The organism is Aestuariivita boseongensis (assembly GCF_001262635.1).
Classification (GTDB): Bacteria; Pseudomonadota; Alphaproteobacteria; order Rhodobacterales; family Rhodobacteraceae; genus Aestuariivita; species Aestuariivita boseongensis.
The window spans coordinates 56,834-106,275 of sequence record NZ_JXYH01000007.1; the positions used below are offsets into that span (position 1 = coordinate 56,834).

Genomic DNA, 49,442 nt, shown 5'->3' on the forward strand with positions numbered 1-49,442 from the left:
TAGGGCCGTGTACCGGAATTTTGCAAAATTCCGGCCCGGAAACTTCCAAGTTTCCGCTACCGCCCGTTCAAAGCCGCAAACTGCGCTTTCTGCTTGTCAGACCACAAAACGGTCAGGTGAAACCCCGTTTCATCCTGCACTTCTTCCTGCACCACATCCTGATCGAAAAGCCAGGCGCGTTTGCGGCCTTCCGCGAAATCCAGATCCACCAACTCTTCGCGCCGCACCCCCTGAAGATGGGCCGCGATGGCCTCAAGCAGCGCAGGCAGCCCGGTCCCGTCGATGGCCGATATCGCGAAGATCCCGTCTTCGCGTGATGCGCGGGCCAGCATCCCCTCCCGCGCCTCTTCCGGCAGAAGGTCGATCTTGTTCCAGACCTCCAACCGGGGCCGGGTCTCATCAATCCCCAGATCGGCCAGAATCGCCTCCACATCTTCGGCCTGGGCGGCGGTGTCGGCATGGCTGATGTCGCGCACATGCAGGATCAGATCAGCCGCCAGCACCTCTTCCAGCGTGGCGCGGAAGGCGGCGACCAGCTGGGTCGGCAAATCGCTGATGAAACCCACCGTGTCCGACAGGATCACCTCGGGCCCGTCGGGCAATTCCACCCGGCGCATAGTGGGGTCAAGCGTGGCGAAAAGCATATCTTTCGCCATCACCTCCGCCCCGGTCAGCCGGTTGAAAAGCGTCGATTTGCCCGCGTTGGTATAGCCCACCAGCGCGACAATCGGATACGGCACCTTGGCGCGCGCCTTGCGGTGCAACTCGCGGGTTTTGACCACCTTGTCGAGCTGACGGCGCAGACGCACCAACTGTTCGTCGATCGCCCTTCGGTCCGCTTCGATCTGCGTCTCACCGGGGCCGCCGACAAAACCCAAACCGCCGCGCTGGCGTTCCAGGTGGGTCCAGGCGCGCACGAGCCGCGTCCGCTGATAGCTGAGCGCGGCCATTTCCACCTGCAGCACGCCTTCGCGCGTGCGCGCGCGATCACTGAAAATCTCCAGAATCAAACCGGTCCGGTCCAGGATTTTGACCTTCCAGCGCTTTTCCAGATTGCGCTGCTGCACGGGCGTGACCGGACCGTCGATCAGAACCAGCTCGATCTCGTTCTCAGAAAAGACCTCTTTCAGCTCATCAATCTTGCCCGAGCCAAACAGATACCCCGCCTGCGCGCGGTCCAGGCGCACGATTCCCTGCCCGATCACAACCAGATCGGGCAAGGCGCGCGCCAGAGACACGCCTTCTTCCAGCGCCGGAACAGGGTCCCGGCGATCTGGATCACTGCGGATATCGGGGTGCAACACCCACGCGCGGGTGCGGCTCCGCTCATGTTCCATCAAGAGGCGTCTTCGCCCTCGTAAAGAGAGATGGGTTGTGCCGGCATGATCGTGGAAATCGCATGCTTATACACAAGCTGAGACTGCCCGTCGCGCCGCAAAAGCACGCAGAAATTGTCAAACCAGGTAATGACACCTTGCAGCTTCACACCATTGATCAAAAAAATGGTGACCGGAACCTTGGTCTTGCGCACATGGTTCAGGAAGGCGTCCTGCAGGTTCTGTCTGTCCGAAGCCATTTTGAAATACTCGCCATTATTCTTGCAACGCACCGCGCATCGGCACGTTCGTGGTGCGAGTATGTCGTGGCCCGGTCCGAGATTCCACCCCAAAAAACAGTCCGTTACGGACCCAATTGCGAAAGCGCCTTTTCTTCGGGCAATCGCGCGCGGTTTATCGCCGCCAGGTGTCGGCGCTGACCAGTGCGATGATCGCCAAAGCCTCGAACCGGCCCAGAACCATCGCGGCCGCAAGAACCAGTTTCGCGCTATCGCCCATCTCAAGCAGGTCAATGGGGGTTTCGGCGGCCACCTCCACCAGCGGTCCGGTGGTCGACAAGGTTGCAACACTCAGCAGCACGGCATCCTCGAAACCCACGCCCGACAGCGTCAGAAGCAAGGTGATCGCGGTCAGGCTCAGCGCGAAAAGCATGAAGAAGATCCAGGCGATAAACGCCCCGTTGCGGTGGATGCGCCGGCGTTCGGCCCCCTCGTTTCCAACCGAAGACGGATGAATCAGCCGTTCCATCTCGCGCAGGCCATTGAGATAGAGCACATAAACCCGCAGCAACTTGACCCCGCCCGCCGTCGTGGCCACCCCGCCGCCGATCAAGGCCAGCCCCATCAGGATCAGCCCGGGCGTATTCAACCCCGACCAGGTTTGCGTCTGGTCCCAGTCGGCGCTGACGAATCCTGTGGTTGTCAGGAAAGACAGAACCGTGAAGACGCTCCCCCACAACGCGCGCAGGGCCTGCGCGCCGTCCTCGGCCATGTTGACATCATATGCCCCCAGCCAATGGCGCAGAAACAAAAGCAGGGGCACGGCGATTGTCAGAAGAATGCCGATCCGAAACTCCGGATCGCGATCCAGACGCGCATTGCCCTTGGTCACGGTGTCATTGGAAAAGGCCAGACGGGACAGCGCAAAAAACATGAACAGAGCCATCACCATCTCACCAGGAAGACCAGCTTGAGCGCCTTCGGTCCCGCCCAACGGGGACATACCGCTTGTGGCCATCACCGCCATCGCATGACACAGCGCCACCAAAGGCCTGTCGCCGGACACCAGAAGCGAGATCCACAACACCAGTGTCAGCCCCACATAAATAGGCACCAGCGCACGGGTGGATCGGAACAGCCGCTGACGAGGATCAGCCGTATCCAGCCCCCGCGTTTCCGCGTTGGACCGACCGGGTTGGCCGCGTGTTGTCACCTCGAACCCACCCAGCGACAGGGGCGCTAGAATGGCCGAGGCCGCAATCCACATCATCAGCCCGCCCATCCACGCAACCTGCGCGCGCCAAAGGTGAAGAGTGTCGTTCAACCTGCTGGGATCATTGAAAACATCCAAACCCGTGGTCGTCAGTGCGCCCACCATGTCAAGATAGGCATTCAGAAACCGTGTCGTGCCCAATGCGTCGTGAAACGGTATGGCCAGCAGAAGCGGCATGAAGACAAATCCGGCCAGAAGCGACATCAACTGCCCAAAGCTGCCATGGCGTGATTTGCGCGCCGACAGCACGATGGCCAGCATCGTCACCGTGATCAGGCCCAGCGTTCCGGCATAGAAGAACGATCGCGATGTGGGGTGATCGTCACGGATCAGCGCATGGACGGCTGGCAGATACATGGACAGGGACGAAATCGCCAACAGCAGCACGAAAAGCGGCTGCCCACCCCAGAACCCGAAGTTTTGCCTGCGCCGCGCCATGCGTCAGAAGAAATCGATCGAGACCTGCATCAGCCGTTCGACCTCTGGCACATCATCTGACATCGCGAATATGGCCACCACATCGCCCTCGTCGATCCGCGTACTGCCCACGGGGCGCACGACTTCTTCGCCTTTCATGATTGCGCCCACCAGCACGCCTTCGGGAAAGTCGATATCGCGCAGCCTTTGCCCCGCCATGGGCGAGGTGGACAGAACTTCGGCCTCGATCACCTCGGCCTCTGCATCGCCGATGGAATAGACCTGGCGCACCCGCCCGTGCCGGATATGGCGCAGGATCGAACTCACCGTGGTGGCGCGCGGGTTGATATAGGCGTCGATGCCCAGGGGCTCCATCAGGGGCACCAGCGTCGGATCATTGATCAGCGCCACCGCCATGGAACAGCCTTCGGCCTTGGCGCGCACGGCGGCCAGCATGTTGGTCTTGTCGTCATCGGTCACCGCCAGCATCGCGTCGGCGCGTTTGATGCCCGCTTCATTCAAAAGCGCCGCATCCAGCCCGTCGCCATGCAACACGATGGTCCGTTCCAGCGTTTCAGCTGCGCGTTCGGCGCATTTGCGTTCACGTTCGATCACCTTGACGCGGATACGCTCGGCGCTTTCCTCCAGCTCCTTGGCCACGGCCAACCCGACATTGCCGCCGCCCACGACAACAACGCGTTCGCGCTTTTTCTGGGTTTTGCCGAAAATCTCCATCGTGCGGGCGACGTCATCCACGTGGGTAAACAGATAACAATCATCCCCCGCAAACAGCTGGTCGCCCGCTTCGGGTGCGAAAAGCGTCCCCTCCCGGCGGATCCCGACGACAATCGTTCTGAGCGTGGAAAACAGATCGGTCAGCTGCCGCAGCGCGGTGTTCACGATCGGGCAGTCCTCGTCCACGCGGATCCCCAGGAACTGGGCCTTGCCGCCCATGAAGGTCTCGATATCAAAGGCGGCGGGAGCTGAAAGCCGCTGCATGGCGGCGGCGGCCACTTCGCGTTCGGGGCTGATCACCACATCGATGGGCAGATGATCGCGGCGATAAAGATCGGAATAGATCGCGTTCAGGTAAGACTGGCTGCGCAACCGCGCGATCTTGCGATTGATGCCAAAGACGGAATGGGCCACCTGGCAGGTGACCATGTTCACCTCGTCCGAATAGGTGGCGGCGATGATCATATCGGCATCCCGTGCCCCGGCACGATCCAGGATATCGGGGTACGAGGCGAAACCCGCAATCCCCTGCACATCCAGCGTGTCGGTTGCCCGCCGCACCAGATCGGGGTTGCTGTCGACCACCGTCACATCGTTCTGCTCACCAGACAGGTGGCGCGCGATCTGCCAGCCTACCTGACCAGCCCCGCAAATGATGACCTTCATCTATCTGGTCCCGCTTGGGAATTCCGTGGACCTTTGAATGGCAGACCCCCCTGCGATCGTCAAATCAATTGTCAGACTGCCCTGCTTGGACCACACTGGCGTCATGCGTATCCCTGTTATGCTTATTCTTGTTGCGTTGCTTGGCGCCTGTCAGCCCATGTCGATCTATTATCGCGCAGGCGTTTCTGTGGCGAAAGCCGAAGACGACAAGCTGAACTGCGAGGTCGCCGCGCTGAAGGATGCGCCTGTGGCCACGCAGATCCGGCGCGAGCCCAGCGTGTTCGTCCCACCCCGCCAGATCTGCAACGCGGCCGGTGTCTGCACGGTGCGCGGCGGATACTGGCTGCCGGGCCGGACCTATACGGTGGATGTGAACGCCAGCCTGCGCGGCCGTCTGGTCGACCGCTGCATGGCGCAGAAAGGGTATCAGCCCGTTTCGATCCCGCCCTGCCCGCAATCGGTGGCGGATGCTGCACCGGGCGGGGCCACGCGAACTCTACCCACGCTGACGCCCTCCAGCTGCGTGATCCGCAACCCCGATGGCAGTTTCCTGATCGTCAACCGGGGCTGAGCGCCCCAGCCTTGTCCGAAAACTCAGGCGTCGGCCTCTTCATCCTCCAGATGCGCCACCCGCGCACCTGCCTTGTTCGAGGTTACAACCCCCAACGATTTCAGCTTGCGGTGCAGCGCGCTGCGCTCCATCCCCACGAACGAGGCGGTGCGGCTGATATTGCCGCCAAAGCGGTTGATCTGTGTCAGCAGGTATTCCCGTTCGAACGCCTCACGTGCCTCACGCAGGGGCAGCGACGCCATTGCGCCTGACAGTACCACGCGGCTGTCATCTCCGCCGACATCATGGTCGGACGGCAGCTCGCGCGCTTCGATCGGGCCAGTACCGTCGCCCAGGATCAGCACCCGTTCGATCAGGTTCTTCAACTGGCGCACATTGCCCGGCCAGATCATCGTCTGCATCAGCGCGGCGGCCTCTTCACTGATCGCGCGCACCGGCAACCCCTGGGTGTCATTGCACATCTCGATGAAATGGGAAGCCAGGACGGGAATATCCTCCCGCCGTTCCTCCAGCGATGGCACCGGGATCGGCACCACATTCAGCCGGTGATACAGTTCCTGCCGGAAGCGGCCTGCCGAAATCTCGCCCTCCAGATCGCGGTTGGTCGAGGAAATCACCCGCAGATCCACGCGCACCCGATCATTGCCGCCAACGCGCTGGAATTGCTGGTCAACCAGCACGCGCAGGATCTTCGACTGGGTGCCCAGCGGCATATCCGCCACCTCGTCAAAATAGATCACGCCGCCATGGGCCTCTTCCAGCAGGCCCGGCTCCACGCCCCGGTCGGCCCCTTCCCGGCCAAACAGAACCTCTTCCATACGCTCGGGCTCGATCGAGGCGCAGTTGACCGTCACGAAAGGCCCGTTCGCCCGGTTCGAATTGGCGTGGATATAGCGCGCGGCGATTTCCTTGCCCGATCCGGCGGGGCCGGTCAGCATCACCCGGCCGTTGGATTTCGTTACCTTGTCGAGCTGGCTCACAAGTGTACGGAACGCGCTGGACTGGCCCACCATCTGCGCAGCCCCCGTGCCCTGGCGTTTGAGGTTCAAATTCTCCCGACGCAGCCGCGAGGTTTCCATGGCCCGGCGGATCACCACCAGCAACTGATCGATATTGAACGGTTTTTCGATGAAGTCATACGCGCCCTGCTTGATCGCAGCGACGGCGATTTCGATATTGCCATGGCCCGAAATGATGACCACCGGAATATCGGGGTTGTCGCGCTTGACCGCCTTGAGGATGTCGATGCCATCCATATTGCTGTCTTTCAGCCAGATATCGAGGATCAACAGCCCCGGCGGATCAGAGTTGATCTGCGCCATCGCCTCGTCCGAGGTGCCCGCCAGCCGCGTGGCATAGCCTTCGTCTTCCAGAATATCCGACACCAATTCCCGGATATCGCGTTCGTCATCAACAATCAGAATATCACTCATCTTGGGCCTGTAGTTTTTCAAGTTGGGTTGCAATTGGGGGTGTTTCCGCGTCGGGCTGATCCGACACGGGCAGTCTGATCACCGCCATGGCACCGAAATGCGACTGGCCGTCGAAAACCGGCGCATCCTCCAGCACCAGCGTGCCGCCATGTTCCTCGATGATCTTCTTGACGATGGGCAGGCCAAGGCCGGTGCCCTCATCACGGGTCGTTACGTAAGGCTCGAACAGCCGCGCACGGTCTTCGGGCAGGCCGATGCCATTATCGGCAATGGTAATCTGGGCGCGCGATTTCTCAACGCTCAGGGTCACGTGGATCTGTGGTTTCAGATCGTCCGGCGCTCCCTTTTCCTTCAGGGTTTCAATAGCTTCGCCCGCGTTCTTGATTAGATTGGTCAGCGCCTGTCCGATCATCGTGGCGTCGATATCCGCCATGACGGACGCATCGGGCAGGTCCGAGGTGATCTGCAGATCGGGCTGGCCGGTCTGCTGCAGCAGGATCGCATCGCTCAGAAGCTGGGTCAGATCCTCGGTCCGGCGGTCGGGTTCGGGCATGCGGGCGAATTTGGAAAACTCGTCCACGATCCGGCGCAAATCATTGGTCTGGCGGACGATCACATCGGTCATCTGCTCAAGCCGGTCGCTGTCGTCACCCACCATCGGGGCGAATTTGCGTTTGATCCGTTCCGCCGACAGCTGAATGGGTGTCAGCGGGTTCTTGATCTCATGGGCAATGCGCCGCGCCACGTCGCCCCAGGCGGCCATCCGCTGGGCGCTGACCAGATCGGTCACATCGTCAAAGGCCACCACATAGCCTTCGAGCCGCCCGTCATCATTGCGCCGCGTGGCCATGCGCACCAGAAGGTTCTCCAGATAGCCGCCGCGCGTCACGCGGATCTCTCCCTGCGCCACTTCCTGGCCGCTGGTTTTCAACTGTTCGAACAGCGGTCCGAACTCCGGAACCGCCACCTGCAGCGCGAGCGACTGTTCACCCCCAGACCAATCCAAAAGCCGTTCGGCGGACCGGTTCACGAAGGTCACCCGCCCTTCGCTGTCCAAACCCACAACGCCCGAGGTGACCGAACTCAAAACGCTGTCAAAAAGCCGCCTCCGCCGTTCGATCTGGCGGGTGTTGTCCAGAAGCGTTTCCCGCTGGCCCTTCAACTGACGGGTCATCTGGTTGAAGTACCGCCCCAGCATGGCGATCTCGTCATCGCCGTCCTCCTCAATCACCTGCACGTCCAGATCACCCGCGCCCACCTGCTGTGCCGCCCCCGCCAGCCGCCCCACCGGGCGTGACAGACGTTCGGCAAACCACAGGCCCAGCCAGATCGCGGCGAGGATCAGGATGACCGCAAATCCCAGATACAGCAGGCCAAATTCAAACAGCACCCTCCCGCGTTCGTTTTCCAGCTGTTGGTACAGCCGCACGGTTTCCTGCGTGTCATCCAGCAGGTTCAGGATTTCGCCATCGACATCGCGGCTGACATAGAGGAACCGGTCCACGAAATTCTCGAGCGGGACCAGCGCACGAAATTCGTTGTTGTCCCAGTCCTCGATGATCGCCAGCCCGTCTTCGGTGGCTTCTGCGATTTCCTCTGCCATGGGTCGTTCGAAATCGAACAGGTATGACCGTTCCCCACGCGCGCGGATATCTCCGGTGCCGTCAATCACATAAGCTTCGCGCAGGCCGCGCTGGATCAACGCCTGCCCGGTGCCCAGAACCTGACGGATTTCCCCGTCATTCATGAAAAACGTGCTGGCGCGGCTGGCATCGATATAGCGCGCCAGAACGCGCGCATCCTGCGCCAGATCCTCGCGCTGTTCCTGTTCATAGGCTTGCGCGGCGGCCAGCGAAGTGCCGACCACGCGGCTGACCCGATCGGAAAACCAGCCCTCAAGTCCCACATTCACCGTCAGCACAGCGAAGATGGCGACCGTCACGGTTGGGATCAGCGCCAACAGCGCGAACACACCGGTCAGACGCAAATGCAGGCGCGAGCCCGCCGATTGCGCCCGCCGCGCCGCAATAAGACGCGCCACAGATCCCAGAACCAGTGTGGCGACCACCAGCACGTACACAAGATCGGTCAGCAGCACCAAGCGCAGGCTCAGCGCCGAAGCGCCCTGATCCAGCGGGCCAAGAACAAGAAAAGTCGCCAGCGCCAGAAGCGGACCAAGCACCACAAGGCCCAGCGTACCTGTGTTACGCAGCCTACGGGTTCGGCTCAGCCGCCTGAACCGGTTCAGCCAGTGATTATTCTGTGCCCGGGATACCACCCGATGCCCTCATCCTGATGTGCCGCAACTTGCGACTGACCGCCACATGTCGTGGTCTTGCGCGTTTTAAAGCCCGATCTGAGGCTACGCCGCCACGGTTATGTGACCAATTTACATCAATTTCCGGCGTCGTGTCACCTGGATATCCAGGTCAGTGATCTTTTTCCTGAGGGTATTGCGGTTTATCCCAAGAAGTTCAGCGCATTTTGCCTGATTTCCGCCCGTCGCATCCAGCGCAATCTCGATCAAAGGCATCTCGACCTCCTTGAGGATTCGCGCATAAAGACCCGGCGGCGGCAGCATGTTGCCATGCAGGTCGAAATAGCGCCGCAAATGCCGACCCACTGATGCCGACAGCTTTTCCGTGTCGCCCCCGCCCAGCACCGGCTCCATCTCGGGCTGCGATCCCAGCACGCCCTCCACTTCGCTGCGGGCGATCTCTTCGGCGCGGCTGGTCAGAACAAGACGGCGGATGGCGTTTTCCAGCTGGCGCACATTGCCCGGCCAGCTATAGGCGCGGAAAAGTTCCGCCGCCTCTTCGCTCAGCCGCCGCTTGGGCGCGCCGTCCCGCTCGGCGCGGGTCAGGAAGTGTTCGGCCAGAAGCGGGATGTCATCCACCCGCTCACGCACCGCCGGGACATGGATCGATGCACCCGACAAGCGGTAATAGAAATCCTGCCGGATCTGGCCCGCGTCCATTGCATGGGTCAGGTCGGTCTGACTGGTGGCCATGAAACGCGGCACATGATCGCCCGGCGCATCCATCATCCGAACGATGCGCGCCTGCAGTTCCTCTTCGATATCTCCGATCTCGTCGATCAGAAGCGTACCTCCCTTCACCCGCGCCAACACACGCGCCGGCCCTTCCAACTCGCGGATATCGGCGGCGGTGATGGTGACGAAAGGCAAGGTGCGCCGGTCGGAAAAATCGTGAATGGCCCGCGCAATCAGCGACTTTCCTGTCCCGCTTTCGCCCGAAATCAGCACTGGAAGATCGGTGTTCATCACCCGCGCGACCAGCCGGTAAAGCTGCTGCATGATCTGCGTGCGGCCCACCAGAGGCAGCTCATCGGGGCGCTCATCCTCGACCGGTTTCGGCTCGGACGGGGCGTGGCGTTTCATTTCAAGCGCGCGCGCGGTGCGCTTCATCAGATCGGGCAGATCAAAGGGTTTGGGCAGGTAATCATAGGCCTCGGCCTCGGCCGCCTGAATCGCCGTCATGATGGTGTTCTGCGCCGAAATCACGATCACCGGCAGCCCGGGACGATCTTCGGCGATCTTTGGCAGCATCTCCAACCCGTTGCCATCTGGCATGACCACGTCCGAGATCACCACATCGCCTTTCCCCTCGCCCACCCAGCGCATCAGCGTGGTCAGAGAGCTTGTGGCATGCACCTTGCAGCCCGCACGCGTCAGCGCCTGGGTCAGAACCGTGCGGATCGTGCGATCGTCGTCGGCGACCAGAACTGTACCATCCATTCCCGAAACTCCTTATTCAGCGCTCGTGTCGCGCGGGGCGCGCGGCAGTGACAAACGAAAGACAGTGCGTCCCGGCACCGAAGTGACCGAAATCCACCCGTCATGGTCTGAGATTATCTTCGACACCAAGGCCAAACCAAGGCCGGTGCCGTTTTCCCTTCCAGACACAAAGGGGTCGAAGATATCTGCCTTGATATCGTCCGGCAGGCCGGGGCCGTCATCAATGATCTCGACCTGAAGGGGCAGCGAATGGCCCGACCCATCGCTGCGCCGCAGGCGAAAAGAATGTTCGAAATAGGTATGAATGCGGATGTCGCCACCAATATCTCCCGCAGCTTCGGACGCATTCTTCAAAAGATTCAGCACCACCTGCAGCAATTGGTCCGGGTCGCCATAGGCCAGAGGCAACGAGGGGTCATAATCCTCGATGATCCGCATATGCGCGCCAAAGCCCAGCAGTGCCGACCGGCGGGCGCGGTCAAGAACATCATGGATATTGACCGGCTTAAGATCGGGGGCCGAAAGGTTCCCGAATTGTTCAACCTGCTCCAGAAGCTTCACGATCCGGCGACTTTCCGTGACGATTAAGTCTGTCAGTTCAAGGTCTTCCTGGCTGAGGTTCATGCTGAGCAATTGCGCCGCACCGGTGATCCCCGCCAAGGGGTTCTTGATCTCGTGGGCCAGCATCTCGGCCATGCCGATGGCCGACTGAGCGGCCGATTTCACCGAATGGCTTTGCGTCATCCGCCCGGCCAGTTCGCGCGGTGAAATCATCAGGATCATCATGCCGGGATGGTTCACCAAGGGTGCAATCTGCAACGCGCATTGCAACGGCGCGCGATTGCCCGTGCCCACATCCACATCATTGACGAAAAGCGGCGTGCCATTGGCACGGGCGCGCTGCAGCGCTTCCTCCAGCGGTGCGTCCACTGCGATCAGGTCCCAGACGGGCTGGCCCTCCACCTGCCGGGCCGAGGCGTTCAGGAACCCTTCACCGGCCGAATTGACGTCGGTAATCCGGTCATCGGTGTCGATCAGGAAGGCGGGCACCGGCAGCGATGCCCAGATGGACTTGTCGGAATTCATGCCGCCACCTCTGCAGTCCCGATCAGAGCATCCGGCAAAAGGCGCAGCACCTCGCCCGGGTCGCGCGAAGTCAGGATCGCACGGCGCAGCCCCGTATCGGTCCCCGCATCATCCATGTACCACCCCAGATGCTTGCGCGCGACGCGCAGGCCCAGATCCTGCCCGTAAAAGCTCAGCATCGCCTCGTAATGATCGCTGACCATGCGCACCAGATCGGCCCCTGCGGGCACCGTGGGCGCGTTCGTGCCGAAAAGCGCGTGGGCCACCTGCGCCAGAAGCCAGGGCCGCCCCTGCGCGCCGCGCCCGATCATCACACCGGCCGCGCCCGAGCGGGCCAACGCCGTCCGCGCGCTGTCCCCATCCACGATATCGCCATTGGCGATCACGGGGATCTCAACCGCCTCAACCACCTCAGCAATCGCCGCCCAATTGGCGTGGCCCTTATAGAACTGGCAGCGCGTGCGCCCATGGATGGTGATCATCTGAACACCGGCGCCTTCCGCCCGGCGCGCGATATCGGCAGCGTTCAGGCAATCGTCATCCCAGCCAAGTCGAGTCTTGAGTGTCACCGGCACATCCACGGCCTCAACCACCGCTTCGATCAGGCTCAGCGCGTGATCGGGTGTCTTCATCAGCGCCGACCCGGAATAACCATTCGTGACCTTCTTGGCCGGGCAGCCCATATTGATATCGATGATCCGTGCACCGTTGGCTTCGACCTGGCGCGCGGCCTCGGCCATCCAATGCGCCTCACGGCCTGCAATCTGAACGGATGTGCCTTCCACCTCTGCCCCGATCTCGGCCCGTTCGCACACGCCTGGCTTGGCCCGCACCATCTCCTGACTGGCGACCATTTCGCTCACGACAAGGCCCGCACCGAACGAGGCCACCAGATCACGCGTCGGGCGATCGGTGATCCCCGCCAATGGCGCGAGAAAAACCGGAGGGGTCAGTTCAAGTGTCGAGAGGTGAATCGTCACGCAGAGAAAACCTTTGTTTGGATCAGTACTAGGGTGCTGCACGCCCCAGCTTCAACTTAGAGCGCACGATAGATGGTGCAAATTCGATCACATGCTTAATTATTGTGCATTTCTCCGGGGGATTGTTCCCGCGTGCTCTGCAACCTACAACGAAGCAAGATCATTTTGACGGACCAGACGTGCCCAAATCCACTGCAGCCATCATCGTCGCCGCCGGGCGCGGCACCCGTGCCGGAGGGGGCCTGCCCAAACAGTGGCGCCCGCTGGCCGGGCAAACCGTCGCAGCGCATACCATTGCCGCTTTCGCGCGACATCCGCGCATCAACCACATCGTTCTCGTGGTCCATCCCGACGATCTCGACAGCGCCCCCTGGCCCGGCGATATGCAGGCGGAAATCGTCACTGGTGCAGACACACGGCGCGGGTCGGTGATGGCAGGGCTTGAGGTGCTGGAAGGCCGTTTCGATCAGGTCCTGATCCACGATGCCGCCCGCCCCTGCGTCAGCGCCCATGTCATCGACGGTGTGCTTGCCGCGCTGGAAGACGCCCCCGCCGCCGCCCCTGCCCTTGCTGTGGTCGATGCGCTCTGGACCGGGGAAGGCAGCACGGTCACCGGGACGCAATCACGCGAAGGGCTATATCGCGCGCAAACGCCCCAGGGTTTTGACCTGACCGCGATCCTGAATGCGCATCGCTGTTTTGATGAAGACGCCGCCGATGACGTGGAAATCGCCCGCCGCGCGGGCCTGCCCGTGACGATCACGGAAGGCGACGAAAACAACCTGAAAATCACGCGGGCCGAGGATTTCGCCCGCGCCGAAGCGATATTGGGACAAATCATGGATATCAGACTGGGCAATGGTTACGACGTGCACCGTTTCGGCCCCGGCGATCACGTAATCCTCTGCGGGGTGAAGGTGCCATTCGACCGGGCGCTGCAGGGCCATTCCGATGCCGATGTCGGCATGCATGCGGTCACAGACGCGATTTATGGTGCATTGGCCGAGGGCGATATCGGCCAGCATTTTCCGCCCTCGGACCCGCAATGGAAAGGGGCTGCAAGCGAGATTTTCCTGCGCCACGCCGTCGATCTGGCCGCAGAACGCGGCTTCCGCATCAGCAACGTGGATTGCACGCTGGTCTGCGAATTCCCCAAGATCGGCCCGCATGCCGCCAAGATGCGTGAGACCATGGCCAGGCTCATGGGGCTTGAGCCCTCACAGGTCTCGGTCAAGGCCACCACATCCGAACGGCTGGGCTTTACCGGGCGCGGCGAAGGCATCGCGTCGCTGGCCACCGTGGCGCTGGTGTCGAAATGACCGCACTGGCCCGGACGATTGCCACTTTTTTCGGCGTGGGCCTTCTAAAACCCGCGCCGGGCACCTGGGGATCATTTGCCGCGCTGCCGGTGGCATGGGGCCTGCATGTGCTGGGCGGCTTTCCCCTGTTCGCGCTGGCCACGCTGGCGGTGTTTGCCCTGGGCTGGTGGGCGACTGCAGTGGCAACACGCGGCACGGATGACCATGACCCATCCGAGATTGTCATAGACGAGGTCGCCGGCCAATGGATCGCACTTTGGGCGCTGTCCTGGCCCGCAACACGGCACGGGATCGACATCACCGCCCTTTGGCCGGGCTGGATCGCGGCCTTCGCGCTGTTCCGGCTGTTCGATATCACCAAATGGGGCCCCGTGGGCTGGGCCGACCGGCGCGGCGATGCCCTGGGCGTGATGCTGGATGATATCGTTGCCGGGGCTTTCGCGGCCATCGGCGTGGTGGTTCTGGCCGGTCTCTATCACGGGGTTCTTGGATTATGAACGCATCCGATCTTATTCTTATTGCTAGAAAAATTGGCATCACGATCGCCACGGCAGAAAGCTGCACCGGCGGCATGGTTGCCGCCGCACTGACTGAAATCGCTGGGTCGTCCGCTGTGTTCGACCGCGGTTTCGTGACCTATTCCAACGCGGCGAAAATGGACATGCTGGGCGTCAAGGCCGCCACTCTTGACGCATATGGAGCCGTCTCGGAAGAGGTCGCGCACGAGATGGCCGAAGGTGCGCTTGGTCATTCCAACGCGCAGCTTGCCGTGTCGATCACAGGCATCGCAGGCCCCGGCGGGTCCCAGCACAAACCCGAAGGGCGCGTCTGCTTTGGCCTGGCGCGTTCGGGTCATCCGACCATGACCGAAACGGTGGAATTCGGCGCCCTTGGGCGCGCCAATGTCCGCGCAGCCGCCAGGGATCATGCGCTCGATCTGCTGGGACAAGCCCTGACCACAGTTTGATCGAAAAGCAGGCAAAGGCGGCAGATCGACGCCTTTTTTCCGGGCAGTTTATAAAAAGCGGCGCTTTTGGGCGCATAATTCACCTATTGCCTCTTTTTTCCGCAGGGTTGCTCCGCTTGAAGCGCCGCTAACCAATACAAACCGGAAGGAAGGGACGGCATCATGAATGGAGCCGATACAGCCTGGATCATCGTGGCAACCGCCTTGGTCCTTTTCATGACATTGCCGGGACTGGCGCTGTTTTACGGCGGCCTCGTGCGCGCGCGAAATGTCCTGAGCGTTTTCATGCATTGCTATGCCATCGCCTGTCTGATGAGCGTGCTGTGGTTCGCCTTCGGCTATTCCATCGCCTTTGGCAGCGGTACCAGCGGATATTGGGGCGGGCTCGACAAGATGCTGCTTTTGGGGATGACCGCGGATGACCTCAGCGGCACCCTGCCTGAAATCCTGTTCTTCGCCTTCCAGATGACCTTTGCCATCATCACGCCGGCCCTGATCGTGGGTGCCTATGTGGAACGGGTGGGCTTCGGCTTTGTCCTGCTTTTCTCGGGGCTTTGGATGCTCTTGTGCTATGCGCCGGTGGTCCACTGGGTCTGGGGCGGCGGGATGCTGTCTGATGGCGGCATTTTCGGCGAAACCGGCGTGCGCGACTTTGCCGGCGGCATCGTGGTGCACCAGACGGCGGGTCTTGCTGCGCTGTTGCTGGCCGTCTTCCTTGGTCCGCGCCGCAACCAGACCACCCCGCCCCACAATCCCGGTTTCGTGATGATCGGTGCGGCGATGCTGTGGGTCGGCTGGTTTGGCTTCAATGGCGGCTCGCAACTGGCCGCAGATGGCGGCGCGGCCATGGCGCTGACGGTCACCCATATCTCGGCCGCGACAGCCTCGCTCACCTGGGCTCTGTGGGAAAAGATCAAATTCGGCAAAGCCTCCCTCGTCGGCATGGTCACCGGCACCATCGCGGGGCTTGCCTCTATCACCCCTGCCTCGGGCTTTGTCGGCCCGGTCGAGGCGCTGATCATCGGTGCAGTCGCAGGCGTCCTGTGTCAGGAAGCCGTCAACTTCGTACGAAATGCGCTGAAAATCGACGACACGCTGGATGTCTTCGCGGTGCATGGCGTGGGCGGTATCTTCGGCACGATCATGATCGCTGTCTTCGGCGCGGGCAGCTTCGTGGCCCAGCTGGGCAGCCTGGCCATCGTGGGTGTCTTCACCATCGTGGTGACCGTGGTTCTGATCTTCGTCGTACGCGCCATCACGCCGCTGCGCGTGGATGCGGAAACAGAAACCAACGGGCTGGATCTGAGCGTTCATGGCGAACGCGCCTATGACATGACCTCGTAAGAAGGCTGTCGGACAACAGCAAAGAGGGGGCCACGCGGCCCCCTTTTTTATGCCCCGCGCAGTGTTTTGGTCAGCGCGGCGATGTCCGGTCCGCCATCGGCATTCACCGCATTCCACAGCCGGTCCGACATGGCCTCCCCGATCAGGGCGCGCGATTTCTCCCGCACCTTCCGGACGCGCATGTCAAACGCGGCAGGCCGGGCCAGATCATGGAACCGCTCCTGAACCCCTCCTGCTGCATGCAGCGCGACCTGTGCGGCGGTATCGGCCAGACCCGCGTCGCCCCGCACGACCACCCGGTCGCGCAGATCCGTCAGCGCGGCATCAAGGATCACCCCCTCCTCGAACGCCATATCGGTTGTCAGGGGCAGCCCCTTCAGCGCCATCGCGCCGGTCAGGGTCAGGGAAAATTTCGCCTCAAGCCGCGTTTTGGGACGCGGGATATCGCACACATCCAGCCAGCGCGGATGCACCGCGATCTCCACCCGGTCGATACCTTCTGCGCCCTGAAGCTCTGACAGCGCCTCGATCGCTGCATGGGTGCCGTGACAACAGGCATAGAGCTTGTGCGAGATCTGCGGGAACAGCCAGCCGTCCACGTCAAACGCCGACAGATCGCCTGCGCCCGCATGGGTCGCGCCAAAGCCGAAAGGCCCGTCCAGCGCGGCGGGATTGGCCTCCATCCCACGCGCGGCCAGGGTCATCACCTCGATCCCTGCCGCCGCCGCCATGCCCGCGTGATAGGGTTTGGCCATTGTCCCGAACTGCGCCTTCATGCCAGAGGCACGGCTCGCCGCCAAAGCCAGCGCCTGCGCCAGACGCTCCGGATCGGTGCAATCGGGTCCTGCGGCAGCCAGCACGGCACCAAACACACCGGCGGTCGAGGTCTGGTGAAACCCCGCCTCGTAATGGGACCGACCCAGCCACATTCCCGTGCGGATCGACGCCTCTGCCCCGCCCAGGGCCGCGCGCAGCATCTGATCGCCACTCCAGCCGCCGCGTTCGGCCGCAGCCAATGCGGCAGGCATGATCACGGTGCTCACATGGCCAATATGGGCGAAATGCGTATCGTCGTAATCCAGCGCATGGCCGGCCGTGCCGTTGATCATCGCAGCCGCACGCGCAGGCATCCCCGTGGCCAGCCCGATGGCCGAGGCTTGCGCGACCCCGCCCGGCGCCTCCTCCGCCCCACGGACGATGCGCGTCACGGGTTCATCACGCCCCGCCCAGGCCACCGTGGCCCAGTCGAACAGCGACAGCCGCACCACGTCCAAAACATCGCCCGGCACATCCAAAGCGCGCGCCTTTTGCGCGAATGCGGCGATCCTGCCTGTCACATCTGCCATGATCCCCCCACTTCCTGCATCCATCCGGGCCAGGCCCGGCGCAAGCCGCTCAGGCCCCGTAAAGCTCTGCCGCGCGCCGCTCGAAGGCGCGGACAATCCGATGCATCGCCTCGTAGAACACAACGCCGATGATGCCCTGCAGAACCGCGTTGCGGAATTCGAAATCGACGAAGAAATCAACCTCGCAGCCGCCGCCCTCCACATCGCGGAAGGCCCAGGTCGATTTCATGTATCGGAATGGCCCGTCCAGATATTCGGTGTCGATCTTGCGCGCCGCGTCCCACAACATAACCCTGCTGCCGAATTTCTCGCGAAACACCTTGAATGAGATCACCAGATCCGCATCCATCCGCCGCCCCTCGCCTTCGGGCACGATCTGACGAATCCGTGCAGCGGCGCACCAGGGCAGAAACTGCGGGTATTTCGCCACATCGGCCACCAGGTCATACATCTGCTGCGCAGAATAGGGCAGCTTGCGTGTCTCGGAATGGGTGGGCATGTGGTGCGGGTGCTTTCTTGACGTGACTTGGGGCGCTCATGTCGTATGGTTGGCCCGCGAATTCAAGGGGAAAGCCATGGCAGAGCGGCCATATGTCATCGACGAAATGATCTCGGCCAAGGCGATTGCCGCGCGGATTGAGGAACTTTGCCACGACATCCGCCAGGAATTCGCCAGTACAGACAAGCTGGTGGTGGTGGGGCTTTTGCGAGGCAGCTTCGTCTTCATCGCCGATCTGGTGCGCGAGCTGGATGTGGCGGTGGAGGTCGATTTCCTTGAGGCCTCCTCATACGGAGACACCATGGAATCCAGCCGGGAAGTGCGCATTCTCAAGGATTTGCGCGGCGCAATTGAAGGGCGCGATGTGCTGGTTGTCGAAGATATCGTCGACACGGGTTTTACACTCAGCCATGTGATCAAGCTGCTCAACAGCCGCAAGCCCGAGCGGTTGAAGACTATTGCGCTGCTCGACAAACCGTCACGGCGCGAAGTGCCTGTGAAGGCCGATTGGATTGGCTTTGAAATTCCGGATGAATTTGTCGTGGGCTACGGGATCGACTTTGCACAGCGCAACCGAAACCTGCCCTTCATCGGCAAAGTTCGCTTTACCGATTGACCCCGGGCGCGAAGGCGTTTCGAAACGCCTTTACGGCGGCCGGGCCTGAGCGATCACGCATTTTCGAAAATGCGTGCAGGCTTTTCGAAAAGCCTGCTCCCCTGTTATTCCGCTGCTTCCGCAGGACCGCCGGTGGAATCGTCTGCATCCGCCTTCTTGCGCGGCTTGCGGCGTTTCTTGGGCGCAGCCTCGGGTGTGTCCACCAGACCCGACTCGCCCTCGTCCGCACTGGCATCAGCATCGGCCAGTTCCAGACCGCTCGTTTCCTGTTCCATCTCGGGCAGGGGCGCGTCGCCGCCATTGCTTTCGCGTTCCTGGCGCTCTGCGCGCTCGCGGTCCCGCTCGGCCTGGCGTTCGCGGTTCTGACGCTCCTGCTCTTCCCGGCGGGCGTCGATTTCACGTTGCGCTTCGCTCAGAAGGCGCAGGTAATGCTCTGCATGCTGCTGAAAGTTTTCAGCAGCCACCCGGTCGCCAGACAGCTGCGCATCGCGCGCCAGCTGGTTGTATTTGTCGATGATCTGTTGCGGTGTGCCGCGCACCTTACCCTCGGGACCCGAGCTGTCGAACACCCGGTTGACGACGTTGCCGCCTGAGGGCCGGTTGCGGTTCGACTTCGACCGCGAACGTGACTTGGAAGATCTCATGTAACTTTGATAAGCCTTATCTGTACTGTAACGAAACCCGGTCTTCTGGCGTTCCTTGCGCTTAATTTAGCCACGACAATTGCACGACTTTTCGGGTTTGGAGTTCAGCCCGCGCGCCCAGGGCACGCGTCGGCGAACAATATTGAGTAAACATGTCCTGACGAATCCTACAAGAGGGCATTCGCATTTTTCCCGCGAATGTGCCCAAAAACCGTGTTTTTCGGGTTAATCCCGCAAATCTTCGCCGATCCGGGCCGCCACGACACGGTCCCGGCGGTCAAGATCCCTGAGAACCGAAATGCCGCTGAACCCGGCCGCGGCCAGAATCTCGCTGACCGCAGAGGCCTGTGTCGGGCCGATTTCTACCAAGAGCCGCCCCCCGGGCACCAGATGGCGCGGCGCGCCCTTGGCGATGGCGCGATAGGCGCTCAACCCGTCCGCCCCATCGGTCAGCGCCATTTCCGGCTCGTGCCGGCGCACCTCGTCCGACAGGCCCGGCATTTCATCGGCGGCGATATAGGGCGGGTTCGACACAATCAGATCATAGCTGTCCGTCACCCGGCCGAACCAATCCGATTGCCGGATATCGGCGCGGTGCTGCACCCGGTGCATCACCGCATTGGCCGAAGCCTGCAGGCAGGCGGCCTCGCTCAGATCCACGCCCAGCCCCGTGGCGGCCGGGTTTTCCGCAAGAAGCGTGACCAGAATGGCCCCGGATCCCGTGCCCAGATCCAGCACACGTGAAAAGGGCTGGGACAAGGCCGCCTCGATCAGGGTTTCAGTTTCTGGCCTCGGATCAAGGACTTCGCGGCTTATCTTAAACCTACGGCCATAGAAATCGCGTTCGCCCAACAAATGGCTGACCGGCACCCGCACCGCGCGCAGCGATATCAACTGATCATAACGCTCCTCGATCTCGGGCTCCAGATCCTCGGGCGCGATCAAGGTCACGCGCGCGGCCTCGATCCGGGCCGCATGGGCCAGAAGCACCCGCGCATCGCGCGCGGGATCGGCGACACCAGCCGCCCGCAGGCGCGCGGTGGCGGCCACCATGGCTTCGGCTGCGGTTGTCATCCTTCCATCTCCGCCATCTGACGGGCCTGCGCATCGGTGATCAGCGCGTCAATAACCTCGTCCAGATCACCCTGCATGATCTGATCCAGCTTATAAAGCGTCAGATTGATGCGGTGATCGGTCATGCGCCCCTGCGGAAAGTTATAGGTCCGAATGCGTTCCGAGCGGTCACCCGAGCCCACCTGCGCCGCCCGATCGGCCGAGCGTTCGTCATGCTGGCGCTGACGCTCCAGATCGAAAAGCCGCGTTTTCAACACCTCCATCGCGATCTCGCGGTTGCGGTGCTGGGATTTCTGCGAACTGGTCACGACGATCCCCGTGGGAATATGCGTGATCCGTACCGCCGAATCGGTTGTGTTCACATGTTGCCCGCCTGCCCCGCTGGATCGCATCGTGTCGATGCGCAGATCACCAGGCGCGATGTCGATGTCCACGCCTTCGGCTTCGGGCAGCACAGCCACCGTCGCGGCCGAGGTATGGATGCGCCCGCCGCTTTCCGTCGTGGGCACGCGCTGCACCCGGTGGACGCCGGATTCGTATTTCATCCGGGCAAACACATTGTCGCCCTTGATCTGCGCGATCACTTCCTTGATCCCGCCCAGTTCGGTGGCCTGTTCTTCGATTATCTCAAAACGCCAGCCCTTCGCCTCGGCATAGCGGCTGTACATCCGCAAAAGGTCGCCCGCGAATAAGGCGGCCTCGTCCCCGCCGGTGCCGGGCCGGATTTCCAGGATCGCCGGTTTGCTGTCGGCCTCGTCCTTGGGCAGCAGCGCCAGTTGCAGCGCATGTTCCACCTCGGGCAAGCGTGCCGTCAGTGCGGGCAGCTCTTCTTCCGCCAAGGCCTTCATATCCGGATCGCCCAGCATCTCTTCGGCCTCGGCGATGTCGCTGCGGATCTTCTGCCAATACTCGATCTGATCCACGACAGGTTTCAAATCAGAATATTCGCGCGCTAAGGCAGCGATGTCAGAGCCGTCGGCCCCATCGGCCATTTTCGCTTCCAGAAACTGGAAGCGTTGGACGATTTGCATAAGGCGGTCTTCGGGGATCATGAGCGTATCTGGGCACTTACGAGGGATTGGTCAAGAGGATCCATTGTGCTAATCTGGCGTCATGAAAAAGTTTGCTGTTTCATTTATCGCACTCGCGCTGACTGCCACAGCAGCTTCGGCTGATGTCGTTGGTCCGGGTGGCAAAACGATCGACTGCTATTGCACCGATAAATCCGGTGCACGCGTGGAACTAGGCGAGATGATCTGCCTCCAGGTCGATGGGCGGATGTTCATGGCGCAATGCCAGATGTCGCTGAACGTGCCAATGTGGCGCGAAGTATCCGAAGGATGTCTCAGCTCGGGCCTATCCCCCGTCGCTGACCCGCTTCAGCGCAGCCAGCCAGCCATCAACACGATTTCGGTTTACCCCAAGATCTGATCGGCCAAAGCGCAGTCGGCCATATATCTTCAACCGCTCTCCCTCAGCCTGAACCGTCGTATAATCGGGAAAACCGATCACCTTGGTGCGGGTGACATAGGTGATCATCCCCTCTTCGACCGACCCGGCCAGAACCCGTGTGCGCGGCGTCTGCCGGATGATTGCATCCAACTGGCCCAGCCCGTTCGGACCGGTCTCCACAATCCGCTTTACACCATGGGGCAAGTCCTTGTCTGCGCTTACCTCCGGCGGTTTGTGCCAACGTGCAGGATCGCTGGGCGCCAGCCGGATATAGCCGAACCCCACAACAACGATGGCGATCAAAACCCATAATACCGTCATGAACCGTCCCATATTCTCGCCCGTGCCCTGCAACTGGGGCCGGGCACACCTTTGTTACCTGTACGTGACCCCGGGCAGCACGCAAAGAAGCTCGAACAACAGGTTGGCCGCGACCAGCCCGGTGTTGCCAGAGGGGTCATAGGGCGGCGACACTTCCACCATGTCGCATCCCACGATGTTCAGCCCGCGAAGGCCCCGGATCAGTTCCATCGCCTGCGGAGTGGTCAGCCCCCCGATCTCGGGCGTTCCGGTGCCCGGCGCGAAGGCCGGGTCAAGGCTATCAATATCATAGGTGACGTAAGTGGGCCTATCGCCGATATCGCGACGTATTTCCGCACCCAGTCCCGCCAGGGACTTGTGCCACAGATCCGGCGCCAGCCACATCTGGAAGCCCCAGCCCTGCGCCTCGGTAAAGTCCTCGGCAGTGTATCCCGTGCCGCGCAGACCCACCTGATAGACATGGGCCGCATCAATCAGCCCCTCCTCGTTAGCGCGGCGGAACACCGTGCCGTGGGTCTCACGCTCGCCAAACATCTCGTCATTCACATCTGCATGGGCATCCACATGCACCAATGCGAGGGGCCCGTGCTTTTCGGCCACCGCGCGCAGGATCGGCAGCGTGATAGAATGATCGCCGCCCATGGCCACGGGAATGATCGGATGCTTCAAGATCTCCCTGTAACTGTCTTGAATAATACGCAAACTGTCGGACAGAGAGAACGTATTGACCGCCAGATCCCCGATATCAGCCACGTTCAGGCTGTCAAACGGCGCCGCCCCCGTCTGCAGGTTATAAGGCCGGATCATCGCGCTTTCGGACCGGATCTGCTTGGGCCCAAACCGCGTGCCGGACCGCCACGAGGTGCCGATATCCATCGGCACGCCCACTATCCCCACATCCAGCCCCTCAAGGCTGCTGGCCTGCGGCAGGCGCATGAAGGTGTTGGGCCCGGAAAACCGCGCCAGATCGTTGCCGCTGATGGGTTGGTTCGTCATTGCTTGCCCCACCCCAACAGGCACAGGATTTCCGTCGCGATATGCGCGCCGGCAATCGCGGTGGCGCCTGTGGTGTCAAAGGGTGGCGACACTTCAACCACATCGCCACCTTTGATGTTGATGCCCGCCAAATCGCGCAGGATCGCCGCCACCTGCCAGCTGTGCAGCCCGCCCCACACCGGCGTACCCGTCCCCGGCGCAAAAGCCGGGTCCAACCCGTCGATATCAAAGCTCAGGTAAACCGGGTGATCGCCCACAACTTCCTTGATACGCATCACAGCCGCCGCCGGCCCGTTTTCATGCACCCATCGCGCATCCAGCGTGGGCACACCCAGATTGTCCTCATTCGTGGTGCGAATGCCCACCTGGATCGACCGTTCGGGATCCACGATCCCGGTTTTCACTGCCTTGTAGAACATCGTGCCATGATCGACCCGACCCATATCGTCATCAGGCCAGGTGTCGGAATGCGCGTCAAACTGGATCAGGCTGATCGGCCCGAACTTCTCGGCGTAAGCCTTTAGAATCGGGAAGGAAATGTAGTGATCGCCCCCCAAGGTCAGACTGGCCGCACCGGCGTTCAGAATGCCTCGGATATGCTCGGTCAACGCGCCCGGGAAGGCCGGCACGTTGGCATAGTCAAAAGCCAGATCGCCGTAATCTACAATCGCGCAGGTGCTGAGCACATCATAAGGCCAGCCATAGGGCGGATCATAGGGTTGCAGGGTCGACGCCTCCCGGATCGCCCGCGGCCCCAACCGCGTCCCGGGCCGGTTCGTCACCGCCTGATCAAACGGCACGCCGGTCACGGCGATATCCACACCCGTGAGGTCCTTGGTATAGCGGCGGCGCAGGAAGGACGTGGCCCCGCCAAACGCATTCTCGTAACTCAGCCCCTTCAGATCCTCCCGCGTAAAAGCCTGATCCACCTGTTTTTTCGCATCTTCCAACGCCATGATCCGTCCCTTTCCCGCTCAGCCCAAAGGCTGCGCCCGTTCCACCAGCCGCGCAAAGAACGAGGCGCCCACAGGGGCGATCTGGTCGTTGAAATTATATTCCGGATGGTGCACGCCCACGCCCTCACCCTGGCCCAGCATCAGATAGGCCCCGGGCCGCGCCTCCAGCATATAGGAGAAATCTTCTGCCCCCATCACGGGCTCTTTCTCCCCATCCACGCGGGTCTCACCCACCACGTCAGCTGCCGTTTCCAACGCAAACTGCGCCTCAGAGGCGGTGTTGATCGTGGGCGGATAGCCATATTCAAACTCCATCCGCGCTTCGATCCCGTAGGCGGCGGCTTGCCCTGCGATAATCTCTTCCATGCGCTTCACAGCCATCGCCTGAACCTCTTTATCAAAGGTCCGCACGGTCCCGTTGATATAGGCCGTTTCCGGGATCACGTTATCGGTCGTCCCGGTATGGATCTGCGTGACGGATATCACCAGCCGCTCTGCCGGTTTCAGGTTGCGGCTGACGATGGTCTGAAACGCCTGCACCATCGCGCAGGCCGCAGGCACCGGATCCACGCAGTCGTGGGGCCGCGCGGCGTGCCCGCCCTTGCCGTTCAGATAAACGTGGAACGTATCCGCCGCCGCCATGATAGGCCCGGGATTGGTGTGAAACGTCTCCAGTTCCAGATTGGGCGCGTTGTGGATGGCATAGACCTGCCCGATATCGAAGCGGTCCATGATGCCCTCCTGCACCATGACCTCGCCGCCGCCGCCCGCTTCCTCTCCGGGCTGGAAAATCAGCGCGACGCGACCTTTGAAATTCCGCGTCTCCGCCAGGTATTTCGCAGCGCCCAGCAGCATCGCCGTATGCCCGTCATGCCCGCAGGCATGCATTTTGCCGGGATGGGTCGACGCATAGGGCACCCCCGTTTCTTCCGTAATCGGCAGCGCGTCCATATCCGCTCGCAACCCGATCGTCGGGCCATCGCCCTGGCCTTCGATAATTGCGACGATGCCCGTTTTCGCAAACCCTTCGTGCAGTTCGTCCACGCCGAACTCGCGCAGACGCGCCGCAACGAAGGCAGCTGTCTTGGGACAGTCCAGCGCCAGTTCCGGGATCGAATGCAGGTGCTGCCGCCACGCGGTGATCTGATCGGCATTGGCGGCGATGGAGTTGATGACGGGCATGGGCGGGCTCCTTTGACTTGCTCGCAGTCTTCATGGGACGCCGGGACGCGCAAGGGAAAAGTGCAAGCCGCGCCAGCGACGGACCGTGGGCTGTCGCTGCACACTTGGGTCTGCGCACTTTATGGCAGCCCTGTCATCTTCCGAATGAATGGCACGCTGAGGCCAACCAAAGCGACAGACCGCCGGGACGGTCCGTCGCTGGCACGGCGCCCTGCGGGCTTGATTCCGCGCCGGGGCATTGCACGACCCTGATCTCCTTGCTACGCCAAACCCATGACCCAACCCTCCGGCATCTCCCGCCTTCTCGACATCATGGCCCGCCTGCGCGACCCCGACACGGGCTGCCCGTGGGATATCGAACAGACCTTCGCGACCATCGCGCCCTATACCATTGAAGAGGCCTATGAAGTCGCCGACGCCATCGAGCGCGAGGCCTGGGACGAGCTGAAGGGCGAACTGGGCGATCTTCTCTTCCAATCGGTCTTTCACGCGCAAATGGCCGCCGAACAGGGCCTTTTCACCTTCGACGATGTGGCCAACACCATGGCCGACAAAATGGTCGACCGGCACCCGCATGTCTTTGGCGACCAGTCCCGCGATAAATCCGCCGAACAGCAAACCCGCGATTGGGAGGCGATCAAAGCCGCGGAACGCGCACAAAAAGCCCAAACCGGCGCCCTCGACGGCGTTGCCATCGGCCTGCCCGCCCTGCTGCGCGCCTATAAACTCCAAAAACGCGCCGCCCGCGTCGGTTTCGACTGGCCCGAGATCGGCGATGTATTGGCCAAGATCACCGAAGAAGCCACGGAACTGGCCGAAGCGCGCGAAACGCTGAGCCAAGACAAGATCGAGGATGAGTTTGGCGATCTTCTTTTCGTCATCACCAATCTAGGCCGTCACCTGGGCGTCGAACCCGAAGCGGCGCTGCGGCGCACCAACGCCAAATTCACCCGCCGCTTTGCCCATATCGAAGCCGAACTCGCCAAACGCGGCAAACGCCCCGAAGACAGCACGCTGGAAGACATGGACGCGCTTTGGGACGAAGCCAAACGCGCGGAACGCGACGCCTCCTAACCCTCACGCAGATAAAGCGCATTGGCGTCATACTGCTCGATCAGCTCATATCCGCAGTCCGCCAGCCGCTCCATCAGCGGATAGGACCAGACCCCGTCATGGGCCGTCTCGAAATAGATCATCTTGGGCCAAAGCCGCGCCTCCCCCTCAAGAAGCGGCACGATCACGCGATCCTCAAGCCCTTCCACATCCACCTTCAGCAGATCGACCCGTTGGGCCCCCACCTCTGCCAGGCACTCCGCCAACGGGCGCACCTGAACCTTTACGGCCTCCGGCACGCGTTTATGGGGATAGGGCACATCGATCCGGCCCTGGCCCATATTGCCATTGCGCGGAAAATGCAGCGCCGTCTGCCCCGCACGGTCTCCCACGGCACAGTCAAAGACACGCACGCTGCCCCCAAGGCCGTTCAGCTGAATGTTCACCTCAAGACGCTTGCGCATCTTCGGATTGGGCTCGAACACGATCGACCTTGCCGCGCGCCCGCCCGCCAGATGAATGGGCAGGAAGAACGCGCCCGCATTCGCCCCCACATCCACGATCACCGGATCCAGCCCGCGCAGCGCGTCGCACAGGAACCGCGTCGCCTCATGCTCAGGCGGCAATCCGGTCTCCCACAGCTTCAGCTCGGTGAAATTATCCGCCGGATGCGCGATGAACCGGCAGCCCATCGCCTCTACCGGCGCGGGCGGCAATTGCGGGCGCAGGACATTCTTCGCCCGCTGGGTATCCGCCGCCAACCAAAGACGCAGCCAGTCCGACCGCGTCCGTGGCTTGGTCTCAGATGTGATCCCCGGTTTTTCTGTCACGCTATCCGTTCCCATATTCCCGCAAAGGCGGGGTTTTCCGCCGCCAGGACAGACATTGGATTGTGCCCACGGCCCTACAGGTTTTATGAACACTCCCAGAAAGCGGTACCACCCCAAACAGGCACGAGGTCACATGTCCCCCAGAAAAATCATCATAGACACCGATCCGGGCCAGGATGACGCGGTCGCCATCCTTCTGGCGCTGGCCAGCCCCGACGAGGTCGAGGTTCTGGGCATCACCGCCGTCGCCGGCAACGTGCCCCTGCCGCTGACCCAGCGCAATGCGCGCATCGTGTGCGAACTGGCGGGCCGCACGGATATCCCCGTCTTTGCAGGTTGCGACGCGCCGCTGAAACGCAAGCTGGTCACCGCTGAACACGTGCATGGCAAAACCGGGCTGGACGGCCCGCAATTACCCGATCCCACCATGCCCCTGCAGGACAAGCACGGCGTGGATTTCATCATCGACACACTGCGCGACGCCCCATCCGGCACGGTCACCCTGTGCCCCCTTGGCCCGCTCACCAATATCGCGACGGCCCTGCAACGCGCCCCCGATATCGCGCCGAAAATCCAGGACATCGTCCTGATGGGCGGCGCCTATTTCCAGGTTGGCAACATCACGCCCGCCGCCGAATTCAACATCTATGTCGACCCGGAAGCCGCTGAAATCGTGTTCAAATCCGGCATTCCCATTTCCGTCCTGCCGCTGGATGTGACCCACAAGGCGCTGGTCACCGCGCCCCGGGTCGAGGCCTTCCGCACCATGGGCACCGAAGTGGGCCGGATGGTTGCCGAATGGACCGACTTCTTTGAACGGTTCGACAAGGAAAAATACGGCTCGGAAGGCGCGCCGCTGCATGACCCCTGCGTGCCCGCCTATCTGATCCGGCCCGACCTGTTCACCGGACGGCACATCAATGTGGAGATTGAAACCACGTCTGAACTGACCCTTGGCATGACCGTCGCCGACTGGTGGCGCGTCTCGGGCCGCGCGCCCAATGCGATGTTCATGGGCGATGTGGACGCGGACGGTTTCTTTGCCCTGCTCACAGAAAGGCTGGCCCGGTTATGAGCGCTGCCCTGCATCTTGCCAAGCCCGAGCATCTGGACCGGCTCCTCCCTCTGATCGCCGCTTTTCATGCCGAAGAAGGGCTGGAGCAAACGGACGAGGCGCGCCGCGACGCCCTCGCCCCCCTACTCGACGGCAGCCCCTATGGCGCGGTCTATGTGGTTGGCCCTGCCCGCGCGCCCATCGGCTATGTCATCGTGACCTTCACCTGGTCGATGGAATATGGCGGGCTGGACGCCATGATTGACGAGCTTTACATCCGCCCCGCCGTGCGCGGTCGCGGGCTGGCGGGCGAGGTGTTGCAAAAACTGGCGCGGATGTTGAAGGACGCGCAAGTGCATGCTGTCCATCTTGAAGTGCATACGGACAACCCCGGCGCGCATCGGCTTTACGAAAAATCCGGGTTTCGCCTGCGCGAGGGGTATCAGTTGATGAGCCGGGTTTTGTCCTGAGCCAAAGCCGCCTATCTCTTGCCCCATGACGATACGCTTCGATAACAGCTATGCCGCCCTGCCTGCGGGCTTCTACACACGGCTTGATCCCACCCCGGTCAAGGCCCCGCGCCTTCTGGCCTTCAATGATGATCTGGCCACCCTTCTGGGCATCGCGAAAGACGATCTGCCCGATCTGGCCGCCACCTTTGCCGGCAATTCCGTCCCCGAGGGCGCTGCGCCGCTGGCTCAGCTTTATGCGGGCCACCAGTTCGGCAACTGGAACCCGCAGCTCGGCGATGGCCGCGCCATCCTTCTGGGCGAGGTCGTGGGCACCGATGGGCAACGCCGCGACATCCAGCTCAAAGGCTCCGGCCCCACGCCGTATTCCCGCATGGGCGATGGCCGCGCCTGGCTGGGTCCGGTGCTGCGCGAATATGTGGTGTCCGAGGCGATGCACGCCCTTGGCATCCCCACCACGCGCGCCCTGGCTGCGGTCGAGACCGGAGAGCCCGTCTTCCGCGAACAGGGCGCCCTCCCCGGCGCGGTCCTAACCCGCGTTGCCGCCAGCCACCTGCGGGTGGGCACCTTTCAGATCTTCGCCGCGCGGGGGGAGATTGCGCATCTCAAAACCCTCACCCAATACGCTATCGAGCGCCACTACCCTGAAGCCGATGGCCCCATGGGCCTGCTGACCGCCGTACGCGATGCCCAAGCCCGACTGATCGCGCAATGGATGTCCGTGGGCTTCATCCACGGCGTGATGAACACCGACAATTGCGCCATTTCCGGAGAAACGATTGATTACGGCCCCTGCGCCTTCATGGATGTCTATCACCCCAACACGGTCTTTTCCTCGATCGACCAGTTCGGGCGCTATGCTTATTCCAACCAGCCCGATATCGTGGTCTGGAACCTCGCCCAACTGGCCACAGCGCTGATCCAGCAGACCTCCGACAAAGAGGCCGCCGTGGAAGAGGCCACCGCCATCGTCCACGCCATACCGGGCCTGATCCGCGAACATTGGGCCGAGATGTTTCTGCGAAAAATCGGCATCACAAACGCGCAGGACGGTGATCTGGACCTTGTGACCGACCTGCTGCAACGCATGGCGGAAAACCAGGCGGATTTCACCAACACCTTCCGTAGTCTTTCAGCCGAGAGCACCCGCGATCAGTTCACCGATCCCGCCGCCTTTGACAGCTGGGAAGACGGCTGGCGTGCCCGCGTCGCGCAGGAAGCAGACCCGATCTCGGTGATAAATGCCGCCAACCCCGCCTTCATCCCGCGTAACCACAGGATCGAGCAGATGATCGACGCCGCCGTCGCAGGCGACTATGCCCTGTTTGAACGGCTGGGCAGCGTGCTCTCCACCCCCTATGATGACCAGCCAGATCACGCCGATCTAAAACGCCCGCCCAAGCCAGATGAGGTTGTGCCCGCAACCTTCTGTGGCACCTAGATTAATCGACGCCCCGGGCCTGACCCGGGGCCTCGTGATCCCACCGAGATCCCGGGTCAGGCCCGGGATGCGGGGGCGATCAACACCCGGCCAAGAAAAAAGGGGGCCGAAGCCCCCTCCAAGTTTCGCCGCTCAGGCTCAATAGTTTACCGCCCGGTGTTTTTTGCCTGCGGCCTGAGCGTCGTCGGGGGCGAGCGCACCCGCCCCGTGTCAAGGTGGGTAAGGACAATGGTCCGCCCCCACCCTATCTCGTCGGGGTCCGGCCCGAAGGCCTGTGACCCCTACGCATCCCCCAAGGATGCGATCTCGTCAGCTACACCCGGACGTCGCGCCGCAGGTGTTGCATTTCATGCAGGTACCGTTGCGCACCAGCGTGTAGTTGCCGCATTCGCCGCACGGATCACCCTCATAGCCTTGCATCTTCGCCTTGGTGCGCGCGTCGATTTCCACCGTGCCACTCGCCATGGCTGTGGTCGTTGTGACCGTCGCCGTGGCTGTGGCTGTTTCAGGCACCAGGGTTTGCAGCGCGTTCACCGGATCGGCTGCACCATCCAGCGCCACCGCACCCATGGTCGCACCGCCACCCTGCAGAACTACCAGCTCTTGCGGCAGACGCTTGCGCAGATACCCGGTCGAGCTGATTTGTTTCAGCACTTCCAGTGACTTGGAGGCCGCGCTGTCGCTAAGCTCGGAGATATTGGCAACCCCTTCCTCGGCCCCGCGGCCCAGGTCGTCAAAGGTGGCGCCTTCCGGCTTCACATGCGCCAGATCGGTTCGGTCGAGGTAAGACACGGCCAGTTCGCGGAACACGTAATCCAGAATGGATGTGGCGTTCTTAATCGAGTCGTTGCCCTGCACCATGCCCGCCGGTTCGAACTTGGTGAAGGTGAAGGCGTCCACGAACTCCTCCAGCGGCACACCGTATTGCAGACCAACCGACACAGCGATTGCGAAGTTGTTCATCATCGCCCGGAAGCCAGCGCCTTCCTTGTGCATGTCGATGAAGATCTCGCCGAGATTGCCGTCTTCATATTCGCCCGTGCGCAGATACACCTTGTGCCCGCCCACGATGGCCTTCTGGGTATAGCCCTTCCGCCGTTGCGGCATCTTCTCACGATGGGAGCGCACGATTTCCTTGACGACGACCTTTTCGATCACCTTCTCGGCCAGCACAGCGGCTTTTTCGGTGACAGAGCCGCTTTCCAGCACCTCCTGCGCGTCCTCGTCATCCTCGACCAGGGCCGCCGCCAGAGGCTGGCTGAGTTTCGAGCCATCGCGATAGAGCGCATTGGCCTTCACCCCCAGCGACCAGCTGAGTTCATAGGCCTTCTGGCAATCCTCGATGGTCGCATCGTTCGGCATGTTAATGGTTTTGGAGATCGCGCCCGAGATAAAGCTCTGCGCTGCCGCCATCATGGTGATGTGGCTGTCGACCGACAGGAACCGCTTGCCTTTCTTGCCGCAGGGGTTGGCGCAATCGAAGATGTGGTAATGCTGCTCTTTCAGATGCGGCGCACCTTCCAGGGTCATCGTTCCACAGACATGGTCGTTCGCCGCCTCGATATCCGCCTTGGAGAACCCAAGGTGACGCAGCAGGTCAAACGTCGGATCGTTCAGCTTTTCTTTCGGCAAGCCAAGGACTTGCGTGCAGAACTCTTCGCCCAGTGTCCACTGATTGAAGACGAACCGGATGTCGAACGCACTTTCCAGCGCGGCGTCCACCTTGGCCAGCTCGTTCGGGCCAAAGCCGTGACCGGCAAGCGAGGTGTGGTTGATCCCCGGCGCGTTGCCGATGGTGCCATGCCCCACTGCGTAGGACACGATTTCCTCGATCTGGGCCGAGCTGTAGCCCAGCTTTTCCAGCGCCGAGGGGACCGACCGGTTGATGATCTTGAAATACCCGCCGCCAGCCAGCTTCTTGAACTTCACGAGGGCGAAGTCAGGCTCGATGCCTGTCGTGTCGCAATCCATCACCAGACCGATCGTGCCCGTGGGCGCGATCACCGTGGCCTGCGCATTGCGGTACCCGTGCTTTTCGCCGAGCTTCAGCGCCTCGTCCCAAGCCGACATCGCGATGTCGACCAGCCGCGCATCGGGGCAATTGGCATGATCCAGCGGCACGGGCTTCACGTTCACCTTCTCATAGCCGGTGGTCGCGCCATAGGCCGCGTTGCGGTGGTTGCGGATGACCCGCAGCATGTGATCGGCGTTCTTCTTGTAGCCCGGGAACGGCCCCAGCTCGCCTGCCATCTCGGCCGACGTGGCATAGGACACCCCCGTCATGATCGCTGTCAGCGCCCCACAAAGCGCGCGGCCCTCGTCGCTGTCATAGCCATGACCCATATTCATCAAGAGACCGCCGATATTGGCATAACCCAGACCCAGCGTGCGGAAGTCATAGGACCGCTGCGCAATCGCAGGGCTTGGGAACTGCGCCATCAGGACCGAAATTTCCAGCGTCACAGTCCACAGGCGTGTGGCGTGGATGTAATCCTCGACCTGGAACTCATCATCCTTCAGGAAGGTGAGCAGGTTCATCGACGCCAGGTTACAGGCCGTGTCATCCAGGAACATGTATTCCGAGCACGGGTTCGATCCGCGGATCGCACCGTCTTCGGGGCATGTGTGCCAGGCATTCACCGTGTCGTGGTACTGGATGCCGGGATCGGCACAGGCCCATGCGGCATGTCCCACTTTCTCCCACAGCTCGCGGGCTTTGACGGTCTTGGCGACCGACCCGTCCGTGCGGTTTTTCAGCTCCCAATCGGCGTCCTTCTCGACAGCGTAAAGGAACGCGTCGGTGACCCGGATGGAGTTGTTGGAGTTCTGACCCGAGACGGAGTTATAGGCCTCAGAGTCCCAATCCGTGTCATAGGTCGGGAATTCGATGCTGTCATGGCCCTGCTTGGCATAATCCAGCACGCGCTTGACGTAAGTCTCTGGGATCGCGACCTTTTTGGCCTCGCGAATGGCTTGCTTCAGCGCCTCGTTCTTCTTGGGATCATAGGCATCATCCGCCGCGCCATCCCACGACTTGATCGCGGCAAAGAGGCCGTTCAGCTTCTGCTCGTGCATTTTCGAGCCGGCGACGATAGACGCCACCTTCTGCTCTTCCACGACCTTCCACTCGATGAATTCTTCGATATCGGGGTGGTCCGCATCCACGATCACCATTTTCGCCGCGCGGCGCGTGGTGCCGCCCGATTTGATTGCGCCCGCTGCCCGGTCACCGATTTTCAGGAAGCCCATCAGGCCCGACGATTTACCGCCACCCGACAGCTTCTCCCCTTCCCCGCGAAGAAGCGAGAAGTTGGTGCCCGTGCCCGAGCCGTATTTGAACAGACGCGCTTCGCGGACCCACAGATCCATGATGCCGCCATCATTCACCAGATCGTCTTCAACGCCCTGGATAAAGCAGGCATGCGGTTGGGGATGCTCGTAGGAGGATTTCGACTTGGTCAGTTTGCCGGTCTTGTAGTCCACATAATGGTGACCCTGCGCCGGACCGTCGATGCCATAGGCCCAGTGCAGGCCGGTGTTGAACCACTGCGGGCTGTTCGGTGCGGCCTTCTGCGTGGCCAGCATGAAGCGCATCTCGTCATAGTAGGCGCGCGCATCTTCCTCGGTGCTGAAATAGCCGCCCTTCCAGCCCCAATAGGCCCAGGCGCCTGCCAGGCGGTCGAACACCTGCTTGGACGAGGTCTCGCCGCCGAATTCCACGTCATCGCCATCGGGAACCGACCGCCACAGGAATTCGGGAACGCCTTTTTCTTTCACTTTCTTCAGTTTGCTGGGAACACCCGCCTTGCGGAAGTACTTCTGTGCGATCACGTCGCTGGCGACCTGGCTCCAGGTCGAGGGAACTTCGATGCCTTCCAGACGAAACACGATGGACCCGTCGGGATTGCGAATCTCGGATGTGGCGGAAATGAAATCCAAATCGGCATATGCATCCTGGCCGGCTTTGGTGAATTTTCTTTCAATTTGCATGTCGCTGCCTCTATTCAGCTTATTCCAATCACGCCCGCGCCACAGGCACGGTCCCCTCATCGCCAGGCTGCAACGGGCAACACTTTCCAACGCCCACACCACACAAAGGCGTGCAAGCACAGCGCGAATTCACATGTTCGACGTAGTGTTTTACCGTCCCAACCGTCGCGGGCCTCTCTGGCTTTTGACTACCAGATATAGTGGCATCACGACCGGCCAGCACAACTTGGCGTATCTTGCCCTATAGCGTCAACGCATTTTTGACACATTTTTTTAATAATTTCTGTTGACGCGAATTCGGCGATTCTTCGGGGGCTGGGAAAACATGATTTTCCGACACATGTTTCGCCAGGAATCCGGCGCGCCGCCGGAATTATTCCTTTTTTTGATCAGGCTTTAGGCGACAAACTGCATACATGCCCCTATGTTGGGGCCAGAGTTTCGCGCACTGGTTTATCGGTGTCGCGCAAACGCAACCCAAGATGCCCAGGGGGAATTCTGTGTCTACGAGACAACGCCTGCTTTGCCACATTCTCCCCATCATTCTGTTTTTGGCTGCATGTGCACCACAAGATATGGGGCCATCTTCGGGCAAGGCACGATTCTCTGATTTTCCGGTCACCTTCTTTGACGCCTTCCGCGCCTCCTGCACCGGTCCCACCCGGTCTTTCCGCTCAACCGGCCGCGATGAGGTCGAATGCCGCGAGCTGATGCCCCCGCACATCACGGCTGCCTTCATCCTGGAATATACTGGCGTGCCCGAAGACCTGCCCCGCCTTGTCATCCGCTTTCGCGCAAAGCCGGACGCGGGCAGTTATCTTGTCAGCAATGATGTCTTTGTGAATGTCCCGCAGCGCGCGGGCGGTCCGCGCCAGGTGCCGTTTCAGGACGCGCGGCTCAGACGGCAGCTTGACCTGCTTTACATCAATGCTGGCGGCGTACCGGAAATGTGAATTTTCAGAAAATGGTCGGGGCGGCAGGATTCGAACCTACGACCCCCTGTACCCAAAACAGGTGCGCTACCAGACTGCGCCACGCCCCGAACCATGGGCGTTCCTATATCGGGCGTGCGGGTTTGAAAAGCCCTAACAGGGCCAAGCGGCAATCGCGGGATCGAAAACTTCGTGGCGCAGTTTCGTGCCCGGCCCGATCCCCAGCTGGCGCGCAAGTCCGCCGTTGATTTCCAGCACGACAAGGATGTTGTCCCCGCCCGGAATCGGCGTCAGATCGCCGGGTATTGCGTTTTCATGCACGTGTTCGACCACGCCTGTTTCATTCACGAAGATCATGTCCAGGGGAATCAGCGTGTTCTTCATCCAGAATGACACCCGCTGCGGCCGTTCATAGACAAACAGCATTCCGGACGACACAGGCAGGCTTTCGCGAAACATCAGCCCCTGCGACCGTTCGGCCGGGGTGTCGGCGATTTCAATATTGAAGAAGGACTGCCCCCCGCTGCCCGACAGCGTCACACGTTCCGGGCTGCAGGCAGCTGCAACCATGCCCGCGGTGAGAAAGAAAGCGGTGCAAATGACGAACGCGCGGCGAAAAGCCTGCATTATTCGGTGTGCCCTTCCTCGGACAGGCCCATTTCCCATGGGAAGACCTGCGCGGCCATCCGGCCACGTTTACCGTCGATCACGCGCAACGCAAGCGCCTCGCCCGGCTGCACATCCGACAAGCCCGACAAGCGCAACACTTCTATGTGCAGGAACACATCCTCGGGCTTGCCAAACACATTGGCAAAGCCAAAGCCCTTGACCTTGTCGAACCATTTCACCCGACCGGGCTCAAGAGGGATGGCTTCAAGATCTTCGGCCTCGACCTCCGCCAGATCGCGCAGGCCGCCATTCTCTTCACGCTCGGGCGGTGAGATGCTGATGATCTCCGCTGCCTGCACGCCGCGATCGGTGTTGTGGGTAACAACCTCGATCCGCGCGTCATCCGCGACCGAATTCTGACCGAAGTTCCGCAGGACGTTCACATGCAGCAGAATGTCCGGCCCGCCCGCATCTGCAACGACGAACCCAAACCCTTTCACAGGATCGAACCATTTCACACGTCCGACCACCTGTTGGAGATTATTGAGATCTTCCGCCACAGAATCTGTCCACACCAGTTAACAGCCTTGCTTCACACCCCTAGTCTTGCGCGAAACAGGCCCAAGATATCAAGGCTTATTAAATTCAATGTTTTCAATGCATTGCATTTCGCGTCACGTGAAATTCACGGGTTCAACCGTTGGATTCCCCATTTCGCAGTCGGATCCGGTCGCGTCCAGCGGAACCGGTCGTGCAACCGGAAGGCGCCATCGGCCCAGAACTCTATCTCTAATGGGGTAATCCGGTAGCCGCCCCAAAAGGGCGGACGCGCGGGATTTGTCCCCTTTTGCGCGGTGATCTTGGCCACCTCAGCCATGAGGCTTGCGCGGCTGGACAAGGGACGCGACTGCGCCGAAGCCCAGGCCCCCAAACGGCTTTTCAGCGAGCGCGACGCGTAATAGGCATCCGCCTGCGGGCCCTCTTCCTTTTCGATCAGCCCGCGCACCCGGATCTGACGGCGCAGGGATTTCCAGTGCATCACGAAAGCGGCCTTGCCCGCGTGATCCAACTCCTGCGCTTTCTGGCTTTCGTAGTTGGTGTAAAAGACGAAGGCGCGATCCTCGATTTCCTTCAGCAGCACCATGCGCACATTGGGCAGCCCATCGGCATCAACCGTGGACAGCGCAATCGCATTGGGATCGTTCGGCTCGGAGGTCTCGGCCTCTGCCAGCCAGCTGCGCGCGATCTCGAACGGGTCGTCGCCCGCGAATATCCCGTCTCTGTCACTCATTCTGCGATCGCTCCTTCTTGTCGATGCTTCGCGCGCGGGCTTGAAGCAGACGGGTCAATCGCCTAAAGGTCTGCTCCAGTCAAGAACAGTGGGCAAGGTGACCTCGATGTCAAATCAACTCATGGCGGGCAAGCGGGGTCTGATCATGGGCCTGGCCAATGACAAATCCATCGCGTGGGGCATTGCCAAGGCCGCGGCCGATGCCGGGGCCGAGCTGGCTTTTTCCTATCAGGGCGAGGCGCTGAAGAAACGGGTGGATCCGCTGGCCGCTCAATTGGGCAGTGACATCGTCCTGCCCTGCGACGTGAGCGACGAGGCGTCTATGGATGCTTTGTTTGCCGAACTGAAAACCCGCTGGGGCAACTTGGACTTCGTCGTCCACGCCATTGGTTTTTCTGACAAAAACGAATTGCGCGGCCGGTATGTGGACACCACGCGCGGCAATTTCCAGATGTCGATGGATATCTCGGTCTATTCCTTCACGGCCGTGGTTCAGCGCGCCGAAAAGATGATGAACTCCGGCGGATCGGCCCTGACGCTGACCTATTACGGGGCCGAAAAGGTCATGCCGCATTACAACGTGATGGGTGTGGCCAAGGCCGCGCTTGAGGCATCGGTGCGCTATCTTGCCGAAGATCTGGGCAAGGACGGCATCCGCGTGAACGCGATCAGCGCCGGTCCCATCAAGACGCTGGCCGCCTCTGGCATCGGTGATTTCCGCTATATCATGAAGTGGAACGAATATAACTCGCCCCTGCGCCGCAATGTGACGATTGATGATGTGGGCAACACCGCGCTGTATCTGCTCTCTGATCTGGGGTCGGGCGTGACCGGCGAAGTGCTGCATGTGGATGCGGGATATCACGTGGTGGGCATGAAAGCGGTCGACGCGCCCGATATCTCCAAGGGGTAACGCAGATGAGCTGGGAGAGCCTGCTTGCCTTCAACCTGGTTCTGATGGCGGCCATTGCCTCCCCCGGTGCTGCTCTTTTGTATTTCATCAAGACGACGGTGATGTCCGGCCGCGCGGCGGGCATGGCGACCGGGCTTGGCCTTGGAACGGCCGCCGCGCTGTGGACGCTGGCGGCGCTGCTGGGGCTTGAGACGGTCTTTGCGCTGTTTCCCTGGACCTATACAGCGCTCAAGATCGCAGGCGCGGCCTATCTGATCTGGATTGCGATCCAGACCTGGCGGCATGCGCGCGATCCCCTGCCCGAAGCCCCTGCCCGGCACGGCAAATCGGCATTGTCCGGGTTTCTGGTGAACGCTGGAAATCCGAAGTCCATGCTGTTCGCGGCAGCGGTGATTGTCGTCGTCTTTCCACAGGGCCTGACCGCCCCGCAGATCGGGCTGATCGTTCTGAACCATTTCCTGGTCGAACTGGCGTTTTATGCGCTGTTCGCCGTCGCTTTGGGATCCGCGCCGGCGCGGCGCGGTTATCTGGGCTTGAAACCCGTGCTTGACCGCATTGCCGCGACGCTTCTGGGCGCGCTGGGTCTGCGACTTCTGATCGAAAGGTAATTTCATGGCCGAACGTTTGCCGCACGAAAAGGGCTTCCATGTCAGCTGGGACCAGATCCACCGCGATGCGCGCGCTTTGGCGTGGCGGCTGGATGGCAAGGGCCCCGATGACGGCGCGTGGCGCGCGATCGTGGCCATCACGCGCGGCGGCATGGCGCCCGCGATGATCGTGGCGCGCGAACTGGATATCCGCACCGTCGATACGATCAGCGTCAAAAGCTATGACCATCAGAACCAGTCCGAGGCCATGGTGCTGAAATCCCCGGATGCGCAGATGATGGGCGATGGCACCGGCATTCTGGTGATCGACGATCTGGTCGACAGCGGCAAAACGCTGGAACTGGTGCGCCAGCTTTATCCCAATGCGCATTTCGCCACCGTTTATGCCAAACCCAAGGGCGAACCGCAGGTCGACACCTTTATCACCGGCGTCAGCCAGGATACGTGGATTTTCTTCCCCTGGGATATGGCCCTGCAATATGTCGAGCCCTATCGCGGCAAGGATTGAGCCGGCACCCGGATTTTTCGTAGAAAAATCTTCAGCCTGACACCTGTGAACCGGAGTTTTCCATGGCCCTTGCCCGCACCGCCACCACCTTTGCCCCTCCGGTGATGGAGGCGCGTCGCTGGCTGGAGGGCGTCGCCTTCCCCGCCGACCGCCCACTGATCAATGTCAGCCAGGCCGCGCCGGTCGATCCGCCGCCGCAAGCCCTGCGCGAGGTGATGGCCCAGGTCGCGCTGACCGATGACAGCGCGCATCTTTATGGCCCCGTTCTGGGCCTGCCCGCCTTGCGCGAGGAACTGGCCCGCCAATGCTCCAGCCACTATGGCGGAGAGGTCAGTGCCCCCCAGGTCGCCATCACGTCAGGTTGCAACCAGGCCTTTTGTGCCGCTGTCACGGCCATCGCGAATGAAGGCGACAGCATCCTCCTGCCCACACCGTGGTATTTCAACCACGTGATGTGGCTTCAGATGCAGGGAGTGGAGATTGCAGCGCTGGACACCGATGCCGAGCTTTTGCCTGACCCCGATCAAGCCGCCGCACTGATCACGGACCGGACCCGCGCCATCGTTCTTGTGACCCCCAACAATCCCGGCGGTGTGGAATACCCCGCCGATCTGGTGCGGGCCTTCTTCGAACTGGCCAAATCGCGCGGCATCAAGCTGATCATCGACGAGACCTATCGCGATTTCGACAGCCGCTCGGGCCCGCCGCATGATCTGTTTCAGGATCCCGACTGGCCCGACACTCTGATCCACCTCTATTCCTTCTCCAAGGCCTATCGGCTCACCGGGCATCGCGTAGGCGCACTGGTCGGCAATCCCGCCCTTCTGGCCGAGGTCGAGAAGTTTCTCGATACGGTCGCGATCTGCCCCAACCAGATCGGTCAGTATGCGGCACTTTGGGGGATGCAGAACCTGTCGCAATGGCTGGCCGGAGAACGGGCCGAGATCCTGGACCGCCGCGCCGCCATCGAAGAGGGGTTTCCCGCCCTTTCGGCCAAAGGATGGGAACTGCGGGGCCTGGGTGCGTATTTCGCCTATGTCCGACACCCGTTCGACATTCCGTCTGCGGAACTGGCCCCGAGACTTGTGAAAGACGCGGGCATCCTGCTTCTGCCCGGCTCCATGTTCCGCCCCGACGGCGCACCAGATGCGGACCGCGAATTGCGCGTCGCTTTTGCCAATCTGGACCGGGCAGGAATTGGGCAGCTCTTCACACGTTTGCAAGGCCTATCGTTCTGACCTTGCCCCCCTGCCCGCTGCATCGTATGCACGGGGCCGAACAATCCTGTCGGGGGCATCATGGCCGCAAAAAACAGCCTGTCGAAAACCTTTGTCTGGGTCCTTCTGGGTCTTCTCTTCGTGGGTCTGGCCGGGTTTGGCGCGACCAACCTGTCGGGCACGATCCGCACGCTGGGCAAGGCCGGGGATCAGGTGATCACGGTCGATCAGTTCGCCCGCGAATTGCAGCGCGAAACCAATGCCATCGTCGCCCAAACCGGACAGGCCCTGCCGATGGAACAGGTGCGGGCCCTTGGCATCGACCGGCAGATTCTGGGCCAACTGGTGGCGCTGGCGTCGATCGATCATGAGACGGCGCAGATGGGCATCTCGATCGGGGACGCAAACCTGCAGCAGGAAATCGTGCAGATCCCGTCCTTTCAGGGGCTCGATGGCAGTTTCGACCGTGACGCCTATCGCTTTACCCTTCAGCAGGCCGGTCTGACCGAAGCGGAATTTGAACAGGATCTGCGCAACGAAGCGGCGCGCACTCTGGTGCAAAGCGCCATCGTAAGCGGCGTTGAAATGCCTGATACGCTGAACAACGTGATCGTTGAATTCGTGGGCCAGCGCCGCAGCTTCACCTGGGCCCGCTTGGGGCCAGAGGCGCTGACTGAACCGGTCGCCACCCCGTCGGAGGAGGCTCTGCGCAGCTTCTATGACGAAAATATCGACGCCTATACCCTGCCCGAAACCAAGTCGATCACCTTCGTCCAACTTCTGCCCACGGACATTCTGGACAGCGTTCAGATTGATGAAGAGGCGCTGCGCCAGGCCTATGCCGCGCGGGAAGAGGAATTCAATCAGCCCGAACGCCGGTTGGTGGAACGTCTGGTCTTCTCGACCCAAGAGGCCGCCAATGACGCCAAGGCCCAATTGGAAGTCGGCGGAACCAGCTTTGAATTGCTGGTTCAGGACCGTGGCCTGTCCCTGTCGGATGTGGATATGGGCGACGTGGCACGCGCAGATCTGGGTGAGGCCGGCGACGCCATTTTCGCGGCCAATGCCGGCGATGTGGTAGGGCCTTTGCCCAGCTCGCTTGGCCCTGCTTTGTTCCGGATCAACGGGGTTCTGGCCGCGCAGGAAACCAGCTTTGAAGAAGCGGAACCGATGCTGCGCGATGAACTGGCCCAGAACCGCGCCCGCCGCGAGCTTGAGGTCCTCAGCCAGGAGTTCGAGGATCTCCTGGCCGGTGGCGCGACGCTGGAGGAACTGGCGGCTGAGACCGACATGGTATTGGGCCAGATCGACTGGACCGAAGACGCGCTTGACGATATCGCCGCCTATGGCGCTTTCCGCACCGCCGCAGCGGCTGTGACGGTCGATGATTTTCCGGAGATTGATTTCCTGGATGATGGCGGCCTGTTCGCACTGCGCCTTGACGATACCCTGCCGCCCCGCCCGCAACCCTTCGAAGACGCCCGCGCAGCAGTTGAGGAAGACGCCCTGCGCGCTGCGACCGAAGAGGCGCTTGAAGATCAAGCCACCTCGGTCATCGCCAGCATGGCAACCGAAGGCGATTTCGCCACGGCAGGTCTGACGCCCAATGTGGAAACCGACCTGACCCGCACCGCCTTTATCGACGGCACCCCGCCTGAGCTGATCATCGCCGTGTTCGAGATGGAGCCGGGCGATCTGCGCGTGATCCCGGCGAACGGGTCTGTCCTTGTTGTCCGGCTGGACGAAGTCAAACCGGCTGACACCACAGGCGACATGGCCAACCTGCGCGAAGCTCTGGGTGAAGAGCTGGATCAAACGCTCGCGCAGGCGCTCTTTCAAGCCTTTGTGCGCGACGTGCAGTTCCGTGCCGATCCCCAGATCGACGAACGGGCGTTGAACGCGGTGATGACGAGCTTCCAGTAACGATGGCCCTGACCCCCGATTTCGACAGCTTCTCGCGCGCCTACGAGGCGGGGGAAAACCAGATCGTCTATACCCGCCTGGCCGCGGATCTGGACACGCCTGTGTCGCTGATGCTCAAGCTGACGGGGGCTGCGGAAAACGCCTTCATGCTGGAATCCGTGACAGGCGGCGAGGTGCGCGGGCGCTATTCGATCATCGGGATGAAGCCCGACCTGATCTGGCGCAGCCATGGCGAGGTGTCGGAACTGAACCGCTCGGCGCGGTTTGATCCCAAAGGTTACCAGAAACAGAACGGCAATCCGCTGGACAATCTGCGCAAGCTGATTGCCGAAAGCCGGATTGACCTGCCCGAAGATCTGCCTCAGGCGGCGGCGGGGCTTTTCGGGTATCTGGGTTATGACATGGTGCGCCATGTCGAACATCTGCCCAATGTGAACCCCGATCCGATGGGCCTGCCCGATGCGGTGATGATCCGCCCCACGGTGATTGCCGTGCTCGACGGTGTGAAGGGCGAGGTCACCGTCGTCTCCCCCGCCTGGTCCAGCGACAAACAGACCGCACGCGCGGCCTACGCGCAGGCGGCTGAACGGGTGATGGATGCGGTGCGCGATCTGGAACGCGCGATGCCGTCTGAATCGCGGGACTTGGGCGACGCGATGGAGGCACCGGAGCCGGTGTCGAACTTCACGCCGGAGAGCTACAAGGACGCCGTTGAGAAGGCCAAGGACTACATCCGTGCAGGCGATATTTTCCAGGTCGTCCCCTCCCAACGCTGGGCGCAGGAGTTTCCGCTGCCGCCATTTTCGCTCTATCGCTCCTTGCGGCGCACGAACCCCTCGCCCTTCATGTTCTATTTCAATTTCGGCGGGTTCCAAGTGATCGGGGCCAGCCCGGAAATCCTGGTCCGGGTCTTTGGCCGCGAGGTCACGATCCGCCCCATCGCGGGCACCAGACGGCGCGGCGCCACGCCCGAGGAAGACCGCGCGTTGGAGGCCGACCTGCTGGCCGATGAAAAGGAACTGGCGGAACACCTGATGCTTTTGGATCTGGGCCGCAACGATGTGGGCCGCGTGGCCAGAATCGGTACCGTGCGCCCGACCGAGAAATTCATCATCGAACGCTATTCCCACGTGATGCATATCGTCTCGAACGTGGTGGGCGAGCTGGCCGAGGACAAGGATGCGCTGGACGCTTTCTTTGCGGGGATGCCGGCGGGCACTGTATCTGGCGCCCCCAAGGTCAGGGCCATGGAAATCATCGACGAGCTGGAACCGGAAAAGCGCGGTGTCTATGGCGGCGGCGTGGGCTATTTCAGCGCGGGCGGAGATATGGACATGTGCATCGCGTTGCGTACCGCAGTTGTCAAAGACCAGACTCTCTATATTCAGGCCGGTGGCGGTGTTGTCTATGACAGCGACGCGCAGGCGGAATACGAGGAAACCGTCCATAAATCGAACGCGATCCGGCGCGCGGCGGAAGATGCGGCACGCTTCACACGTTCAGGAAATCGCTGACAGACCGAGCGGGAAAGCCGCTTCGAAGCGGCTTGGGCAAGCGTCTTGCAAGACGCTTGCGCCGGCCCGCCTTATTGCTCGGGCGGCTGCGCTGAAATCACGGAAGAGGCCGGCGCCAGCGCCACTCGGTTCGCCCGGTCCTGCAGCCCCCAAAGCAGCAGCGCGGATACGGTGTCAGGCCGCACACGGCCCAGCATGATCACACCGCCTTCCTGGCCTGCGCGGAACGCGGCCTGATCCAGGAAGCGGCGCATCACCGTGGGTGTCTGGTTCGCCCCGTCGAAATCGCGGAACACGAAAGCCGAGGGCACGCCCTCGCGCGCAGCAAGTTTCTGAACCGTGTTGAGCCCGGAATTCTGGGTGACAAACCCATAGCCCTTGTCGCGCAGGATGGCCGTCACCTGATCGGACAAGGGCCGCGATCCCTGCACACCGGTTCCCACCCCTTCCAGAACGCCCACCGCTTCATTCAGGGTGGCCAATCCCGCCTCCAGCGCGGTTTCGGCATCCTGTGCCGAAGCCTCAAGCGGCAGGTCGATCAGGGCCAGTACCTCGAACCCAGCCTCGCGGTAGCGGGCCATCTTCTGCGCAGCATTCGGATCGAACGGATTGATGGCGAAGGTCAGCGGATAGGGGAAGGTTTGCAGCGCCTCTGCCCCGATCGACGCTTCATCATCGATCAGAATGATGCTCATGAGTGGCTTGTCGTCGGGGTTCTCGAAGGGCGCGGCGAAGCGTTCGAAGGGGGGCGCATCCGGGTCTGCGACGGTATCAGCGGAGTCTTGCGGAGTAACAGCGGGCAAGGTGGATGCCGCCTGATCGCGGTCGATCAGGGAACCCGCACGTTGGCCGATGCCCGGGCTGGGTGCTGTCGGGTTGGGCTGCGCCGGGGCGGCGGCGATCTCTTCGCTGGCCTGCCCGGTCTCCTGTTCCGGCTCAGCTGTCTCGTCATTGCCAACGGTGGGCAGGCTGGCCACACGCGGAGTTGTTGCGGGCTCCGCAGGGGTTTCAGCCGCTTCGGTTGCAGGCTCCGTTTCAGTTTCGGCAACCTCTGGCATTGGCGCGGCCGCCGTTTCCGAGCTCTCCGACGCGGGGCTGGCGGGCGTTTCCTCGGCCACATTGGGGCTGGTGAAGCCCGAATCTTCTTCAATCGCGGGGGGCGGTGTGGGCTGTGCGGGCTCCGTGGAAATCGTCAGCTCTTCCGACACTGCCGGTGGCTGGGGTGCTGTGCTGTCCACCGATGGCGCAGGCGGCGCTTCGGCTGTGGTCGACACGCTTGGCGCCTCTGCATCCGGCTCGGACGCTGTCGCCAATGGTTCGGCTGTCCCGACCGAGGGCTGTTCGGCTGGGGTTGTATCGGCCTCTTCCAGCGCGGTGAGCGTATCGGTTTCCGGCGCAGCCGGGCTTGAGGGTTGGATCGTGCCAGCGCTGTCCTGACCCTGGGCCGCTTGCGGGGATTCCACGACCTCTGCCGGGGGTGTGGGTGCTGCAACCTGCGGTTCTGAACTGGCCACATTCGGGGGTTGCGGCAAAGGGTTCGACAGCGACACGAACACCGCTCCACCGGCAGACACAACAGTGCCCCAGATCAATCCGCTTAGAAAACCTCGTGCCACGTCACGCTCCTGCCTGTCTTCGCCTCGGCCACGAACAACCGTCTTGGCGGTCTTTTTGCCCGATCTGCCATATGCTTGGGGTGCACCTCTTGACGCTGCTGCGCAACCCTGAACATGTATGCCCTTATATCAAGAGAGGGGTGCAAACCTCTAGCCCTTTCATACCCGAGGCCATCCTGCCGATGCTGCTGCTTATCGACAATTACGACAGTTTCACATGGAATCTGGTCCATTATCTGGGCGAACTTGGGGCAAATGTGCAGGTGCATCGCAATGACGCGCTGGATGTGCAGCAGGCGATGGCGATGAACCCGGCCGGTATTCTGCTGTCGCCTGGACCCTGCGACCCCGATCAGGCGGGCATCTGCCTGGCGCTCACCCAGGCGGCCGCCGAGGCGCAAATCCCCCTGATGGGGGTCTGCCTGGGCCACCAGACCATCGGACAGGCTTTTGGCGGCGATGTCGTGCGGTGCCACGAGATCGTGCACGGCAAGATGGGCGTGATGCATCACACCGGTCAGGGGCTTTTTGCAGGCCTGCCCAGCCCGTTTGAGGCCACGCGGTACCATTCGCTGGTGGTCGACCCGGCCACCCTGCCCGATTGCCTTGAGGTGACGGCGCATCTTGAAGACGGCACGATCATGGGGCTGCAACATAGATCCCTGGCCATTCACGGTGTGCAGTTCCACCCCGAATCCATCGCATCCCAGCACGGGCATGCACTGTTGAAGAATTTCCTGAATGTGATGAAGGTTCCGGCATGAGCGAGGCGCTGAAACCCCTGATTGATGCGGCGGCCAATGGCCCCCTGACCCGCGCGCAGGCGGAAGAGGCCTTTGGCATCCTCTTTGACGGTGAAGCCACCCCCAGCCAGACAGGCGGACTGCTGATGGCGCTGCGCACCCGCGGCGAAACGGTGGATGAATATGCCGCCGCCGCCGCCGTGATGCGCGCCAAGTGCAACAAGGTCCGCGCCCCAGAAGGCGCCATGGATATCGTGGGCACCGGCGGTGACGGCAAGGGCACGCTGAATATCTCGACCGCGACGGCCTTTGTCGTGGCAGGCGCGGGTGTACCCGTGGCCAAGCATGGCAACCGCAATCTCAGCTCGAAATCCGGTGCGGCCGATGCGCTGACCCAGATGGGGATCGACGTGATGGTCGGCCCCGAAGTGGTGGAAAAAGCGCTGGCCGAGGCTGGGATCGGCTTCATGATGGCCCCAATGCATCACCCCGCCACGGCCCATGTCATGCCCACGCGGTCCGAACTGGGCACGCGCACCATCTTCAACATCCTGGGGCCGCTGACCAATCCGGCGGGCGTGAAGCGCCAGCTGACCGGGGCGTTTTCCCGCGATCTGATCCGGCCCATGGCCGAAACCCTCAGCGCTCTGGGGTCCGATCGCGCCTGGCTGGTCCATGGCTCAGACGGAACGGATGAGCTGACCATCACCGGCGTCAGCTGGGTCGCTGCCCTCGAAGACGGCGCGGTGAAAGAGGTGGACCTGCATCCCGAAGACGCAGGCCTGCCCGTACACCCGTTCGACGAAATCATGGGCGGCACACCCGAAGACAACGCCCGCGCCTTCCGCGCGCTTCTGGACGGGGCGCATTCGGCCTATCGCGATGCGGTCTTGCTGAATGCCGCCGCAGCACTGGTGGTGGCCGAAGCCGCATCCGATCTGCGCATTGGCGTGGAGATGGCCGCACAGTCCATCGACAGCGGTGCGGCAAAAGACAAGATCGCAGCAGTGGCAAGGATCACGCAAGGACAGTCATGACCGAAACCATTCTGGACAAAATCAAGGCCTACAAGCTTGAGGAAGTGGCCGCCGACAAGGCCGCCAAACCGCTGGAAGCCGTGGAAACCGAGGCGCATGAAGCAGACCCCGTGCGCCCCTTTGCCGAGGCGCTTCTGATGGCATCGCGCCAGGGCTATGGTCTGATCGCCGAGATCAAGAAAGCCAGCCCCTCTAAAGGGCTCATCCGTCCCGATTTCGATCCGCCCAGCCTTGCCAAAGCCTATGAGGCCGGTGGCGCCACCTGTCTGAGCGTTCTGACCGACACGCCCAGTTTCCAGGGCGCGAAGTCTTTCCTGACCGAAGCGCGCGCCGCCTGTTCCCTGCCCGTTTTGCGCAAGGACTTCATGTATGACACCTATCAGGTGGCCGAAGCGCGCGCCTTGGGCGCCGATTGCATCCTGATCATCATGGCAAGCGTGTCCGACGCCCAGGCCTCGGAACTGGAAGAAGCCGCGATGGAATGGGGTATGGACGCCCTGATCGAAGTGCATGACCGATCGGAACTGGACCGCGCGGCCGAACTGAAAAGCACGATGATCGGGATCAACAACCGCAATCTGAACACGTTCGAGACGACATTGGACACAACCCGATCGCTGGCGAAATTCGTCCCCGAGGGCCGGATGATCGTCTGTGAAAGCGGGCTGAACACGCCCGCCGATCTGGCCGACATGGCGCGCTATGGCAGCCGCTGCTTCCTGATTGGCGAAAGCCTCATGCGCCAGGACGATGTCGAAGCCGCGACCCGCGCGCTTCTGGCCAATCCTTTGACCACGGGGGTGATGTGATGGCTCTGACGCATTTCGATGCCAAGGGCGATGCGCATATGGTCGATGTCTCGGACAAGGCCGTGACCGACCGGATCGCCACCGCCGCCGGCTGGGTGAAAATGGCACCCGAGACGTATCAACTGATCTCGGAAGGGCGCGCCAAGAAAGGCGATGTTCTCTCCGTCGCACGGCTGGCCGGCATCATGGGGGCCAAGAAAACGCCTGACCTTATCCCGCTATGCCATCCCCTGCCCGTGACCAAAGTCGCGGTTGAACTGACCCTCGACCGCGATCTGCCGGGTGTTCGGATCGAAGGCACGGTGAAGACCACCGGCCAGACCGGGGTGGAAATGGAAGCGCTCACCGCTGTGTCGGTCGCGGCCCTCACCGTCTATGACATGGTCAAGGCCGTCGACAAGGCAATGGAAATCGGCGGCATCCACGTGACGCTGAAAGACGGCGGCAAATCGGGCCGATACGAGGCGTCATGATCTCAGTTGATGAGGCGCTGGATCAGCTTCTGGCGCTGGCCTCCCCGCTGCCATCTGAAACCGTCCCCCTCATCCAGGCCGCGGGCCGAGTGCTGGCGGAAGCAGCCGTCGCCATGCGCGACCAGCCCCCGTTCGCGGCCTCGTCTATGGACGGATACGCCATAAAATCCGCCGAGGCCGAACTGCATGTCCAACTGAAAGTCATCGGAGAGGCCGCCGCCGGTCATCGCTTTGATGGCCGCGTAGGCGCGGGCCAGGCCGTGCGCATCTTCACCGGCGCGCCGGTGCCAGACGGGGCCGATTTCGTGGTCATCCAGGAAGATGTCGAGCGCAAAGGCGATCTGATCACCATCATTGCCGAACCCGGCGACAAACCGAATATTCGTCCCGCCGGCGCTGATTTCAACAAGGGCACCACCATCGACGCGCCGCGCAGGCTCAGCGCGCAGGACGTCGCGCTTTTGGCCTCGATGAACATCGCGCAGGTCACCGTCGCCCGCAAACCCGAGGTGGCGCTGATTTCCACCGGGGATGAACTGGTCCTGCCGGGTGAAGATCCCGGCCCCGATCAGATCATCGCCTCGAACACCTTCGGGCTGAAGGCGATGCTGGACAGCCTTGGCGCGCATCCCCGCATCCTGCCGATTGCCCGAGACAACGAGACCTCTCTGAAAACCGCCTTCAAGCTGGCCGAAGGCGCCGATCTGGTCATCACCATCGGCGGGGCCTCGGTCGGCGATCACGATCTGGTAGGCGATGTGGCGGCCGATATGGGGCTGGAGCGGTCTTTCTACAAAGTCGCCATGCGCCCTGGCAAACCGCTGATGGCGGGCCGGATGGGACAAGCCGCCATGATCGGCCTTCCGGGTAATCCCGTCTCTGCCATGGTTTGCGGCCATGTCTTCGTGGCGCCCGTCATCAACAAGATGGTTGGGCTGGGTGACACACGCCCTGCCCCGCTTACCGCGACCCTGGCTGAACCCATCAGGGAAAACGGACCACGCACCCATTACATGCGCGCCGTGGTTGAAAATGGCCAGGTCACCGCCTTTGACCGGCAGGATTCCAGCCTACTGACGGTACTGGCACAGGCCAACGCGCTGCTGATCCGGCCGCCGAAAGACCCCGCGCGCGCAGCGGGCGATATGGTCCGCTACATCCCGCTCTAAAGGGCGCAAAGGCACCCTGTTTCTTCTCTTTCCAAATACCGGCGGGGGAGTCG

At 61.9% G+C, this 49,442-nt stretch carries 47 protein-coding genes and 1 tRNA gene; 23 read left to right on the forward strand and 25 right to left on the reverse strand.

Annotation, left to right across the window (positions count from 1 at the left end):
- Positions 1 to 56: 56 nt before the first annotated feature.
- From hflX to trkA, 4 genes are all read right to left on the reverse strand, one after another.
- The gene (hflX, locus tag TR61_RS04600) at positions 57 to 1,337 is read right to left on the reverse strand and encodes a GTPase HflX (protein WP_050928455.1); all 1,281 of its coding nucleotides are present in this window, start codon (positions 1,335 to 1,337) and stop codon (positions 57 to 59) included.
- Positions 1,337 to 1,576: an RNA chaperone Hfq gene (hfq, locus tag TR61_RS04605; RefSeq protein ID WP_008204623.1), complete on the reverse strand. Its 240-nt coding sequence runs from the start codon at positions 1,574 to 1,576 to the stop codon at positions 1,337 to 1,339. The genes hflX and hfq overlap by 1 nt, the downstream gene beginning before the upstream one ends.
- 154 nt (positions 1,577 to 1,730) lie before the next feature.
- Positions 1,731 to 3,266 (reverse strand): TrkH family potassium uptake protein, encoded by a 1,536-nt coding sequence (locus tag TR61_RS04610; RefSeq protein WP_050928458.1) that lies wholly within the window; start codon positions 3,264 to 3,266, stop codon positions 1,731 to 1,733.
- A gap of 3 nt (positions 3,267 to 3,269) precedes the next feature.
- Complete coding sequence (gene trkA / locus TR61_RS04615) at positions 3,270 to 4,646, reverse strand: Trk system potassium transporter TrkA (RefSeq protein WP_050928460.1); 1,377 nt, start codon at positions 4,644 to 4,646, stop codon at positions 3,270 to 3,272.
- Positions 4,647 to 4,749: 103 nt separating this feature from the next.
- Between trkA and TR61_RS04620 the strand changes: the two genes are divergently transcribed.
- Entirely contained in the window at positions 4,750 to 5,217 is a 468-nt protein-coding gene (locus tag TR61_RS04620; RefSeq protein WP_050928462.1) for a hypothetical protein, read from the forward strand.
- 23 nt (positions 5,218 to 5,240) lie between these two features.
- Here TR61_RS04620 and ntrX read toward each other — a convergent pair whose 3' ends face one another.
- From ntrX to dusB, 5 genes are all read right to left on the reverse strand, one after another.
- On the reverse strand, positions 5,241 to 6,650 hold the full coding sequence (gene ntrX, locus TR61_RS04625) for a nitrogen assimilation response regulator NtrX (RefSeq protein ID WP_050928464.1): 1,410 nt from the start codon (positions 6,648 to 6,650) through the stop codon (positions 5,241 to 5,243).
- A complete protein-coding gene (locus TR61_RS04630) occupies positions 6,643 to 8,928 on the reverse strand; it encodes a sensor histidine kinase NtrY-like (RefSeq protein WP_050928467.1) in 2,286 nt (761 codons plus the stop codon). Before TR61_RS04630 ends, ntrX begins: the two co-directional genes overlap by 8 nt.
- A 111-nt stretch (positions 8,929 to 9,039) precedes the next feature.
- Positions 9,040 to 10,407 carry a response regulator gene (locus TR61_RS04635; RefSeq protein WP_050928470.1) on the reverse strand — a complete coding sequence of 456 codons (1,368 nt, stop codon included), beginning with the start codon at positions 10,405 to 10,407 and terminating at the stop codon, positions 9,040 to 9,042.
- A gap of 12 nt (positions 10,408 to 10,419) precedes the next feature.
- Positions 10,420 to 11,493, reverse strand: coding sequence for a two-component system sensor histidine kinase NtrB (locus tag TR61_RS04640; RefSeq protein WP_050928472.1), 1,074 nt, complete (start codon positions 11,491 to 11,493; stop codon positions 10,420 to 10,422).
- Positions 11,490 to 12,473: a tRNA dihydrouridine synthase DusB gene (dusB, locus tag TR61_RS04645; protein ID WP_050928474.1), complete on the reverse strand. Its 984-nt coding sequence runs from the start codon at positions 12,471 to 12,473 to the stop codon at positions 11,490 to 11,492. Before dusB ends, TR61_RS04640 begins: the two co-directional genes overlap by 4 nt.
- Positions 12,474 to 12,652: 179 nt before the next feature.
- Here dusB and TR61_RS04650 point away from each other — a divergent pair, with 179 nt between their 5' ends.
- The 4 genes from TR61_RS04650 (at position 12,653) to TR61_RS04665 (ending at position 16,103) form a co-directional block, all read left to right on the forward strand.
- Complete coding sequence (locus tag TR61_RS04650; RefSeq protein ID WP_082181848.1) at positions 12,653 to 13,792, forward strand: bifunctional 2-C-methyl-D-erythritol 4-phosphate cytidylyltransferase/2-C-methyl-D-erythritol 2,4-cyclodiphosphate synthase; 1,140 nt, start codon at positions 12,653 to 12,655, stop codon at positions 13,790 to 13,792.
- On the forward strand, positions 13,789 to 14,289 hold the full coding sequence (locus TR61_RS04655) for a phosphatidylglycerophosphatase A family protein (protein ID WP_050928476.1): 501 nt from the start codon (positions 13,789 to 13,791) through the stop codon (positions 14,287 to 14,289). The genes TR61_RS04650 and TR61_RS04655 overlap by 4 nt, the downstream gene beginning before the upstream one ends.
- Positions 14,286 to 14,759: a CinA family protein gene (locus TR61_RS04660; protein WP_050928478.1), complete on the forward strand. Its 474-nt coding sequence runs from the start codon at positions 14,286 to 14,288 to the stop codon at positions 14,757 to 14,759. The genes TR61_RS04655 and TR61_RS04660 overlap by 4 nt, the downstream gene beginning before the upstream one ends.
- Positions 14,760 to 14,921: 162 nt before the next feature.
- On the forward strand, positions 14,922 to 16,103 hold the full coding sequence (locus tag TR61_RS04665; protein ID WP_050928479.1) for an ammonium transporter: 1,182 nt from the start codon (positions 14,922 to 14,924) through the stop codon (positions 16,101 to 16,103).
- 47 nt (positions 16,104 to 16,150) lie between these two features.
- On the opposite strand, the gene TR61_RS04670 is transcribed toward TR61_RS04665, so the two are convergent.
- Positions 16,151 to 17,449: an MmgE/PrpD family protein gene (locus TR61_RS04670; protein WP_050928481.1), complete on the reverse strand. Its 1,299-nt coding sequence runs from the start codon at positions 17,447 to 17,449 to the stop codon at positions 16,151 to 16,153.
- 49 nt (positions 17,450 to 17,498) lie between these two features.
- The gene (locus TR61_RS04675) at positions 17,499 to 17,948 is read right to left on the reverse strand and encodes a type II toxin-antitoxin system RatA family toxin (protein ID WP_050928483.1); all 450 of its coding nucleotides are present in this window, start codon (positions 17,946 to 17,948) and stop codon (positions 17,499 to 17,501) included.
- A gap of 76 nt (positions 17,949 to 18,024) precedes the next feature.
- Here TR61_RS04675 and hpt point away from each other — a divergent pair, with 76 nt between their 5' ends.
- A complete protein-coding gene (gene hpt, locus TR61_RS04680) occupies positions 18,025 to 18,564 on the forward strand; it encodes a hypoxanthine phosphoribosyltransferase (protein WP_050928547.1) in 540 nt (179 codons plus the stop codon).
- Positions 18,565 to 18,668: 104 nt separating this feature from the next.
- Here hpt and TR61_RS04685 read toward each other — a convergent pair whose 3' ends face one another.
- The 3 genes from TR61_RS04685 to prfA all read right to left on the reverse strand — a co-directional run bounded on the left by TR61_RS04685 (position 18,669) and on the right by prfA (position 21,334).
- Positions 18,669 to 19,208 carry a DUF4167 domain-containing protein gene (locus TR61_RS04685; protein WP_050928485.1) on the reverse strand — a complete coding sequence of 180 codons (540 nt, stop codon included), beginning with the start codon at positions 19,206 to 19,208 and terminating at the stop codon, positions 18,669 to 18,671.
- A 225-nt stretch (positions 19,209 to 19,433) separates the two neighbouring features.
- Positions 19,434 to 20,282: a peptide chain release factor N(5)-glutamine methyltransferase gene (prmC, locus tag TR61_RS04690; protein ID WP_050928487.1), complete on the reverse strand. Its 849-nt coding sequence runs from the start codon at positions 20,280 to 20,282 to the stop codon at positions 19,434 to 19,436.
- Positions 20,279 to 21,334, reverse strand: coding sequence for a peptide chain release factor 1 (gene prfA, locus TR61_RS04695; RefSeq protein ID WP_050928489.1), 1,056 nt, complete (start codon positions 21,332 to 21,334; stop codon positions 20,279 to 20,281). The genes prmC and prfA overlap by 4 nt, the downstream gene beginning before the upstream one ends.
- Positions 21,335 to 21,395: 61 nt before the next feature.
- Here prfA and TR61_RS20350 point away from each other — a divergent pair, with 61 nt between their 5' ends.
- Entirely contained in the window at positions 21,396 to 21,713 is a 318-nt protein-coding gene (locus tag TR61_RS20350; RefSeq protein ID WP_082181850.1) for a hypothetical protein, read from the forward strand.
- On the opposite strand, the gene TR61_RS04700 is transcribed toward TR61_RS20350, so the two are convergent.
- The 4 genes from TR61_RS04700 to TR61_RS04715 are packed head-to-tail and all read right to left on the reverse strand — an operon-like array spanning position 21,639 to position 25,189.
- Positions 21,639 to 22,055 carry a DUF1499 domain-containing protein gene (locus tag TR61_RS04700; RefSeq protein ID WP_245626818.1) on the reverse strand — a complete coding sequence of 139 codons (417 nt, stop codon included), beginning with the start codon at positions 22,053 to 22,055 and terminating at the stop codon, positions 21,639 to 21,641. The genes TR61_RS20350 and TR61_RS04700 overlap by 75 nt on opposite strands.
- A 54-nt stretch (positions 22,056 to 22,109) precedes the next feature.
- Positions 22,110 to 23,051, reverse strand: coding sequence for an agmatinase (gene speB / locus TR61_RS04705; protein ID WP_050928493.1), 942 nt, complete (start codon positions 23,049 to 23,051; stop codon positions 22,110 to 22,112).
- Positions 23,048 to 24,007 carry an agmatinase gene (speB, locus tag TR61_RS04710; protein WP_050928495.1) on the reverse strand — a complete coding sequence of 320 codons (960 nt, stop codon included), beginning with the start codon at positions 24,005 to 24,007 and terminating at the stop codon, positions 23,048 to 23,050. The genes speB (TR61_RS04705) and speB (TR61_RS04710) overlap by 4 nt, the downstream gene beginning before the upstream one ends.
- 18 nt (positions 24,008 to 24,025) lie before the next feature.
- Entirely contained in the window at positions 24,026 to 25,189 is a 1,164-nt protein-coding gene (locus TR61_RS04715) for a M20 aminoacylase family protein (protein ID WP_050928497.1), read from the reverse strand.
- Positions 25,190 to 25,462: 273 nt separating this feature from the next.
- Between TR61_RS04715 and mazG the strand changes: the two genes are divergently transcribed.
- Positions 25,463 to 26,263 carry a nucleoside triphosphate pyrophosphohydrolase gene (gene mazG, locus TR61_RS04720; RefSeq protein WP_050928499.1) on the forward strand — a complete coding sequence of 267 codons (801 nt, stop codon included), beginning with the start codon at positions 25,463 to 25,465 and terminating at the stop codon, positions 26,261 to 26,263.
- On the opposite strand, the gene TR61_RS04725 is transcribed toward mazG, so the two are convergent.
- Positions 26,260 to 27,072: an FkbM family methyltransferase gene (locus TR61_RS04725; protein ID WP_216595363.1), complete on the reverse strand. Its 813-nt coding sequence runs from the start codon at positions 27,070 to 27,072 to the stop codon at positions 26,260 to 26,262. The genes mazG and TR61_RS04725 overlap by 4 nt on opposite strands.
- A gap of 133 nt (positions 27,073 to 27,205) precedes the next feature.
- Here TR61_RS04725 and TR61_RS04730 point away from each other — a divergent pair, with 133 nt between their 5' ends.
- The 3 genes from TR61_RS04730 to TR61_RS04740 are packed head-to-tail and all read left to right on the forward strand — an operon-like array spanning position 27,206 to position 30,037.
- Entirely contained in the window at positions 27,206 to 28,147 is a 942-nt protein-coding gene (locus tag TR61_RS04730) for a nucleoside hydrolase (RefSeq protein ID WP_050928501.1), read from the forward strand.
- Positions 28,144 to 28,596, forward strand: coding sequence for a GNAT family N-acetyltransferase (locus tag TR61_RS04735; protein WP_050928503.1), 453 nt, complete (start codon positions 28,144 to 28,146; stop codon positions 28,594 to 28,596). The genes TR61_RS04730 and TR61_RS04735 overlap by 4 nt, the downstream gene beginning before the upstream one ends.
- A gap of 25 nt (positions 28,597 to 28,621) precedes the next feature.
- On the forward strand, positions 28,622 to 30,037 hold the full coding sequence (locus TR61_RS04740) for a protein adenylyltransferase SelO (protein ID WP_050928504.1): 1,416 nt from the start codon (positions 28,622 to 28,624) through the stop codon (positions 30,035 to 30,037).
- Between the two features lie 309 nt (positions 30,038 to 30,346).
- Here TR61_RS04740 and TR61_RS04745 read toward each other — a convergent pair whose 3' ends face one another.
- Positions 30,347 to 34,027, reverse strand: coding sequence for a vitamin B12-dependent ribonucleotide reductase (locus TR61_RS04745; RefSeq protein ID WP_050928506.1), 3,681 nt, complete (start codon positions 34,025 to 34,027; stop codon positions 30,347 to 30,349).
- Positions 34,028 to 34,602: 575 nt separating this feature from the next.
- Here TR61_RS04745 and TR61_RS04750 point away from each other — a divergent pair.
- The gene (locus TR61_RS04750) at positions 34,603 to 34,980 is read left to right on the forward strand and encodes a hypothetical protein (protein WP_050928508.1); all 378 of its coding nucleotides are present in this window, start codon (positions 34,603 to 34,605) and stop codon (positions 34,978 to 34,980) included.
- A gap of 12 nt (positions 34,981 to 34,992) precedes the next feature.
- On the opposite strand, the gene TR61_RS04755 is transcribed toward TR61_RS04750, so the two are convergent.
- The 4 genes from TR61_RS04755 to pdxH all read right to left on the reverse strand — a co-directional run bounded on the left by TR61_RS04755 (position 34,993) and on the right by pdxH (position 36,859).
- Positions 34,993 to 35,069: transfer RNA gene (locus tag TR61_RS04755), tRNA-Pro, on the reverse strand.
- 43 nt (positions 35,070 to 35,112) lie between these two features.
- Positions 35,113 to 35,529 (reverse strand): DUF192 domain-containing protein, encoded by a 417-nt coding sequence (locus TR61_RS04760; RefSeq protein ID WP_245626819.1) that lies wholly within the window; start codon positions 35,527 to 35,529, stop codon positions 35,113 to 35,115.
- 56 nt (positions 35,530 to 35,585) lie between these two features.
- Positions 35,586 to 36,128: a cold-shock protein gene (locus TR61_RS04765; RefSeq protein ID WP_050928550.1), complete on the reverse strand. Its 543-nt coding sequence runs from the start codon at positions 36,126 to 36,128 to the stop codon at positions 35,586 to 35,588.
- Between the two features lie 125 nt (positions 36,129 to 36,253).
- The gene (pdxH, locus tag TR61_RS04770; RefSeq protein WP_050928510.1) at positions 36,254 to 36,859 is read right to left on the reverse strand and encodes a pyridoxamine 5'-phosphate oxidase; all 606 of its coding nucleotides are present in this window, start codon (positions 36,857 to 36,859) and stop codon (positions 36,254 to 36,256) included.
- Between the two features lie 106 nt (positions 36,860 to 36,965).
- Here pdxH and fabI point away from each other — a divergent pair, with 106 nt between their 5' ends.
- From fabI to trpE, 6 genes are all read left to right on the forward strand, one after another.
- The gene (gene fabI, locus TR61_RS04775) at positions 36,966 to 37,772 is read left to right on the forward strand and encodes an enoyl-ACP reductase FabI (RefSeq protein ID WP_050928552.1); all 807 of its coding nucleotides are present in this window, start codon (positions 36,966 to 36,968) and stop codon (positions 37,770 to 37,772) included.
- Between the two features lie 5 nt (positions 37,773 to 37,777).
- A complete protein-coding gene (locus tag TR61_RS04780) occupies positions 37,778 to 38,380 on the forward strand; it encodes a LysE family translocator (RefSeq protein ID WP_050928512.1) in 603 nt (200 codons plus the stop codon).
- Between the two features lie 4 nt (positions 38,381 to 38,384).
- Positions 38,385 to 38,888, forward strand: a complete 504-nt coding sequence (gene gpt, locus TR61_RS04785) for a xanthine phosphoribosyltransferase (protein ID WP_050928514.1) — start codon at positions 38,385 to 38,387, stop codon at positions 38,886 to 38,888.
- A gap of 62 nt (positions 38,889 to 38,950) precedes the next feature.
- Positions 38,951 to 40,126: an aminotransferase gene (locus TR61_RS04790; protein WP_050928516.1), complete on the forward strand. Its 1,176-nt coding sequence runs from the start codon at positions 38,951 to 38,953 to the stop codon at positions 40,124 to 40,126.
- 60 nt (positions 40,127 to 40,186) lie between these two features.
- Positions 40,187 to 42,028 carry a peptidyl-prolyl cis-trans isomerase gene (locus TR61_RS04795; RefSeq protein WP_050928518.1) on the forward strand — a complete coding sequence of 614 codons (1,842 nt, stop codon included), beginning with the start codon at positions 40,187 to 40,189 and terminating at the stop codon, positions 42,026 to 42,028.
- A 2-nt stretch (positions 42,029 to 42,030) separates the two neighbouring features.
- Positions 42,031 to 43,542 (forward strand): anthranilate synthase component I, encoded by a 1,512-nt coding sequence (gene trpE, locus TR61_RS04800; protein ID WP_050928520.1) that lies wholly within the window; start codon positions 42,031 to 42,033, stop codon positions 43,540 to 43,542.
- Positions 43,543 to 43,613: 71 nt separating this feature from the next.
- Here the strand turns inward: trpE and TR61_RS04805 are convergent, their stop codons facing one another.
- Positions 43,614 to 45,158, reverse strand: a complete 1,545-nt coding sequence (locus tag TR61_RS04805; protein WP_082181851.1) for a divergent polysaccharide deacetylase family protein — start codon at positions 45,156 to 45,158, stop codon at positions 43,614 to 43,616.
- A 182-nt stretch (positions 45,159 to 45,340) separates the two neighbouring features.
- Between TR61_RS04805 and TR61_RS04810 the strand changes: the two genes are divergently transcribed.
- The 5 genes from TR61_RS04810 to TR61_RS04830 are packed head-to-tail and all read left to right on the forward strand — an operon-like array spanning position 45,341 to position 49,389.
- The gene (locus TR61_RS04810; protein ID WP_050928524.1) at positions 45,341 to 45,922 is read left to right on the forward strand and encodes an anthranilate synthase component II; all 582 of its coding nucleotides are present in this window, start codon (positions 45,341 to 45,343) and stop codon (positions 45,920 to 45,922) included.
- Positions 45,919 to 46,938, forward strand: coding sequence for an anthranilate phosphoribosyltransferase (trpD, locus tag TR61_RS04815; protein WP_050928526.1), 1,020 nt, complete (start codon positions 45,919 to 45,921; stop codon positions 46,936 to 46,938). Before TR61_RS04810 ends, trpD begins: the two co-directional genes overlap by 4 nt.
- Positions 46,935 to 47,747, forward strand: a complete 813-nt coding sequence (gene trpC / locus TR61_RS04820) for an indole-3-glycerol phosphate synthase TrpC (RefSeq protein WP_050928529.1) — start codon at positions 46,935 to 46,937, stop codon at positions 47,745 to 47,747. Before trpD ends, trpC begins: the two co-directional genes overlap by 4 nt.
- Complete coding sequence (gene moaC / locus TR61_RS04825) at positions 47,747 to 48,220, forward strand: cyclic pyranopterin monophosphate synthase MoaC (protein WP_050928531.1); 474 nt, start codon at positions 47,747 to 47,749, stop codon at positions 48,218 to 48,220. Before trpC ends, moaC begins: the two co-directional genes overlap by 1 nt.
- Complete coding sequence (locus TR61_RS04830; protein WP_050928534.1) at positions 48,217 to 49,389, forward strand: molybdopterin molybdotransferase MoeA; 1,173 nt, start codon at positions 48,217 to 48,219, stop codon at positions 49,387 to 49,389. Before moaC ends, TR61_RS04830 begins: the two co-directional genes overlap by 4 nt.
- The last annotated feature ends 53 nt before the right edge of the window (positions 49,390 to 49,442 follow it).

What these genes read in the sequence shown, in the direction of transcription:
- trkA (WP_050928460.1), bottom strand. Translation starts at nt 4,646, where the DNA reads ATGAAGGTCATCATTTGCGGGGCTGGTCAGGTAGGCTGGCAGATCGCG.
- TR61_RS04730 (WP_050928501.1), top strand. Translation starts at nt 27,206, where the DNA reads ATGTCCCCCAGAAAAATCATCATAGACACCGATCCGGGCCAGGATGAC.
- TR61_RS04810 (WP_050928524.1), top strand. Translation starts at nt 45,341, where the DNA reads ATGCTGCTGCTTATCGACAATTACGACAGTTTCACATGGAATCTGGTC.
- pdxH (WP_050928510.1), bottom strand. Translation starts at nt 36,859, where the DNA reads ATGAGTGACAGAGACGGGATATTCGCGGGCGACGACCCGTTCGAGATC.
- trpE (WP_050928520.1), top strand. Translation starts at nt 42,031, where the DNA reads ATGGCCCTGACCCCCGATTTCGACAGCTTCTCGCGCGCCTACGAGGCG.
- TR61_RS04750 (WP_050928508.1), top strand. Translation starts at nt 34,603, where the DNA reads ATGGGGCCATCTTCGGGCAAGGCACGATTCTCTGATTTTCCGGTCACC.
- trpD (WP_050928526.1), top strand. Translation starts at nt 45,919, where the DNA reads ATGAGCGAGGCGCTGAAACCCCTGATTGATGCGGCGGCCAATGGCCCC.
- hflX (WP_050928455.1), bottom strand. Translation starts at nt 1,337, where the DNA reads ATGGAACATGAGCGGAGCCGCACCCGCGCGTGGGTGTTGCACCCCGAT.
- TR61_RS04780 (WP_050928512.1), top strand. Translation starts at nt 37,778, where the DNA reads ATGAGCTGGGAGAGCCTGCTTGCCTTCAACCTGGTTCTGATGGCGGCC.
- TR61_RS04790 (WP_050928516.1), top strand. Translation starts at nt 38,951, where the DNA reads ATGGCCCTTGCCCGCACCGCCACCACCTTTGCCCCTCCGGTGATGGAG.
- moaC (WP_050928531.1), top strand. Translation starts at nt 47,747, where the DNA reads ATGGCTCTGACGCATTTCGATGCCAAGGGCGATGCGCATATGGTCGAT.
- TR61_RS04660 (WP_050928478.1), top strand. Translation starts at nt 14,286, where the DNA reads ATGAACGCATCCGATCTTATTCTTATTGCTAGAAAAATTGGCATCACG.
- TR61_RS04685 (WP_050928485.1), bottom strand. Translation starts at nt 19,208, where the DNA reads ATGAGATCTTCCAAGTCACGTTCGCGGTCGAAGTCGAACCGCAACCGG.
- TR61_RS04715 (WP_050928497.1), bottom strand. Translation starts at nt 25,189, where the DNA reads ATGCCCGTCATCAACTCCATCGCCGCCAATGCCGATCAGATCACCGCG.
- mazG (WP_050928499.1), top strand. Translation starts at nt 25,463, where the DNA reads ATGACCCAACCCTCCGGCATCTCCCGCCTTCTCGACATCATGGCCCGC.
- TR61_RS04610 (WP_050928458.1), bottom strand. Translation starts at nt 3,266, where the DNA reads ATGGCGCGGCGCAGGCAAAACTTCGGGTTCTGGGGTGGGCAGCCGCTT.
- TR61_RS04635 (WP_050928470.1), bottom strand. Translation starts at nt 10,407, where the DNA reads ATGGATGGTACAGTTCTGGTCGCCGACGACGATCGCACGATCCGCACG.
- TR61_RS04830 (WP_050928534.1), top strand. Translation starts at nt 48,217, where the DNA reads ATGATCTCAGTTGATGAGGCGCTGGATCAGCTTCTGGCGCTGGCCTCC.
- TR61_RS04620 (WP_050928462.1), top strand. Translation starts at nt 4,750, where the DNA reads ATGCGTATCCCTGTTATGCTTATTCTTGTTGCGTTGCTTGGCGCCTGT.
- ntrX (WP_050928464.1), bottom strand. Translation starts at nt 6,650, where the DNA reads ATGAGTGATATTCTGATTGTTGATGACGAACGCGATATCCGGGAATTG.
- TR61_RS04675 (WP_050928483.1), bottom strand. Translation starts at nt 17,948, where the DNA reads ATGCCCACCCATTCCGAGACACGCAAGCTGCCCTATTCTGCGCAGCAG.
- speB (WP_050928495.1), bottom strand. Translation starts at nt 24,007, where the DNA reads ATGGCGTTGGAAGATGCGAAAAAACAGGTGGATCAGGCTTTTACGCGG.
- TR61_RS04735 (WP_050928503.1), top strand. Translation starts at nt 28,144, where the DNA reads ATGAGCGCTGCCCTGCATCTTGCCAAGCCCGAGCATCTGGACCGGCTC.
- fabI (WP_050928552.1), top strand. Translation starts at nt 36,966, where the DNA reads ATGTCAAATCAACTCATGGCGGGCAAGCGGGGTCTGATCATGGGCCTG.
- prfA (WP_050928489.1), bottom strand. Translation starts at nt 21,334, where the DNA reads ATGATCCCCGAAGACCGCCTTATGCAAATCGTCCAACGCTTCCAGTTT.
- TR61_RS04760 (WP_245626819.1), bottom strand. Translation starts at nt 35,529, where the DNA reads ATGGTTGCAGCTGCCTGCAGCCCGGAACGTGTGACGCTGTCGGGCAGC.
- TR61_RS04670 (WP_050928481.1), bottom strand. Translation starts at nt 17,449, where the DNA reads ATGGCAGATGTGACAGGCAGGATCGCCGCATTCGCGCAAAAGGCGCGC.
- TR61_RS04640 (WP_050928472.1), bottom strand. Translation starts at nt 11,493, where the DNA reads ATGAATTCCGACAAGTCCATCTGGGCATCGCTGCCGGTGCCCGCCTTC.
- TR61_RS04740 (WP_050928504.1), top strand. Translation starts at nt 28,622, where the DNA reads ATGACGATACGCTTCGATAACAGCTATGCCGCCCTGCCTGCGGGCTTC.
- TR61_RS04700 (WP_245626818.1), bottom strand. Translation starts at nt 22,055, where the DNA reads ATGACGGTATTATGGGTTTTGATCGCCATCGTTGTTGTGGGGTTCGGC.
- trpC (WP_050928529.1), top strand. Translation starts at nt 46,935, where the DNA reads ATGACCGAAACCATTCTGGACAAAATCAAGGCCTACAAGCTTGAGGAA.
- TR61_RS04655 (WP_050928476.1), top strand. Translation starts at nt 13,789, where the DNA reads ATGACCGCACTGGCCCGGACGATTGCCACTTTTTTCGGCGTGGGCCTT.
- TR61_RS04745 (WP_050928506.1), bottom strand. Translation starts at nt 34,027, where the DNA reads ATGCAAATTGAAAGAAAATTCACCAAAGCCGGCCAGGATGCATATGCC.
- TR61_RS04665 (WP_050928479.1), top strand. Translation starts at nt 14,922, where the DNA reads ATGAATGGAGCCGATACAGCCTGGATCATCGTGGCAACCGCCTTGGTC.
- prmC (WP_050928487.1), bottom strand. Translation starts at nt 20,282, where the DNA reads ATGACAACCGCAGCCGAAGCCATGGTGGCCGCCACCGCGCGCCTGCGG.
- gpt (WP_050928514.1), top strand. Translation starts at nt 38,385, where the DNA reads ATGGCCGAACGTTTGCCGCACGAAAAGGGCTTCCATGTCAGCTGGGAC.
- TR61_RS04795 (WP_050928518.1), top strand. Translation starts at nt 40,187, where the DNA reads ATGGCCGCAAAAAACAGCCTGTCGAAAACCTTTGTCTGGGTCCTTCTG.
- speB (WP_050928493.1), bottom strand. Translation starts at nt 23,051, where the DNA reads ATGACGAACCAACCCATCAGCGGCAACGATCTGGCGCGGTTTTCCGGG.
- hfq (WP_008204623.1), bottom strand. Translation starts at nt 1,576, where the DNA reads ATGGCTTCGGACAGACAGAACCTGCAGGACGCCTTCCTGAACCATGTG.
- TR61_RS20350 (WP_082181850.1), top strand. Translation starts at nt 21,396, where the DNA reads ATGAAAAAGTTTGCTGTTTCATTTATCGCACTCGCGCTGACTGCCACA.
- hpt (WP_050928547.1), top strand. Translation starts at nt 18,025, where the DNA reads ATGGCAGAGCGGCCATATGTCATCGACGAAATGATCTCGGCCAAGGCG.